Here is a 57,671-nt window from a genome sequence, read left to right as displayed (position 1 = left end):
GATGAAGATGCACTTCAATACGATGTCTTGCTCGAAAAATTAAGAGCAGTGGCTAATGAAAAAGGTGAAGAAGTAGCATTATTGTTACAAAAACTTGTTGAAAATGAAGCTGAATTTGGTGAGAAGGATATCTGATGATAAAGCTTAGTGAAGAACAAAAAATGGTCTATGATGACCTTTCTATGCCCGAAAAGGTCGCAATTTTTTTAATCCAACTTGGAGAAGATGTAACGACAGTTTTATTTTCTCATATGGATATTAATGTCATCACTGAAATTTCTCGCTATATCGCTTTAGCAAAAAATGTTGATAAACCAGTTGCTACTGCAGTTTTAGAGGAATTTTATACTTTATTACAATCAAACCAATATCTAAAAAGTGGCGGTTTGGAATATGCAAAAGAAATTTTATTTAGAACTTTTGGCCCTGAAATTGCCAATAAAATTTTGGAAAAACTTACCAAAAGTATGGAAAATAATCAAAATTTTGCTTATCTTTCTCAAATCAAACCACAACAGCTTGCTGACTTTATCATTAAAGAACACCCGCAAACTATAGCTTTGATTTTAGCTCATATGGATACTACTCAAGCTGCTGAAACTTTGGAATATTTTAGCGATGAGTTAAGGGCTGAGGTTGTAATAAGAATGGCAAATCTTGGGGATATTTCACCTTCAATTATCAAAAGAGTATCTGCGGTGCTTGAAAGTAAACTTGAAAGTCTTACTTCTTATAAAGTTGAAGTGGGTGGTCCAAGAGCGGTTGCTGAAGTGCTTAATCGCTTGGGTCAAAAAGCATCCAAAACAACACTTTCTTATATTGAGCAAAGTGATGAAAAACTTGCTACAACCATTAAAGATTTAATGTTTACTTTTGATGATATTTCTCAGCTTAGTACTAATGCGATTAGAGAAGTTTTAAAAGCTGCCGATAAACGTGATTTGATGATAGGTTTAAAGGGTGCAAGCGAGGATTTAAAACAAAAATTTATGGCAAATATGTCAACGCGTGCTGCTGAAGCTTTTGTAGAAGAAATGGGCTTTTTGGGTGCTGTGCGTGTAAAAGATGTTGAAGAGGCTCAAAGAAAAGTTGTAGAAGTGGTACAAAAACTTGCAGAACAAGGTCTTATCCAAGTGGGTGAGGCTGATGAGATGATAGAGTAAGATTATGGCTAAATTAACTAATGTAATTTCACCTGAAAACATTTCTGCTCATGTAGTTGAGGGATATCATTTTAAAGTTATGAGTGAAATGTCTTCTAATGAAGAGCAAAAACAAGAAGAAACTCAAACTATAAATCAAACTCCTCTGGCTCAAAATGCTACTCAGCAAGCAGTGGAAAATCAAACAGTAGAAACTACCCCACAAGTCTCACAACCACAAATCCAACCTGATTTTGTAGAAGATTTGCTTAAAAAAACTGATGAAATGTCAGGAAATATTATTAAATTACAAATGCAAATAGAAAGCCAAGAGGCTGAATTTAATAATCGCTTAAATACAGAATTAGAACATGCAAAAGAAAAATTTACCAAAGAAGGTTATGAGCAAGCTCAAAAAAATTTTGAAAGTGAATTAGAGGCTTTAAAAGAAAAATACTTAAAAAGTGTAGAAAAACTTGAAAATACAGTGCAAAATTTAAATGAGTTTTTATCTAAAAATGAAAAAGAATTAGCCGATACAGCTGTAATTATCGCAAAAGAAGTGATTGCAAAAGAACTTGAGGAAAATTCCTCACTTATAGCATTAAATTTAGCAAAAGAGCTTATGAATGAGCTTAAAAATGCTACTAAAATAGAATTAAAACTTAGCCCTGATGATTTTGAATATGTAAAATCACATTTAGAACAAGAACAAAGTAATATCAAATTTAGTCTTGATGATGCGATTAATAAGGGGAGTATTTTAATATTAAGTGATGCAGGCAATATAGAATCAAACCTTAATAATCGTTTGCAAAAAATCAAAAATATGGTTAATGAATGATAGACTTAAATAACTTAAATATTAAAAATATGCAAATTAAAGAGTTAGAAAATTTAGCTAACAATTTGCGTGAAGTTATTATAGACACAGTGAGTAAAAATGGTGGACATTTAAGTTCAAATTTGGGTGTAGTTGAGCTTAGTATAGCTATGCATTATGTTTTTGATGTAAAAAAAGATCCTTTTATTTTTGATGTTTCACATCAATCTTATCCACATAAGCTTTTAAGTGGTAAAATAAATAATTTTCATACTCTAAGGCAATTTAATGGTTTAAGTGGTTATACAAAGCCTGATGAGGGAGATTATTTTGTAGCAGGACATTCAAGCACTTCTATATCTTTAGCAGTTGGAGCTTGCAAGGCTATAAGATTAAAAGATGAAGATCGTTTGCCTGTTGTATTAATAGGTGATGGAGCGCTAAGTGCGGGTATGGCTTATGAAGCTTTAAATGAACTTGGTGATAGAGAATACCCTTGTGTAATCATTTTAAATGATAATGAAATGAGTATATCAAGGCCAATTGGAGCTATTTCAAAATACCTTTCTCAAGCAATGGCAACGCAGTTTTATCAAAAATTTAAAAAACGCATAGAAAATCTTTTAGAATACTTTCCTCAAGGCGCTTCTTATATGGCAAAGCGTTTTGAAGAGGGTTTAAGGCTTATCACACCTGGACTTTTGTTTGAGGAATTAGGGCTTGAGTATATTGGTCCCATTGATGGACATAATTTAAATGAGGTTATTAATGCGCTCAATCAAGCAAAAGCTATGAAAAAACCTTGCGTTGTACATGCGCAAACTATCAAAGGCAAGGGTTATACATTAGCCGAGGGAAAAAATGCTAAATGGCATGGAGTAGGTGCTTTTGATAGAAGTAGCGGGGAGAGTTTAAAGGCAAATATAAGTAAAAAAAGCGCCACAGAAATTTTTTCAAATACCCTGTTGAATTTAGCTCAAAAATATGAAAATATAGTGGGTGTAACTGCTGCTATGCCAAGTGGTACTGGACTTGATAAATTAATAGAGAAATATCCTGAACGTTTTTGGGATGTCGCAATTGCAGAACAACATGCAGTTACTTCTATGGCGGCTATGGCAAAAGAAGGTTTTAAACCTTTTATAGCAATTTATAGTACTTTTATGCAAAGAGCTTATGATCAAGTAATTCATGATTGTGCTATTATGAATTTAAATGTAGTTATAGCTATGGATAGAGCAGGAATTGTAGGAGAAGATGGAGAAACTCATCAGGGTGTTTTTGATATTAGCTTTTTAAGTGCTATACCAAATATTACTCTAGCAGCTCCAAGAGATGAGGCTATGATGGAAAATATTATGGAATATGCATATTTTCATCAAGGCGTTTTTGCTTTTCGCTATCCTAGGGGTAATTTTTTATTAAATGATGATTTTAATCCATGTGAGATAAAACTTGCTAAAGCTCAAATTTTATCTAAAGTACAAAGCGATAAAGTATTTTTAGGTTTTGGTCAAGGTGTGGCTAAGGCAAAACTAGCTTTAGATAAACTTGGATTAGATTATGCGAGCTTAATAGATTTGATTTTTGCAAAGCCTTTAGATGAAGAGCTTTTAAAAGAGTTGGTAAAAGATACAAAAACTTGGTTTGTTTTTTCAGATAGTGCTAAAATAGGTGGAGTGGGAAGTTTGATTGCAAATTTTTTACAAAAAGAAAATCTTTATCATATAAAACTAGTAAGTTTTGAATTTGAAGATCAATTTATAGCCCATGGCAAAACAAGTGAAGTGGAAAAATTTTTAGAGCTTGATATTGATTCATTGTGTCAAAAAATTAAAATTTATTAAAAGATAAAAAATATCTTTTAATATAATCATTTTTTTATAAAAAAAGAGTTATACTATAAGTAAAAATATTTGGAGAATAGACTATGGAACTTATTCAAATGCTTAAAAACTGTGATTTAAAAGCTACTCCACAAAGACTTTGTATTTTAAAAATTTTAAAACGCCACGAGCATCCTAATATAGAATCTTTGTATGAAAGTATTAAAGAAGAATATCCTTCTATCTCATTAGCTACGGTATATAAAAATTTAAATACCTTAAAAGAACAAGGTTTGGTAGTAGAAATTAATACTCCAAATCAAAAAACTTGTTATGACATTTATGAATATCCACATATTCATGTAATTTGTAGTAAATGCAATCACATAGAAGATGTGCGCTATGAAGATAGTGGGATTAATAAATACCAAGAAGATCTTGAGAAAAAGATTGGTAATATTATTGATTATCTTGGCGTGTTTGCTTATGTGAATGGTTGTAAATTTTGCAAGTAAAATGATTTGTGAAGTACAAAGACGCTTTTTAATTGAAAACGATGATTTTATCAAAATTTTAAAAGAAGAAAAACTTGCTTATTCTAAGGATAAAATACGTGTATTTTTTACACGTATAAATCCTTTTTGTGATATCAAATATAAAAAAATAAATCAGGATTATTATCAATTTACATTTTATAAATTACATGATATTTTAGATAAAAAAACTCATAAAATATCTAAAAAAGAATTTAAACATCAAAAAAGTAAAAATGCTATAACCAATATAATAAAAAAAACAAGAATTAGTTTTGAGCTTGATAATACCCAATTTTTCCTTTATAAATTTAAAAACAATTTAAAAAATTTGGTCATTTTAAAAGTGATTTTTTCCACCGTTGAAGAAGTAAAGCGGTTTGATTTACCTCATTTTTTTAAAAATTATAAAGAAATTACAGATGATGAGAATTTTTATAGTAAAAATTTAGCATTATATGGGGATCTTTCTAAAGTTTTTGATAGTGCTAGATGTATTAAAATTTTAGATAAACAAAAAGATATTAACTTGCATTTTCCAAATCAAATTCAAAGTTTTTCAGCTGGTAAAATTTTACTTTTCGTTCTTTTAAAAAACTTAAAAAATGACAGATTAAATTTTTTAAAAAATTCAAGTGAAAAAAACTTGGAACAATGTTTTATAAGCCTTAAGCAAATTTGTTTTTGTCTTGATGTTTTTGATACTCTTTTTGAAAAAAATATTCAAAATAAGCTAAAACAACAATTTTCATTTTTGATAAATCAAATTAATATGAAAAAATACCATGAGTTTGAACTAGAAAAATATATTTTTATTTTAAGCGATGAAAAAATTAATGATATTTTTCTTGATATGGATTTTATTTTAAAAAATGATTATGAATTTTATCAAGGAAAAAATCAAATTTTAAAGTCTTTAATAGCTTTTAAACTAAGAAAAGAATTAGTTTTTTTAAAGAAAAAAATTGTAAAATCTCAAACAAATCTTGAAGAAGAATTAGAAAAAATAAAATTTTTATTATGCTATTTTGCAACTATGTTTGAAGAAAAAAGCATTAAAAAGTCGAAAAATTATTTTAAACATAATCATTTAGACCAAAATTCTTATGATGAAAATATGATAAAACAAATTGAAAAAAGCATCAAAAAATTAAAAATATATAGTTAGGAAAAACATGCAAAAACAAGAAAAAATAGTTAAAATGTTTGATGATATAGCACCAACTTATGATAAGGCTAATAGAATTTTAAGTTTTGGAAGTGATGTGAGTTGGAGAAAAAAAGCTTGTTTGGATGTTTTTAAATTTTCTAATAATGAACTTGATATTATCGATGTAGCTTGTGGTACGGGCGATATGATTATAGAATGGCAAAATCAAGCCTTAAAAGCAAATAAAAACATTACGAGTATAAAAGGGGTTGATCCAAGTGCGGGTATGCTTGAAGTGGCTAGGAAAAAAATTCCTGATGCGACTTTTGTACAAGCAAAAGCACAAGAACTTCCACTCGAAAATGAAAGTGCAGACATCATAAGTATAAGTTATGGCATACGCAATGTGGTAGATAGGAAAGAAGCTATAAAAGAATTTGCAAGAGTGTTGAAAAAGGATGGGATTTTACTTGTACTTGAATTTACCAAAAGAGAGCAGGGTGGTTTTATAGCTGCTTGTAGAGATTTTTACTTAAAAAATATTTTGCCAAAAGTGGGTGGATTTATCAGTAAAAATTATAGCGCTTATGAGTATTTACCAAATTCTATAGAAGATTTTTTAAGCAAAGAAGAATTTATCAAAGAATTGAGTGGGCATTTTGAAATGCTAGAGTATAAAAGCTTTAGTTTTGGTGTTTGTTCTATGTTTATTGCAAGAAAAAAATGAAAGTTTCAGAACTTAATCTAAAAGCTAAAAGCTTATTAGAATTTCATCTTGATGATATAGAGCTTAGTGGGGAAATTTCTAAAATTACCATTCATAGTTCAGGGCATTGGTATTTTGATTTAAAAGATGAAAAATCAAGTATAGCTTGTGTGATGTTTAAAGGTTTTAATCAATTTGTTCAAGCTAAACCTAAGGTTGGTGATATGCTTGATCTTAGAGGTTATGTGAGTTTATATGAAGCAAGTGGTAGGTATCAATTTATCGCTAAAAGTATGCAAAAAACAAGCCTTGGGGATTTAGAAGCTAAATTTTTAGCCCTAAAAGAAAAGCTTGAAAAAGAAGGTTTGTTTGATACAAATGCTAAAAAAAGCATTGCTAAATTTCCTAAAAAAATAGGCATAATCACTTCTTTTACTTCAGCTGCTTTGCAAGATATGTTAAAGCTAATTTCACAAAAAGAATACAATCTTTGTAAAATAACTATTTTTAATGCACTCACTCAAGGACAAAGCGCTCCAAATTCTTTGATAAATGCTTTAAAAAAAGCTGATGAGTTTAATTTAGATGCGATTATTTTAGCAAGAGGTGGCGGGAGCAGAGAAGATTTGTTTTGTTTTAATGATGAAGAACTTGCAAGATGTATTTTTTCTTTAAAAACGCCTATTGTTTCTGCTATTGGACATGAGATTGATTATGTTATTAGTGACTTTGTAGCAGATTTAAGAGCACCAACTCCAAGTGCGGCTATTGATATGATTTTTCCAAATAAACTTAGCTTAGAACAAGGACTTGATGAGCTTGCTATACGTTTTAAAAATCAAATGCTAAACCATCTTAAGTTTTATCAAAATAAAATCGATCATTTGCAAAATTTAGCTAAAGCGAAATCTTTAGAAAATGCTTTTTTTCTTAGAAAACAAAAGCTTGATTTTTTACAAAGTCAACTAAAGAGCGTTTTAAATTTAAAATTATTAAACTATGAAAACAAACTTAATAATTTTGAAGAGCTTTTAACTCAGCATAAAAATTTCTTTGATAAAAGTAAAAATTTGATAAATTTACAAAAAGATGGCAAAAATATCTCTCTTGAAAAACTAAAAAAAGGAGATATTATAAAACTTTGCTCAATAAATGAGAGTAAAGAAGCTCAAATACTATAAAAAGGAGACAAAATGAGAGTAATGAATTTTAGTGCAGGTCCTTCAAATCTGCCTGATGAGGTTTTAAAAGAGGCACAGGAGCATTTGTTTGATTATCATGGTAAAGGCTTTTCTATTATGGAAGTTTCTCATCGTGGAAAGGTTTTTGAAGAAGTGCATTTTGAAGCTATTAAAATGGCAAAAGAGCTTTATGGTGTAAATGATGATTATGAAGTGCTTTTAATGCAAGGTGGAGCTAGTTTGCAATTTGCTATGATACCTATGAATTTATATATGGGTGGAGTTTGTGAATTTGCCAATACTGGTGTTTGGACTAAAAAAGCTATTAAAGAGGCTGAAATTTTAGGAGTAAATACAAAAATAGTAGCAAGTAGCCAAGAAAGTGAGTTTGATCATATCCCACAATTTGAATTTAGTGAGAATGCAGATTATGCTTATATATGCTCTAATAATACCATTTATGGAACTCAGTATAAAAGCTATCCAAAGACTAAAAGTCCTTTGATAATTGATGCTTCTAGTGATTTTTTCTCTAAAAAGATAGATTTTTCTAATGTTGCTATGCTTTTTGGTGGTGTGCAAAAAAATGCGGGAATTTCAGGACTTGCTTGTGCATTTGTGCGTAAAGATATGATAGAGCGTAGTAAAAATAAAAATATACCTAGCATGTTAAAATACAGTGTTTATGCTGAAAATAATTCTTTATTTAATACACCTGCAACCTTTGCTATATATATGTTTAATCTTGAAATGAAATGGCTTTTAAATCAAGGCGGCTTAGATAAAATCAATGAGCAAAACATACAAAAGGCTAAAATTTTATACGATGTGATTGATGAGAGTAATGGTTTTTATAAAGGTCATGCCAAAAAAGAGGATAGATCATTAATGAATGTTAGTTTTAATATAGCTTGTGATAAAAACTTAGAGCCAGTTTTTGTAAAAGAAGCTGAAGAAAATGGTATGATAGGTCTTAAAGGGCATAAAATTTTAGGTGGAATTCGCGCTAGTATTTATAATTCTATCAGCATTGAAAAGGTTCAAAAGTTAAGTGAATTTATGAAAGATTTTGCTAAAAAACATGCTTGATTTGATAAAAAGAGGATTTTTATGAATAATGACAAAATAAGTATCATTGGTGCTAAAGAGAATAACCTTAAAAATATCAACCTAGAAATTCCTAAAAATAAACTCATAGTTTTTACAGGACTTAGTGGAAGTGGTAAATCCACTTTAGCTTTTGGTACGCTTTATGCAGAAGGACAACGTCGCTATATTGAAAGTTTAAGTGCTTATGCAAGGCAGTTTTTAGATAAAGTGGGTAAGCCAAATGTTGATAAAATAGAAGGTTTAACTCCTGCTATTGCTATTGATCAAAAAACAACTTCTAAAAATCCTCGATCAACCGTTGGAACTATTACTGAAATTTATGATTATCTAAGACTTTTATACGCAAGGATTGGCTCACAACATTGTCATCAATGTGGTCAAAAAATTTCATCTATGAGTGCAGCAGATATCGTAGGTGAAATCTTAAAGCTTCCAAAAGGGGCAAAAATCATCATTTATGCGCCTTTGATCAAAGAAAAAAAAGGAACTTTTGCAGATCTTTTGGAAAATTTAGTCGCAAAAGGCTATGTTAGAGCACAAATTGATGGGGTTTTAACGCGTCTTGATGAGGATATTGAGCTTGCTAAAACCAAAAAACATACAATAAAACTTGTAATAGATAGACTCCAAGTGCAAGATGATATGCTAGCAAGACTTGCAAGCGATATAGAAAAAGGGCTTAGCGAGAGCTTTGGTGAAGTGGAAATTGAAGTTTTAAATAATGAAGAATTAAACATACCTAGGCATTTTCATTATAGTGAGCATAATGCTTGTTTTGATTGTAAAATTTCTTTTCCTTTGCTTGAACCTTTGAGTTTTTCTTTTAATTCTCCAAAAGGTGCTTGTCCAAGTTGTGATGGTCTTGGTATAAGATATACGCTAGATATGAAAAAGCTTATCAATGAAGAATTAAGCTTAGAAGCAGGAGCTATAAAGCTATTATATGGGTTTAATAAAAGTTATTACTATAAGTTTTTAATGGCCTTTTGTGAACAAAATGATATCAGGGTAAAAATTCCATATAATGAGTTAAGTGAAGAAGAAAAGCGTCTAGTACTTTATGGTAATGCCAAGGAAATTAACTTTTTATGGAAAAGACATCGCTTAAGTCGTAAATTTGAAGGTGCGGTTAAATATGCCTATGAAATGCTAAAAGATGAAAAAGATTTAAGCGAGTATATGAGTGAAAAAACTTGCAAAGATTGCAATGGTCATCGTTTAAGAGCTGAGAGTTTAGCTGTAAAAGTAGCTGAGAAAAATTTGGGTGAAATTTTAGATATGAGTATAGAAAATACCACTGCATTTTTTTCAAAAGAAGCTAATTTTGCATATTTGAGTGAGCAAGAAAGATTGATAGCTAAACCTATTTTTAAAGAAATCAATGAAAGATTATTTTTTCTTTATGATGTAGGACTTGGGTATTTATCTTTAGGGCGTGATGCAAGAACCATTAGTGGGGGTGAGGCTCAAAGAATTCGTATAGCATCTCAAATTGGTAGTGGTTTAAGCGGGGTGATGTATGTTTTAGATGAGCCTAGTATTGGTTTACATGAGCGAGATACGGCAAAACTCATTAAAACTTTAAGAAATCTTCAGCAAAAGGGCAATACTTTAATCGTAGTTGAGCATGATAAAATGACTATAGAAGAGGCAGATTTTATCGTAGATATTGGTCCAAATGCTGGTAAATTTGGTGGTGAGGTTGTATTTAGTGGAACTTATAAAGAATTGTTAAAAAGCAAAAGCCAAACCGCCCTTTATATGAGTGGTAAAAAGCAAATTGCTCATCAAAAAAACAGAGAACAAAAAGATTTTATCAGTTTAAAAGATGTGAGTATTAATAATATTCAAAATTTAAGCGTAGATTTTCCACTACGCAATCTTGTAGCAATTACAGGCGTTTCAGGAAGTGGTAAAAGCTCATTAATTTTACAAACTTTACTTCCATTTGCAAAAGAAGAGCTTAACCGTGCTAAAAAAGTTAAAAAACTAAGCGGGGCTAAAATAGAAGGTTTAGAAAAACTTGATAAGGTAATTTATCTTGATCAAAGTCCTATAGGAAGAACCCCGCGTTCAAATCCTGCTACTTACACAGGTGCTATGGATGAAATTCGTAATCTTTTTGCAGCCACCAAAGAAGCTAAAATGCGAGGCTATAAAGCAGGGCGTTTTTCTTTTAATGTTAAAGGTGGAAGATGTGAAAAGTGTAGTGGCGATGGTGAGATTAAAATAGAAATGCACTTTTTGCCTGATGTGATGGTAACTTGTGATGTATGTAATGGTAAAAGATATAATGATGCAACTTTAGAGATTAAATATAAAGGTAAAAGCATAGCTGATGTTTTAAATATGAGTATTATTGAAGCAAGTGAGTTTTTTACTTCTGTACCAAAAATAAAACAAAAGCTTGATACTTTGGTAAAAGTTGGGCTTGATTATCTTACCTTAGGACAAAATGCAACTACTTTAAGTGGCGGAGAGGCTCAGCGTATTAAGCTAGCTAAAGAATTAAGCAGAAGTGATACGGGAAAAACTCTTTATATTTTAGATGAACCTACAACAGGACTTCATTTTGAAGATGTTAATAAGCTTATTTTAGTTTTGCAACATTTAGTCGATCTTGGAAATAGTGTGTTTGTGATAGAGCATAATTTAGATGTGATTAAAAATGCTGATTATATCATCGATATGGGACCTGAAGGTGGGGTTAAAGGTGGTAAGGTTATAGCTAAAGGTAGCGTTGAAGAACTTGCTAAGAATCATGAAAAAAGTGGTTCTTATACGGGGTATTATCTAAATTTAGAGCTAAAAAGCACAAAAAAATAAATTGGTTGAAGTTATCCTTCAACCATAAATTTCACCTTTTTTATACTCATAAATACTTTGCATATCTTTATCGCCTCTTCCTGAAAGATTTACAACTATCACACTTTTTTTCTTTAAAGTTGGACAAAGTTTTTCTAAATAAGCTAATGCATGTGAGCTTTCAATAGCGGGTATAATACCTTCTTCTTTACATAATAATTTTAAAGCATTAATACACTCATTATCACTAATAGCATGATAACTTGCTCTTTTACTTTCTTGTAAATATGCGTGCAAAGGTCCTATGCCAGGGTAATCAAGCCCAGCAGAGATGCTAAAAGTATGAGCAATGTTTCCTTTATCATCTTGTAAAACCTTAGTTTTCATACCATGGATAATACCCTCTTTACCTTTAGTAAGTGTGGCTGCATGATAAGGTGTATCTTTTCCTAAACCTGCTGCTTCAACGCCTATGAGTTTAACTTTTTCATCTTTTAAAAATGCATGAAAAATTCCAGCAGCATTGCTACCACCTCCAGCTGCTGCTATGATGTAATCTACTTTTTTATTTAATTTTCTAAGTTGCATTTTACATTCTTTACCTATAATACCTTGAAAATGCGTAACAATTTGCGGATAAGGATAAGGCCCCACTGCACTTCCTACTACATAAAATACTTCTTTGGTGTTTTTAACCCAAAAATTTAAAGCTTCATCCACCGCATCACTTAAAGTTTTACTTCCACTTTCTACCGCATGAACTTTTGCTCCTAAAAGCTCCATTTTATAGACATTTAAGGCTTGTCTTTTTACATCAATAGCTCCCATAAATATCTCACATTCAAGTCCCAAAAGTGCTGCTGCAGTAGCGGTTGCAAGCCCGTGTTGTCCTGCTCCAGTTTCTGCAATAATTTTTTTCTTATTCATTTTCTTTGCCATTAAGGCTTGAGCTATGGCATTGTTGATCTTATGAGCTCCTGTGTGAGTTAAGTCTTCTCTTTTTAAATAAATTTCATGATTATAAAGCTTGCTTAAATTTTTAGCATGGTATAAAGGTGTAGGTCTTCCTACATAATTAACTAAGAGTTCTTTTAATTCTGTGTTAAAATCTTTATCTTTTTTGAGTTTTAAAAAAGCTTTTTCTACTTCATCTAATGCTATTTTTACTTCATTTGGCACAAATTGCCCGCCAAATTTTCCGTAATATTTTTTCATAGTATTTCCTTAAAATGATTAACAATATAAAATCAAAAATGATCAACTAAAACTAAAAATGTAAAATAAAAAATGATTGAAAATGTAGTAGTAGGCTTAACGCCAAGAAAAAGAAGCTTTGTTAAATGAGTATTCTAAATTTAGTTTAGAAAATTTTTTCCTTTCCATAGCTTTTCCTTTTAAAAAATTGCCAAATGACTTTACATTCTAAGATAATTATTATTAAAAATTCTTTAAAATGATAATTTGGAAAATAAATACTAAGAAAATTTGTAATGTTTGATTTTTTATATAATGACATAAGCTATATAGGACTTTTTATAGTATGTTTTCTCTCTAGCACACTTTTGCCTATGGCAAGTGAGGCTTTTGTGCTTGCTTTTGTGAAATTAGATTTTAATGCTTATATGGTTTTATTTGTCGCAAGTTTGGGAAATACTTTGGGTAGTTTAAGTACTTATGCGTTAGCTTATTTTGGAGAGAGTCAAATTTTAGAAAAATATTTTAAAAACTCTTTACATAAATTAGAAAAAATCAATGCAAACTTTAAAAAATTTGGCTCTTTGTATGCTTTTTTTACTTTTTTACCCATAGTGGGAGATCTTTTTGCGCTAGGGCTTGGATTTGCTAAGTATTCTTTTTTAAAAGCAAGTATTTTTATAGCCTTGGGTAAATTAAGTCGTTATGCTTTTGTAATTTTCATAGCAAATTCCATTTAAAAGTCTTGATTTTAAAAGATTTAAAAGTCTAGCATTATCAATATCTTTTAAAACTTTTATAGTGTTTTTTAATTCATGATTTTTCATAGGCATTTTAGCATCTTTAAAACACCTTATCGTGCTTCCTCTAGCAAAAGTACTATCACAAATGACATCTACTAAATACTCATCAAAATTTGCTAAATTAGGATCAAGCATATAAGCAATAGTTAATGCATCGTGTATCCATGTGCCATTTGTACCTCTTGTTTTGCTCGCATAATCAATCCAAACTCTTAAAGTCTGTACTAAAAAATCACAAAGAGGATTTTGATTTTCTAAAGCATTTAAATCTTCATGTGTGAGCATAGTTTGCATTGTTGCATTATAAGGAACAAGTGTGATTTTAGCTCTTGAGTTTAAAACTATACTAGCAGCTTCAGGATCAAAACCAAAATTTGTATCTTTGATATGATAAGGCATATCAAAACTTCCACCCATGATAAAAATTTCTTTTACATTTTTATCAAAATCTTTAAAGAGTTTCATCGCTATAGCTATATTTGTTAAAGGTCCTATAGCGCAAATGGAAATTTCACCTGGGTTTTGCATAATAAGCTCACCCATTTTCATACAAGCATTTGGGCTTATGTTTTCTAAGATTTTTATAGGTTTTATATGATCCCAAAGATGAGTAAGCTTAAACTCTTCTACGCTTTTATCTAGTCTTTGTCTCCAAAAATGACTATCTTCACATAAAGCTTCATGAACACCTAGATACAAAGGTATGTCTAGATTAAGCTTATTTAATAAATCTTTAGCAACGCTATAAGCGGTTAAAGCTTGTACATTACCACTTAAAGTGCTAATCATTTCAAGTTTGATTTCTTTGGAGGCTAAAATAAGCCCAAGGGCTAAACCATCATCGGTATTAGCCCCTGCTACGCCATTGCCTATATCAGTGTCTAAAATAAGGCGTATCATATCGCATCTTCTATTAAATTTAAATCCCTGCCTCTAGTTTCTGGTGCAAAGAAAGTAGTGATAAAACCAATTCCTGCAGTGATAACAAAATACAAGGCTATTGGCCACCAAGTGCCATAATAAGCAAGCAAAGCTGAAGCTATCATGGGAGCAGTTCCTCCTGAAAGTATAGAGCCAAATTCTTTTGCTAGTGCCATTTTGGTATAGCGATTTTTTGCTCCAAAAAGCTCCACACCCCACGCAGCTTGCACACCAAAAATCCCTAAAGAAGCTAAAGACATACCTACGATGATAGTTAAAATTACAATAATTTCATTTTTACTATCAAGTAGCATAAAAGCAGGGAAGGCATAAAGCATTAAAAGCAAGCAAAAGGTTCTATAGGTAATGCGTCTTCCAAATTTATCACTTAAATATCCCGCTAAAGGTATAACCAAAAATCCCACTAAAGAAGCGATAACAACAGCAGTTGTGGCTACTGATTTATCAAGAAGTAAAATTTTAGTTACATAGCCTACTATAAAGCCTTGTGCAAGATAAGATGGCCCATTTTCTCCTATCCTTATACCCACCATAGTCCAAAATGCACGACTTTTTTGCCAAAAAGTTCTTTCATCTTTTTTCATATGTGCTTCATTTTCATGACGAATTTTTAGCATTAATTCTTTTTGTTTTTCAAAAACAGGAGTTTCTTTTACATTTAAACGCATATAAACAGCAAAAAGTGCTATGAAGATACTTCCTATAAAAGGAATTCTCCATCCCCATTCTTTAAAACTAGCATCATCCATGTTTGTAACTAAAAGCCACACAAAAGCTGCAAGCAAGGTTCCACTATTTGATCCAAGAGCGATGATAGAAGAGATTAAACCTCTATACTTACTAGGAGCATATTCTCCAAGCATGACAGTTCCACCTGAAAGCTCAGCGCCTGCGCCAAAGCCTTGCATAAAACGCAAAATAACCAAACATATAGGAGCCCAAATTCCAATTACTGCATAACTTGGTATAAAACCAATTAAAGTAGTTGAAATACCCATTAATGCAATGGTGCCCATCAATACATTTTTTCTTCCGTATTTATCTCCTAAATATCCAAAAAATAAAGCTCCAATAGGTCTAGCAATAAAACCTATACCATAAGTAACAAAACTAAGCAATAATGCTATAACAGGAGTTTGCTCAGGAAAGAAAACTTCTGAAAAAACAGTAGCTGCAGCTAAGCCATAAAGTGCAAAATCTGCATATTCCATAGCAGTTCCTAGCCAACATGAAAACACAGCCTTTTTAAAAGCCTTTTTTCCTTGTGGAGTTTGAAAATTTTCATCCGCGATTGATTTTGTTTGCAAGATTAAACCTTTATTTGAAATTTCAAAATGATAATTTTATCTAAAATGCTTAAAATGGAAATTTAATACTTTTTACCGACTTTTAAATAATTTTGGGCGATAATTATTATTATTTTTTAATATAGGAAAAAAATGAAAACTTTAACCATAATTGATACTTTTGGCTTTTTCTTTAGGCTTTTTTATGCTTTAAAGGGTTTGAAAAATTCAAAAGGCGAACCTAGTAATATGATTAGCGGTTTTGCTAATTTTATTTATAGTTTGAAAAATGAACATCCTAGTGATATGATTATTTTTGCTCTTGATAGCAAAGGAAAAACTTTTAGAAGTGAAATTGATCCAAATTATAAAATCAACCGCACCCCACCTCCACCTGATTTATTAGCTCAAATTCCAATTTGCATTCAAATGATAGAAAAAATGGGTTTTTCAAGTTTTTCTTGCGAAGGCTATGAGGCTGATGATATCATCGCATCTTTGGTTAAAGAGTGTGAAAATAAGGATATTTTTATAAGAATTATTACTCAAGATAAAGATTTATATCAACTTATAAAAGATGATAAAGTTAGTATTTATAGTCCTATTTCAAAAAATGATTATAATGAAGCAGGATGTTTGGAAAAATATGGGGTAAAACCTAGCCAAATAAGAGATTTTTTAGCTCTATGTGGAGATAGCTCAGATAATATCCCAGGTGTAAAAGGAATTGGTGCTAAGGGAGCTAAAAATTTACTTGATGAGTTTGAAAGTATTGAAGGAATTTATGAAAACTTAACACTAGTGCGTAATGAAAGAAACAGAAATTTGCTTCTTGAAGGTAAAGAAAATGCCTTTTTGAGCAAAAAACTTGCTTCTTTGTACGAAGATTTAGATGTGAAAAATATGCTTTTAAACTGTGAGTATCCAAAAGATGAACCTTTGCTTAAGATTATGGATATTTTAGAGTATTATGAATTAAATGCTTTGTTAAAAAAACTACGCACTAATCCTACTAATAAAGATAAAAATTTAGGATTTAATGCAAGATTAATTTTAGATGAGAAAGAATTATTTGAAATTTTAGAAAAAATTGATGATCAAAGTATTGTTGCTTTTGACACTGAAACTACGGGCTTAGATACTAAAGAAGCTAAGATAGTAGGGTTTAGTTTTTGTTTTCATGAAAGTGAAGCCTTTTATGTACCACTTGCACATGATTATTTAGGTGTTTGTAAGCAAATTTCTATGCAAGTGGCTAAAAAGGGTATAGAAAAAATCTATCAAAGCATGGTTATAGGTCATAATCTTAAATATGATTTTGAGATTATAAAAAACAATTTTAATTTACTTCCTCCAAAAAACTATGCTGATACTATGATACTTGCATGGCTTAAAGAGCCAAGTTTGCGTGTAAATATGGATGATTTAGCAAAAAGATTGTTTGATTATGAGACTTTGCATTTTGAAGACTTGGTAAAAAAAGGAGAAAGCTTTGCAGGAGTGGATGTAGAAAAAGCTTGTAAATATGCAGCCGAGGATGCTTATGTTACTTTAAGATTTTATTTGTATTTTTTAAAAAATTTAGAAAAGCCTTTGTTTGAGCTTGCGCAAAAAAGTGAGTTTGAATTTATCAAAGTGCTTATTATGATGGAAAATAATGGCATTAAACTTGATACTCAAAAGCTTGAAAGCCTAATGCAAAGTTTTAATCAAGATATAAAAATACTTAGTGAAAAAATATATGATTTAGCGGGTGAAAAATTTAATATTAACTCTCCTAAACAAGTAGGGGATATTTTATTTGAAAAACTAAAGTTACCAAGTGGTAAAAAAAGTAAAACAGGTTATTCTACTGATGAAAAGGTTTTAAATGCTATTTTAGATGAACATCCGATTGTGAAAGAAATTTTAGCTTATAGAGAGCTTGCAAAATTAGTTTCTACTTATTGCGAACCTTTGTTAAAATTAGCTAAAAAAGATGAAAACTCAAGAATTTATTCTAGTTTTTTACAAACAGGAACAACCACGGGACGCCTTTCATCAAAAGATCCAAATTTGCAAAATATCCCTGCACATGGTCAATATGCTAAAGATTATAAATCCTGTTTTGTAGCAAAAGAAGGATTTAGTTTTATCTCACTTGATTATTCACAAATTGAGCTTAGAATGCTAGCGCATTTTAGTGAAGATGAGAAATTATTAGAAGCGTTTTCAAACAATGAGGATATTCATGCAAAAACTGCTATTATGATTTTTAACCGTAGTGATTATGAGACAAGAAGTATTGCTAAAAGCATAAATTTTGGTCTTATTTATGGTATGGGTTATAAGACTTTGAGTCAAAATTTAAAAATAGAAGCAAAGTTAGCTAAAGAATATATTGAAAAATATTTTGAGAATTTTACTAGTATAAAAACTTATTTTGAAAAGGTAAAAAATGAAGCTAAGCAAAATGGTTTTATAAAGACTTTACTAGGCCGTAAGCGTTATTTTGACTTTGAAAATGCAAAGCCTATGCATGTGGCAATGTATGAAAGAGAGAGCATTAACTCTACACTTCAAGGTTCTGCTGCCGATATAATAAAACTTGCAATGATAGAAATTGCAAAAGATTTAGATGAAAATAAACGCTTGATTTTACAAATCCATGATGAGCTTATTTTTGAAGTAAAAGATGAACTTTGTGAGGAATTTGCAAAAAATGCTAGTGATATTATGGAAAATATTGTAAAATTAAAAGTTAAATTAAAAACTTCATCAAGTATTGCCAAAAATTGGGGCGCATTAAAATAAGGAGAATAATTAATGGATCTTTCAACCATACTTGGGATGGTATTAGCTGTTGTTAGTATTTCTGTGGGGGATATTTTAGAGGGTGGTAACCCTTTACATGTTTTGCACTTAAGTTCGTTTTTGATCGTGGTTCCAACTGCGGCTTTTTGTGCGATGACAGCAACGCATAAAAAATTTGTTAAAGCAGCTTATAAAGAATTAAAACTTGCCTTTAAAGGTGCAGGGGTAAATTTAAGTCAAAGGATAGCTGAGCTTGTAGAATACTCTATCATAGCAAGAAGAGATGGGCTTTTGGCTTTAGAATCAAAAACTAATGAAATTGATAATGAGTTTTTAAAAGAAACTATGATGATGATGGTTGATGGTAAGAGTGTAGAAGAGATTAAAGAAAGCATGGAAATCCAAATAGAAGAAATGGAAGAATACTATAAAGAAACTGCTGAATATTGGATACGTTTTGGTGAGACTTGCCCTACTATGGGACTTGTTGGTGCGGTTATGGGGCTTATGCTTGCTTTGCAACTTTTAGATGATCCTCAAGCTATGGCAGCAGGTATTGCAGGAGCATTTACTGCAACGGTAACTGGAATTTTTGGTGCTTATGCTTTATTTGGACCTTGGGGTCATAAAATCAAAGCTAATGCTCATGAGCTCATTAAAGAAAGGATAGTTATCTCGCATGCTATAGTAAGTATTGCAGAGGGAGCTAACCCTAGAGATTTAGAGGCTAAATTGTTTAATTACCTTGGACAAGGTGAGCCTAGAATTTCTCAATTTGATAAGTAAGAGTTAAAAAATGGGAAAAAAACATAAATGTCCAGAATGTCCAGCAGGTGAAAAATGGGCTGTGCCTTATGCAGACTTTTTAAGTTTGCTTTTGGCGCTTTTTATTGCTCTTTGGGCGATTTCTGAAAGTAACCCCGCTAAAACTGAGGCTTTAAAAACTGAATTTGTTAAAATTTTTGAATTTACTGCTTCAAATCCTTTAGAAAAAGAAAGTGAAGTGCATAATAAATACAGTGCACCATCTAATGCAAATGTTGAAGAGCTTGAAAAGCTTAAAAAATTAAGTATCACCCAACAAGAAAATATAGAAAAATTAAAAGCAGCATTAGATCAAAGAGAAAATAATATCGTTTTAAATTTGCCTGCAAGGGTTGAATTTGCTAGGGGTAGTACACAAATTGATTCTGCTGATGTGCAAGATTTTCTAAAACGTATTAGCGAAGTTTTAAAAAGAATGCCAAAACAAGCTCAAATGGAACTTAGAGGTTATACTGATGCAAGTGATAAAGATCCTAAAAGAAATTTTGATTTAGCAAGTAAAAGAGCTCAAGTTGTGGCTGATTATTTGATTGCTAGAGGAATTAATCCAGCTCAGCTTATAGTGGTTAGTTTTGGTGAAAATTATCCTTTGAGTGCAAACAAAGAAGATGAAATAAACAATAGAGTCGAATTTTATATCCGCGTAGATTCTTCAGATAATCAAACTAGAAAGTCAGTGTTAGATCAAATTGGAGCTTTTAATAACAAATAAGTTTTTACTTATTTGTTACTTTCTCCACCAAAACGAAGCAATGCTGAACCCCAAGTGAAACCACCACCAAAAGCATCAAGCAATATTAATGAACCTTGTTTTAAACGACCTTGTTCGTAAGCATCATTCATTGCCATAGGAATTGAAGCAGCTGAGGTATTGCCATATTTTTGAACAGTAACTACGCATTGTTCGTCTTTGAAGTTTAATTTTTCTTGTACGGCCTTGATAATTCTTAAATTAGCTTGATGAGGTATAAAAAGATCAATTTCTTCGCTTTTTATATCGTTTTTTGCAAGAATTTCAACAACATCATTACTTAGAGTATTCACGGCGATTTTAAATACTTCATTTCCTTTCATTTGCATGGAAAGTGGAGAGCAGATACTACTTTTTTGAGCTCTTTGAGTCATTAATAAATCTCCAAATTCCCCATCACTTGCAGTATGAGTATCTATAATAGGAAAATTATCATCTAATGACACAACTCCAGCCCCAGCTCCATCACCAAATAGCACGCAAATGCTTCTATCAGTATAATCCATAATAGAACTAATTTTTTCAGCCCCTATGATTAATACATTTTTTTTAGTACCACTTTCAACCATAGATTTTGCAAGCTCTAAAAGATAAATAAATCCCGAGCATGCGGCAGAAATATCAAAAGCGGTGATATTTTTTAAGCCCAAATTATGAGCGATTTTACATGCAGTTGATGGCATGGTAAAATAATCAGGGCTTAAAGTAGCTACGATGATCGCATCTATATCTTGAGGATTTAAATTAGCTCTTTGTATGGCTTTAATAGCTGCTTTAGTACCAAGATCGCTTGTATTCTCATCATCATTTGCTATGTGTCTTTGTTCTATACCAGTTCTTCTTAATATCCATTCATTACTAGTTTGAACCATTTTTTCTAAGTCAAAATTACTCAGAGTTTTTGTAGGGATATAAGAAGCTATACTTTTTAAGGAAGCTTTAGTTGATTTCATAATTAGAAAGTTCTTTTTCTATAGTTTGATTTATATTTGATTGTGCGAAATTTAATGCTTGAAAAATAGCATTTTTTATAGCTTTTGGACCACTTTTTCCATGACTTATAATGACACATTCTTTTACACCCAAAAGTGGAGCTCCACCGTATTCTTCATAGTCAATATGAGTTTTTAGTTCATTAAAAGCTGGTTTTGCTAAAAGATAGCCTAGTTTTGCTAAAAAAGATTTTTGAATTTCTTGTTTTAGAAGCTTTGTGATAACACTTGCTACACCTTCGCCGGTTTTAAGTAAAATATTCCCATTAAATCCATCACATACTAATACATCTATAGTACCATTAAAGATATCTCTACCTTCGGCATTTCCGACAAAATTTGGAAGTTGCTTTAAGAGTTGATGAGTTTCTTTGGTAAGCTCATTTCCCTTACATTCTTCTTCGCCATTTGATAGTAAAGCAACTCTAGGTTTGGCAATTTTTAAAATCTCTTTAGCATAGGCTTCACCCATAATAGCAAATTGAAATAAATGCTCACTTTTACAATCAACATTTGCTCCAACATCTAGTACAAGTGTTCTTGAATGGATATTTGGCATTAAAGTAGCAATTGCAGGTCTAGCAATATTTGCTAATCTTCCAAGCCTTAATGTAGCTAAACTCATAGTAGCTCCACTATGCCCAGCAGAAACAACAGCTTTTGCTTTTTGATTTCTTACTAAATCAATGGCTTTGTAAATAGTACTATCTTTTCTTTTTAGTGCATCTGTGGAATTTTCATCCATAGCAAACACATCAAAAGCTTCTTCGTATTCTATGTATGAGTTTAATTCTTGAGGAATCAAGGTTTTTAGTTTTTGAGGATCCCCTACCAAGATAGCTTTAAATTCACGCTCTTTTAGAGCTTGAATCACACCTTCTATAATAGGTTTTTCCCCAAAATCACCACCCATTGCATCAATAGCAATGCTTGTCATCGTTATTAATATTCCTTAGTTACTGGATTTACACGGTGAGGCATTTTATAGCTACCATCTTTGTCTTTTATAGGCATAGGTAAGGTAACTTTATAATGAGTTCTGCGTTTTGCTGCACGAGTTTTACTCACTCTTCTCTTAGGTACTGCCATTTTTTACTCCTTTATTAATTTAAACATTTATTACAATAAAAATAATCACTTAAATAAGATTGTAACTCACTTGTGGCAAGTTCTATTAAATCTATATGAGAGTCAAAAAACTCCATAGTATCACTTAAAGTATTATTTTCATCTTTAAAAATTCCATCGCTTGCAAAAAGCTCTATATTTTGATCGATTTCAAGCTCCATTTCATCGCCACATCGATCACAGTTTCTATAAGTAAATCCTTTGAAATTAGCTTTTATTTTTGCTAATTTTGGATTAACTTTTGTAATAGTTCCTTCAAAAACTATATTATCAAGATCTAGCTTAAAAGGATAAGCCGCAGAGCTAAGTTTTGCAAAGGCAATTTTCATTATAAAATTTCAGTTTTTGAAAAGAAAAATTCTATTTCAATTTTTGCATTTTCTAAGCTATCACTTCCATGAACTGCATTTGCATCAATACTATCTGCAAAATCTGCTCTAATAGTACCAGGAGCTGCTTCTTTTGGATTTGTAGCACCCATTAATTCTCTGTTTTTTAATACTGCATTTTCGCCTTCTAAAACAGAAACCACAACCGGACCGCTGATCATAAATTCAACTAAATCTTTAAAAAAAGGTCTGTCTTTGTGTACAGCATAAAATTCTTGCGCTTCTTTTTCTGAAAGCTGTATTTTTTTTGTTGCTGCTATTCTTAGACCATTGTTTTCAAAGCGTGTTAAAATTTGACCAATAACACCTTTTTTTACTGCATCAGGTTTAATAATAGAAAGTGTTTTTTCCAAAATCGTCCCCTTAATTTAAATAAGTTTTATATTTATAAAAGAGCTAATTATACCAAAAAATGCTTTAAATTTATATAAAAGTTTAGAGTTATTGAAGGGTTTGTAAGTAACTTGAAATCAAGATACTTACATTAAAATTTATTAAGCAAATACTGGAGTTGAACCGTCTCTTAAATCACTACCGATGTTATCACGACTTGGTTGATCACCTACTACATCACTCCATACAATACAACCATCGGTTGGGCAAGCACTTGCACAGGCTGGTTGATCATTGTGTCCTACACACTCAACACATTTATCTGCATAAACATAATATCTGTCTTCGCCCTCAGGATTATTTGCATCATCTACGATCGCACTTACTGGGCATTCATCTATACAAGAACCACATGCTATACAAATATCAGTAATTTTAACTGCCATTTTTTACTCCTTAATATTAATGTTGAATGCAAGATTATCAAAATTGTGTTAATTTTATTCTTAAAATCTATTAATTTTGATAATAAAATTAAATTATGGATAATTTTACACAATTAATAAATTTTTAAATTTACAAATGATATTATTTTGTTACAAATAAAATTTATTAATTAGGAGATAAAAAATGATAGTTACTAAAAAAGCTATTGATTTTACAGCACCAGCTGTATTAGGAAATAACCAAATAGTTGAAGATTTTAATCTTTATAAAAATATAGGACCAAAAGGCGCGGTAGTATTTTTCTATCCAAAAGACTTTACTTTTGTTTGCCCGTCTGAAATCATTGCTTTTGATAAAAGATATCAAGATTTTAAAGATAGAGGTATTGAAGTAATCGGCGTATCTTGCGATAATGAATTTTCTCACTTTGCATGGAAAAATATGCCAGTAAATCAAGGTGGTATAGGTCAAGTTAAATTTCCTTTAGTAGCTGATTTAACTAAACAAATTGCTAGAAATTTTGATGTTTTATTTGAAGAGGCAGTTGCTTTAAGAGGTTCTTTCTTACTTGATGCTGATGGAACAATTCGTCATGCAGTGATCAATGACTTACCACTTGGAAGAAACATTGATGAGATGATTAGAATGGTTGATACTATGTTATTTACTAATGAACATGGTGAAGTTTGCCCAGCTGGCTGGAACAAAGGTGATGAAGGTATGAAAGCTGACCCTAAAGGTGTTGCTGATTATCTAAGCAAAAACGAAGGTAAACTATAAAAACTAAAAGCCTGCTTATGTAGGCTTTTAATATTTTATTTATTCTACTCATTTATTTTTATATTTAATACTTTTAAAATTTAAAATCAAAATTTTTAACAAATAAAATAGTTTAAATTTGTTGATACTTGTGGATTAAATGCTATAATTTTGCTTTAAAAATTTAAAGGTTTTTTATGGCTGCTGATGATCAAGAAAAAACAGAAGAACCCACGTCCAAGAAAATAGAAGATGCTCGTAAAGAGGGTAATGTCCCAAAAAGTCAAGATGCATCCGCTGTGGCTGTACTTGTTATAGCTGTGGTTGTGGTGTTGTTTATGCTACCTTTTATAGGTGAGAGAATTAGTGGTTTATATAGGTTTTATCAAAGTTTTATAGGTATAGAACTTGATTTAAAAATCTTGCAAAAAATTATTATAAAAACTATGATAGAAATGTTTATTATGGTTTTACCTATTACTTTAACGATTATGGTTGCAGGTGTGCTTGGAAATTTAATGCAATTTGGTTTTATTTTTACCACCAAGCCCATCACTCCAAATTTTAACAAAATTAACCCTATTAATGGTCTTAAAAATCTTTTTTCTTTGAAAAAAATCATTGAAGCTTTAAAAATTACTCTTAAAGTTGGAGTGGTTTTTGGAATAGCTTTTGTTTTTTTATTGCAATTTATGAAAGAACTTCCTAGAGTAGAGCTTTATACGATTTATCCACAACTTTTATGGCTTAGGGATAAGGCTATTATACTTGCGGCTATTGTGATTATAGCTTTTTTGATTATTGGACTTTTAGATGTGCTTTTGGTAAGGTATCAGTACTTTAAAAATTTACGCATGAGCAAACAAGAAATCAAAGATGAATACAAACAAAGCGAAGGAGATCCTTTGGTAAAAGGAAGAATTCGTCGTTTGCAAATGGAAGCAGCAAGACGCAGAATGGTGCAAGATGTCGCTAGTGCTGATGTGGTGATTACTAACCCTACTCACTATGCGGTTGCTTTGCGTTATGATAGCTCTAAAGAAGCTGCACCAAAAGTTTTAGCTAAAGGAGTGGACTTTTTAGCTTTGCGTATAAAAGATATGGCATATGAATATAATGTGATGATTTATGAAAACCCTCCTTTAGCAAGAGAACTTTATAAAGCATGTGAGGTAAATGATCTTATTCCGCCAGAGCTTTTTAAAGCAGTGGCGGAAGTTTTAAGCTTTGTCTATACTTCTAATAGACAAAAATTTGCTGATAGATTAAAATAAATTTAGCTTTTTAATCAAGCTTATAATAGTCATAGTTATAGAAAGAGTGTAGATGCCTAAAAGTGCTATGCGGTGGGATTTGAGGTTGATTTTTTCCATGATTTTAATTCCAAGATAAACCCCTAGCATAGAGCTAAGTCCTACTAAGCTTCCATTTTGTAAGACTTCTTTATCAATGATGTCATTATATATAAAAGAACTAATCCCTGAAATGGAAGCAAAAATCACAAAAAATAAGCTAAGCGGCACTACTTTTTTGGTATCATAGCCTAAAAAATAAGCCAAAATAGGGGTGATTAAAAGCCCACCACCAATCCCTAAAGATATAGCAAAAATTCCTGTAAATACACCACAAATTAGCAAAATAGAATTTTTTAAGATATTAGAGTGGTTGATGTTTCCAATGGTGCTTTTTTGATTAAAAGCAAATTTTAAAAAGAATACAATACTCACGCATAGAAAAATACTTGTTAAAGTTATATCTGAAAAATACGAGAGTAAAAGCCCGCTAAACATCGCACCTAAAAAGCCTCCAAATCCTATGATAAGTCCATCTTTTAAGATTAAATTTTTCTTTTTATAGTTTAAATAGGAACCAAAAATAGAAGCAAAAATCATTTGTACAACAGAAATTGCAACAGCATGGTGAGAGCTAAGCCCTAAAGTAAGCATGAAAGGAACGATAATCATACCACCGCCTATGCCAAAAACCCCTGAAGCCATACCTGAAAAAATCCCTATAATCATATAAGGAAGTAAAGTTAAATCCATAATCTATACGCTTTAATCAAAAAAATATTGAGTAAATTCTTCGCCATATTTTTGTTCTAATATCTTATAAGTGTTGCTAATATTGTTTTTAAATTCTTGTGTTTTCCATGCATTAAATGTTAGAGCATTATTTTCGTATAATTCAAAAAATTTTTGCTTGTGTTTTTCATCTAATTCATCAAGGTAAATTTTATCATTTAAAGATTTTTTAAAATACAACATTAAAGCTTCATCTAAATATTTTAAAACCATAAATACAAAAATCATAATTGGCTGTCGTCTAAGAAATTCTGTACTTTGCTTAAAATCATGAACTAATTGTTGTTTGTGTTGGCGAACTAAAGTACAAGGATGGTTTTTTTCATTTTTATAAAATAGATCAAGAAACGCACACTCTCGCACACCTAAAAAATCTCCATCAAAATTAACTATAGGAAAATAAGGATAAATTTTACAAATTAAAGGTCTGATGCAATGAGGATGACATAGTCCTTTAGATGAACATTTGAGAAAATATATTTTTATTTTCTTTTTGTTATCTAGTGTAAAAATTTTTTCTTTAAAATTTAAAAATGTTTTATCTGAGAAATTATTTATCGATTGAAATTCTGGTTCCAGCAAAGGTATGATAACATCATCTTGATTGAGAAATTTAAAATTATCCGCATGAAAATTTTTACAACAATAACCATCACAAGTAGTGTAACATTCCTTAAAAAAAATAAATTCTGTTTCTTGTATTTTTTTAAAAAAATTATTTTTTTTACTCATGGTAAATTACTTTGTACATATAATTTCTATTAATTTTATAGTCTGTGTTTGATTATTAAAAGTTTTTGTTAAATAATCAATTTGTATATCATTAAATTTGATGTTATTTTGTTTTAAAGCACTTAAAAATATTTCTTGTGTTATAGGTGTAGGTGCTAAAGCTTTATCATAAAAATCATTATTAGTACTAAAGATATATAATTTTCCATTGTCTTTTAATGCTATATTGCAAAATAATAAAATTTTTTGGATATTTATTATATCATTGCATTCTAAAACACCGCAAGCATAAATTAAATCAAATTTAGAGTGATATTTTTCCATGTTTATTTTGGAAATATCTTCACAAAATACATTGTAGTTTTGCTTTTTTAAGTGTTCTATGGCTTCTTGAGAAAAATCTGTACCGATAGGATCGTATCCTTCTTGTTTTAAAAATTTTAGATTATTTCCCCAACCACATCCTATTTCAAGTATATTGATATTTTCTAAATTTTTGTTTATAAAATTTCTATAAAAGAAACTAACAAAATTTTCATTAGGATACAAAATACATCTTGAACGTTCTTTATAAATTTTTTCCCAAAGTTCATTATTCATTTTTATTCCTTGCTAAGTATTATACTTAACTATTCTAAATAAATTTTTATAATAAATTTTTTTCCATTTTTATAAAAAAAAGCAGGAAATTCTTTATTATTAGAAATTCTTAAAAGATTGAATTGTTCTTCTATAGTTTTATTAATATCAAGTTCGTGATCTTTTGGAGTTCTTTTTGGATAAAAACTTTCTTTTCCTTTTTGGGGTATTTTTGTTATATTTGGAAATTTTCTTAAGAAATCAAGGCATAATTTTATGGTAAAATTTGCTTGTTTGTCTCTTAGTTCTTCATAGAGTTCTAAGCCATTTAAAACCAGTGTTTTTTGTAAATATATATCACCATTATCTGTTTTTTCATCTGCTTCAAATAAAGTAAAAGTAATTTCATTTTTTCCTTCTAAAACTTGGTAAAAAAGAGGAGCCCATCCTTTACCTTGTGGTAAATTTGAAGCATGTATGACAATGTTGTTTTTATTTTTGCTTAAAAATTCTTTCGAGATTATTCGGTGGTAGGAAAGTATAAAAACTATATCATAATCCCTTATTTGTTCATGCTTGTAAAATACCAAAGAGTTAGGTATTAATTTTTGTAGTTTTTTAATATAGGGTACAAACCATTGATTAGGCGAAGTAAGTAAAGCTATTTTCATTATGCTACCTTTTCAAGAAAGGTAAAGTTATAAGAAGTATTAAGCTTACCCCCCCCCATAATATCCAAAAATAAAAACATGAGATAAAAATTATTATTTTCTTTGATTATTTTAAATTTATGTTTTAAATATAAATTTAAAGCTTTTGTGTTTTCTTTGAAAACACAAGCATTTAAAGTTTGAACTTTTAAAACATTGAAAGCATAGTTTTTAACTTCTTGCATTAAAAGTTCGCCTACACCTTTTTTTATACCATAGAGTCCAAATTCGCATGAATTGTTAGTTATATTGATAAAATCAATTACGCCTATAGCTTGTTTGCTATCATAAACTAAAAAGTATTTTTTAGTTGTATCTGTTTTTAGGCTAGATAAAAAGCTTAAATGCTCTTTTAAAGTGATATTTTGTGTTTTCATAAATTTAGCAATACTTTCATTATTTCGCCATTTTAAAACAAGCTTGATTTCTTCTTGATTTAAGTGGATAAAATCTTTTAAAACTATCATATAAAACTCTCCACTTCATAGCCTTTTTTAGCAAGCCAAGTTGCAATTTTTTCTTGATTTTTAGCATAAGCTATGGCTTTAAAATTTGCTTTTAAAATCAAAGCTTCGTTAACTAATGAGCTTGCGCTAATGATGAGTTTTTTACTTTCATTCATCAATCTAGCAAGGTTAGGTTGGTCTATTAGAATTTGTATATTAGGGTTTTTTTGGCTTAATTTTTGAAGTGAATTTAGATGAGAATTTGCTTTTGTGGTAGCTATGATGATAGTTTCATTTTTATTTAGTTTATTTGCTATATCAAAGGAAATGTTTTTTGGATCACTTCCTCCTATACAGATAAAATAATCATAAATTTTCTCTCTTTTTGTCTTGCTTTCTTGATAAAACTCATCGCGTATTAGAGCATAGGAAAAACCACATCTTAATTCACAATATTTTGGCACTAAATTTTCATAATCACTTTCTTTAGCATAAGCATTGACATTAAGTAAAATATCGCAAAAATGTTCTTTTATCTCATCATCAAAGCTAAGAATTTTAATTCCTGTTTCTAATTTTATGAGTTTTTCATCATCTGCAGTGATCTCATAATGATCAATGATTAAAAGATCAAATTTTTCCTTTTTGATGAGATTGATGAGTTCATATATACTAGCACTTGTTAACTCATACACAGGATAAGGAATTTCATCTATTAAAGAGCCTTTTAGTGGTAAACAAGCAAAAGATACATCTTGGTATTGTTTAGCTAGCAAAAGATCTCTTTTAATGTGTCCGTGTCCTATAGCGCTAGAACTATCGCTTCTAAAAAGAACTTTCAAATTTTACCTTTGTTGAATTGATAAAGTATTTTAGCAAATTCTAAGTCCTCAAAGGTGTCAATATCGCAAATTTTATTCCTTGGAAGTAAAAAGGCTTTAGAATGAGGTTTAAACATAAAATCTTCTTCTAGCCATGCTTCTTTTTTACCAAAGTAAAATGCACCGCCATCGTGATAAGCTTTAGTAAGATCTTGTGAACGTTTGTGATAATTTGACTCATCAAACATATAAACTTTGTTTTGTTCATCAAGGTAAAAACCTCTTTGTATAGGGTATTCAAATTCACAAGCTGAAAATAAAAATTTGCACCCATCTTGAATAAATTGCTTAAAAGCTTTTTGTAAGATAAACTCATCTATAAGTGGTGCAGTAGCATATAAACAACATACATTTTCATAGATTTTATCTTGCATTTTTAGGGTAATGATAGCATCTTGGATTACAGCAGTTGAGCTTGTATAATCATCACTTAATTCTTTTTTGCGCACAAAAGGAGCTTTTGCGCCATATTTTAAAGCTACTTCGATGATTTCATCATCATCACTTGAGATAATCACATCATCAAAAATGCCTGAATTTAAAGCACTTTCTACGCTATAAGCAATCAAAGGTTTTCCTAAAAAATCAATGATATTTTTTCTAGGAATGCGTTTAGAACCACCACGCGCTGGTATAATACAAAGATTCATATTAGCTCTCTTACTAGGATATAATAATCTTTTTGAATGAGAGATGAAAAATCATCAAGCCACTGTTTTGCATTAATAGAAATAATATGTGAATTTGCAAATGTTATTTTTTTAAAATTATTAGTTAGTTGCAATAAGGCAATTTGGTTATAAAGTAATAATTTTGATTTATTTTTTGAGGTATCTCTAACATAATATTTTATATCTCGGTTATATGATTGATTATTTTCATCTATTATTTTTCCACTAAAAGTTTTGTAATATCTATATGGAACTTGAATTTTTTCTTCTATAAAATGTGAAAAAGTATATCCACTTTCCTCTGTTCCGAAAAGAATTATTTTGCCATTTTCTTTAGCAAGCATATCGTAGACAGAATTTTCTCCAAAACAACTTGTAGTATTTTTTAAAAAGTATTGTTTTCTTTCGCCTTTAATTGCAAAAGAAAATATTGGATCATTTGTTCTTGTTACATTTTCTTGTGTCCGAAAAAATTCACTAAGAGCTCCCATTGTGCTTTTAGACTGTAATTTATTATATACTTGATTTTTGCAAAAACTATATGTGAAAGTGGGCATAATCATAGTTCCTTTTTTTCCTACAGCATCGTAAAAAGATTCTATTATGGTTTTTAAAAACATGTCCTTAGGAAGTAAGGGTGTTCCTAGGTGTAATAGACTAGAATGAATACATATTGTATCACCGTGTTGAATACCAACCTTGTTTCTTAATGTATCAATAAGATCTTTTCTTTTTATAATTTTATTTTTGCTTTGAAGTAGTTGCATTTTTATAGATAAATGAGTGTACTATTAAAATTTGATAAATTTAAGGTAAGAGCATTTAATGTTATACCTCCGCCTTGAGACCCTAAAAACAATTTTTTATCAGAACCATCAAAAATATATTCTTTGTTAATATGTAAATCAAAAAAAATTGTATTTGCACCCAAAGAGCCAAAAAAATTATACGCCATTTTTTTAGGAAGTTTATTGCAAGGTATTGAAAGATTTTCTACCATTTTTTTGTAAAAAAACTGATTAGGAGAGTGCAAGAAATAATATTCAATTTCTTTTGTTTTTAACATCAATTTTTTGTAGAATAAAGGATAATTTACTTGAGATTCTTCAAAAAAAATTCCATTGTTTACATAAAAATAACTAGCTCCCTGTTTATATGCTTCAATTGGAATAGTTTCTTTTTCAGTAAAAGATGTTAAATTTAATTCAGCATAAATATTTTTCGATGGACTATTTGATTTTTGAATTAAAAAAGCACAAGCATTATCACTTATATTTCTGTAAAAATTATCATCTTGAATTTTTTTACTAACTGTTTGACTGTAAGTTAATATGATATTGTTTATATTTGGATTATCTAAAAAAACAAACGCAAAAAATAAACCTTGTAAAACCGAAGAGCAAAATCCAGTTTTATCTAATAATATGGTATGATCTGATAACTGTAGTTTTTTGTGTATTATATTAGCTGTTTGAGGTGCTAAAAAATCCGGAGAAGGGGTAATAGATATTAGCATATCCAAATGGCTTTTATCAAAGTTTTCTAAAATTTTACTTATTGCTTTTATAGCAAGGTCGCTAGAATAGGTTTTACTATCTGCAATATAATGACAATCAAATCCTAAATTTTCTTTTATTTTTGTTATTTTAGTCTCATTGAGATAATTAAACTCTTCTTTAAATATTTTTTTTTCTGGTAAAACCAATGATACCATTTTTATATTGTGTTGATTAAATATCATTACACTCATACCATTGCTTTGGAAATCATTTTGGCTATACTTTCAAAATTTTCAAACGCTTCAGCTTTGATAAATTTAGAATTTAGTGATTTTTTGTAGTATTTTTCTATTTCACTAACCAAAGAAATAACATCCATACTATCGATGATTCCATCACTAAGAAGGTTTTTTGAGTTTTTATTTATATCAGATCTTCCTATATTATTAAAACATTCTTGGATTATATCCATGATAACTCCTATATTATTTCAATTTTATATATTGCTCTATATTTTCTATAGAAGTTAATTTTTCAGTATCTTCCATAGGAATTTCAATATTATATTTTTCTTGTAAGTTTAAGAAAAGGTTTGCCATATCTAAAGAGTCTATCCCTTGATCTTTTAAAGGTTTGTTTATTTCTAGTGTGTTTATATCAACTAAAACACCAACTTCTTTTAATATTTCTAAAATATCTTTAGCTTCAATTTTCATTTTTTTCCTTGTAATATAGCACTAGCCCAAGAAAGACCTGTGCCAAATCCTGAAATTAATATATTATTATAGCACTTTTCTTTTTGAAATTCATTTTCTAATAAAATTGGTATTGAAGAAGAAACGGTATTGCCATAAAAATTTGCGTCAAATGGAACTTTTTCTTCATCTAATTTTAATCGCTGTCTAAGAGTGTCAACTATATATTTACTACCTTGATGAAAAATAAAACGATCTATGTTATTAAGATTTATTTGCTCTTCTTGTAAAAAATCCATTATATGTTTTGGTATAGTAGTAGCGCTAAATTCAAACACTCCGCGTCCATTCATAGATAATATATCTTTTTCACAAAGAATGCTTGTGTATTTACTACCATCGGTTCCAAATTTAAATGATTTTATCTTATATTTATAGTCTTTACTTATATAGCTTACGCTTGCTCCATCACCAAATAATAAAGAAGTATTTTTATCATTATTATCTATAATTTTTCTATAAGGATCGCAGGTAAATAACAAACCGTGTTTTAGGTTATTATTTTGCATAAAAGAAAGTATAATAGAAAGTCCATATACATAGCCACTACATCCAAGCCCCACATCAAAACAAGCGCAATTTTTGGAAAGATTTAATTTGTTATGTAAAATTGCTGAAGTATGTGGAATTTTTACATCGGGGTTTTGTGAAATTAAAACCAAGCAATCAATATTAGATAAATCAATTTTGTGTTTTATTTTTTCAAATGCCTTTAAACATAAGGTAGAAGTTTTTTCTTCATCTGAACTTTTACTAAGACTTTGAAAGCCTATTTTTTCTTTAATAAACTCATCATTGATATCAAAATCTGTTTTTCTATCAAAATTAGAAATTTTATCAGAACAAATATAAGTTCCTATATCAGAAATACCTAGCATTAACATACCTTTATTTTAAACTAAAATAAATAAATCCCATAAATTTATCATTAAAATAAATTTCACTTTTTACAATTAAAAAATTAAAATTGCTTTTAAAAACAATCTTAATAGGATAAGATTTTTCTAATGGAATGTTTTGGAATTGCAATTTTGAAAAATACCATTTTCCTTTAACCTCATGAAACAATTTTGTTAGTAAATATTTGTTTAAAGCAACAATCTCTTCCATATAAGTAAAAACACTAGGATTATTTAAAATGATACTTTTTTCAGTATAATTAATTGTAATATTTTCTGTAATACTTTCTTCTAAATAAGGTTTAGAAAGCGTCGGTTTAGAAAGCGGGTTGTCAATTCCATATAAACAACAAAAAGAAGAATCTTTTTTTAAAAAATTACAAATAAATCTTAATTCTTGTAAATTATCAGGTTTAATATCGCTTAAGATGAGATTATTATGTGCTATATTATGAAAAGATAGTTCAAAATTTGATGCAATATTATCTTTGTATAAAGATAATATTGCATTGTAAATATCTGGACCATGTATATAATTACGATTTTCTTTAAAATTAAATTCTAATTCTTTTAGCATTTATTTTCCTTATAAATTAAAATATAAATGGTTTTAGTTCAGGTTCTTCGCTCATCCAAGCATAAATGTTTTGTTGGAGATATTCTATGCAAGAATTGTAAAAATCTTTATAATTATAAATATAAATGGCATTTTTTCCTAAAGAAAATTCTTTGATTATGGCTTTTTTTTCTTGCAAAAAGTAGTTAAAAAAATTAATATTAAGATTTCTTTTGTAGTTTTCCCCACAATATTCTTTATACAATACATGAAGATAAAATTTTTTATAAGTAATTTCATCATTTAACTGTATGGGATGATTAAATTCTTTGATATATCTATAAGGAACATGCATATTAAATTCTGCATGATGAACTATGGAGCAAGTCATATTTGGCTTCATACCCATACTTATCATTAAAATATTATCATATTTAAGCATATTATCATATGGGCTTTGTAAGCCATATGCAAAAGGAATTTGACAATCGCAAATCTTTGCATTTTTACCAAATGCTGTATAGGAAGCAAAAGGATGTAAACTTCTTATACTACCATCAAGATTTAATAAATAATTACCAAAAGCGCCTAAATTTGCCCATGTGTAACGATGAAATGGAGTATTTGTATTGCAAATTTGAAAACTCATAGTTTGAGTCATTATGGTGCTTTTTTCATTGCTAGCTTGCATTATACTTTCTATGATTAAATCAAGTAAATCTTTTTTGTTATTTGAGTCAAAACGTCCAAAATTTGCTAAATTTCCAGCAATAAATACTACTTCATGTTCAGGATTAATATTTTGAATTAGTGTGTTTTTTAAATCTTGTAATTTATAATCCATATATAATCCTTATTTTAAAAAATTTTTCCAAAAATCAACAAAGATATAATTAGATAGTATAAAACCTAAAGGAAGGTTAATCATAACACCCAAGCTAAAAGCTATTAGAGGCTTGTATCCTAGTAATAAAATTTGTTTAATATTTGCACTTAAACCTATACATAAAAAAGTCCAAGTAAAAATCCAATTTCTAAAATTTTTTATACTTGATAAAACTTCGCTTTGATAAATTTTACCATGATCTTGTAAAGAAATTATAAAAAATGTAGTAAAAATAGACATAAATATAAAACCCGCTATAAAAATAGGAAATCTTTGCCATATTAGTTTTATATCGGTTTTTTCGTTATTTTTCTTTTCCCAAAAAGTTATAGAAAGAAAAGCCACCAAAACAGCCCAAATACCAATAAACATATCACGACCTAGCACTTTTATTAGAGTAAAAGCTGCTATAGCTCTTTCATCTCCTATGGCTGATGCAGCAGCTATTCCCGCTGCATCAGCAAATTCTGATGTGCCTATCCATGCTCCAGCAACTCCAGGGTCTAAATTTAAAATTTTGCACAAAAATGGTAAAAATAGTATCATTAATATTGCCCAAAATACTACTATACTAATTGTTATTGAAATATGTTCTTGTTTGGCTTTTGCAGCATTTCCTATAACTATGGCAGCACTTACTCCACATATAGATCCTCCCCCACCTAATGTTACTCCAAATTTAGGATCAAGTTTAAAAAATTTAGTAGCGATAAAAAATATAGAGAAAAAAGTGATAATTGTGATTATACAAGCTTGTATGATCGCTATAGAGCCTGCTTGTATGATTAAAGTTAGCGGTAAGGTTGCTCCCATGAGTATAATGCCTATTTTGACATAAAATTCTGTAGTCAAGGTGTCTTTAAACCATTTGGGAGTATGGAAGATATTTCCTATTAAAAGTCCTATAATTAAGGCTATTAGTGGTGTTTCTAATTGCCAAGTTTTAGCAAATTCGTGAGCGCTAATAAAGTTAGTTAAAATAGAAAGTATAAAAATAATACTGAAGTTTGTGAGGTATTTTTTGATATTATATTTCATAAAAACAAAAGCAAAAGTAAAACATAAAGCAAAAAATATATAAAATAATATAATATTAAAAATGCTAAAATAGGATATTTTTTCAAAGATATTATCAAAATTCCAAGATGCAAATTTAATATCTATAAACTTATAAATAAAATTTAAGTCGAACATCCACAATATAGATATTATAACTACAATAAAAGAACTTATGAAAATTGCTTGAATATCTTCTTTTTTAAACCATTCCACTCAAAACCTTCCTATCAATCTTCCCATTTGCATTTAAAGCAAATTGTTCTATTTTAACAAATTTCTTAGGTATCATGTAAGCAGGGAGTTTATCTTTTAAAAAGTTTTTAAAATCTAACTCTTCCTTGCTTTCATAAAAACAAATAATTTCTTCTTTAAAAATACAAGCACAATTTCTTATATTCTCATGAGAATTTATAATACTTTCTATCTCTCCAAGTTCTATACGATGACCCATATATTTGATTTGATGATCTATCCTTCCATAACATAAAAGTTCGCCAAATTCATTATAAGCTACCACATCACCTGTTTTATAAAGTAAGTCTAGGTAATTATCATGCAAAGGATTTTGCACAAAAGCTTGCTTTGTTTTTTCTTTATCGTTGTAATACCCTAAAGAAAGACAAGTTCCCCTTACATAAAGCTCTCCTTTAACTCCCACTTGACTTGGAGTAATTAAATTTAAATTCTCATCAAAGACTAAAAGCTGAGTATTTTTACAAGCTTTTCCTATAGGTAAAAGCTCATCATCACTAAATTGTCTATTAACTATGTAAAAAGAGCATACATCGGTAATTTCAGTAGGTCCATAAAGATTAGCAAATAAAGCACTAGGAAGGTATTTACGCCAAATGTTGAGTTGTTTATTTGGCATGATTTCACCACAAAAAAGAATTTTGTTTAAATTTTTTAATTTGGCACTATCTACTGCATTAGTATTAGCAAAATAAATCAGCACAGAAGGCACCCAAAAAATTGTTGTTATTTTTTCTTGTTCTAAATACTCTAAAATTTTATTTGGGAAAGCAAAAAGATGATTTGGCAGTATATGAAGCGTAGCACCCATTTTAACGCAGCTAAATATATCTAATATGCTATTATCAAAGTAAAATGGTGCTTGATTAGCCAGTATATCTTCATGATCTAGTTTAAAAGTCTCACATACCCAAAAAGTATAATCAATAACACTTTTATGGCTTATACTTACTCCTTTTGGGGTTCCTGTGCTTCCACTTGTAAAAAAGACATAAAGTAAATTAGTATCTATGTGATTGTCTAAAGCTTTTTCTAAAGTATTTTCGTTTATATCAAAATTTTCAAAATCTTCTGTGAAAATGGTATCAAGATTAAAATCTAAATTTAACTTTTTAGAAGTGATTAAAAGCTTTGGTTTTAAAACTTCTATAACTTTTTCTACACGCTCTTTAGGACTTTTTTCATCTAAAAGCGTATAAAAATTTCCACTTTTTGCTACACCAAAAAAAGAAATCAAACAATCAATCCCTTTAGGAAGTATTATTAATACAGGCTCTTGTGTACTTTTAGTAGGAAGCTTAGAAAGAATTTTACTTGCTATTTTTTTACTTAAATCATCAAATTCTTTATAGTTTATACTTCTACCATTAAACTCAACAAAAGCATTTTTACTTCTAAATTTAGCAACACTTTCTTGTAAAAAATCATCGACGTGGGTTATCATGAGTTTCCTTGAAAAATTTTAGTTATAATAGCATAAATTATAATTAAGAAAGAAAATTATGCTTGTTAATCAAATCTATTTCATAGACTCTTGTGATGATGTTGAATTAAATGTAAAAAGAGAAAGTAAGTTAGAATATAGAATTACTTATGATGATAGTAAACAAATGAAAGCTATTGTTTTTATGATAGGCGCATATGGATCAAGTATATCTATGATGGAGTTTGATAGGCAATATATTGCTCAAAAATTTGATGTAATTGTTGTTAATGTTGTATATTGGTGTTTTGGAACAAGACTGAGCGATGAGAAACAATATAGTGCAAAATTAATGGTTTTGGAAGAAGATTTATTAAGCTTAAAAAGAGTTATATTGGATATGCAAATAAACAATAAGGATTTGCATATTGATTCTGCGGGATATTATATAAATATTTTAGATCAACATATTCAAAAATTAAAAGATGAGTCTAAAATCAATAGCGATTTTCAAGTTAGTATTACTTCAACTTTAATACCGCCACATAATGAGTATCAAAATTATGGCATAATGGCAGCAATTGATCATATTAATGTTTTAAAGGATATTTGCAAAAAATATCCACAATTTCAATACTTGCCTAAAATATATGGAGGATGCTCTTATGGAGGTTATCTGTCGTTATTGATTTCCAAAATAGCTCCTTGGCATGTAAATGCTGTTTTAGACAATTCCGGGGAAGCTTTGCTTTTGTTAAGATATATTATAGGCAGAGAATTAAATCAAGTGGAATTTAACATCAAACAGAAAAATATTTCAATTGGTTGTTATTTAAAAACATATTGGAATACCAACCCTAATTCGCCTTTTTGTTTTAAAAATGAAAATTATTTGATTAGAGCTTTGCTTAATCCAATCCACTTGAGTATACAGGCTCAAAAAAATAATACTATAGAATACGTAAGCTATCATAGCTCTATTGATTTGATGAGTCCTGTAAAAGATAAAATTCAGTTGATACAAATATATCAACTATTAGGTTATAATGTAGATTTTAAATTAATTAAAGATATAGATATTGACGGTAGATTTATTAAACATTCAGATCATGGCGGAGGTATTACTATAAAAGCATTATTTAAAAAAGAATTGCCTAAAATACTTGAGAAATTTCGAGATAAGAATTTTAAAATCAAATATGATGAAATTTGCTATCCTTGTGAAAATAGGAAATTTATTTTTAAAGATATTGATAATAAATTTGAATTGAATATTATTTAGACAAAAGAAGGAAAATATGGATAATTTTTTTGACACCCTACATGATAAAGAATTTATTTTCGCCCCAAAATGTTACACTACATGTGATGGTGGATGTTGCCATAATATTTATGCAAGGTATTTTAAATTTAACACTTCTAAAGATGTTGTTTTACCGGTAGTAGAAGCTGAGTATTTATCTTTGTTGAAAGCAGGAAATAATTATCTTGACAATCATAATAAGGTAATATATGAGTTAAAAAATAGGAAAAAATTTGTGGTGTATTTTGTTAAGTGTTCTTTAGGTGGTTTGTGTAATCCACATAATTTAAGACCTTTAATATGCAAACTGTATCCTTATTATCCAAAGGTTGATTTTGACGGTAATTTTTTAGGTGTAAAACCTTGTGCTTTGTTTGATATTTTCTATAAAAATAAAAAAAATAATTTTTGCACTATCACACATACAGCAGATAAAGATTTTATCAATGAATTTGACCAAAATACAAAAATACTACAACAAGAACCAATTATGATATTTATTTTTAAAATTTTAGAATACATAGAAGAGGCTTTAAAAAAATATACTTATGAGTATTATGGAAAAAAAGTATATTTAGATGAAATGTCTGAAAATGAAAAATATGATTTTTTTGCCATGCAAGAATTAAATTCAATAACCCTAAAAGCATATAAAAATGATGATTTTATCAATAAGGTTCAAAATCTATATGATATTTTAGAACAAAAATATCAAGAAAGATTTTATAAATATTTCAAAGATTAATTTAAGGCTTGTGTGAGCATTTTTTGAATGCTTTGAAAATCTTTGAAATTATCTGGCGTGATAAATTTAGCATTCAGTGGCTTATTGAAGATTTTTTCAATTTCCATTATAAGCTTCATTATATCGACGCTGTCAATGATGTCATCTTCGACTAAATTTTTTGTATCTTCGTTTATGTCATCTCGTTCTATATTTTTAAATAAAGTTTTGATGACGGTTGTTGAAATTTCCATAAATTTTTCTCCTTGAGATATATTTTTTATCTTGTTATTCTATAATTTTTCTTCGCTTTATAAGATTATTAAATTTTAATTTTTCTATTAAATCTTTTAATTTATAAGCTTGCATATCAAGTTTTGAGGCTATATCTAAAACATCGTTTTTGCCATCACAAAAGGCTAAAAAATCAGCCGAGATCGGTTTTTTGGCAACTCCTTGGTTTAGAGTATGATATAAATCTCTTTTACCCAAATTTGGTTCACAAAAAGTTGTGATTTGATAAATTTCATTCACTTCCAAATTCATGATGATTTCTTGTATGGCTTTTAAGCCACCTTGCAATCCTTCTTCACTGATAAAACTTAAATCATCTTTGCTAGTGTGATATTCTTTATAATCACCAAATCTAGTCCTACACACACAAACTACGGGTAAATTCACCAAAGGAGAACAAAATTGTCTTTCGTTGCCACCTCTATCTAAAAAGCTAAATTCTTTAAAATTATTTTTATCTTTTAAAGTGTGCAGGGCTACTTTGTCTGCTAGGGTATTTTCATTTGGAGTGTGAATGAGTGAGTAAGCATTATCATCACCTATGCAAGAGAGTGCAAAACCTGCTTTGGTGTGTTTTTGTAAATGTTTTAAGTGTTTGTTAAGATAGACTATGCTTCCTATAGTTTCAGGAGCAAAAATAAAACGATAATTGTATTTTCTCTCTTTGAGTTCTAAAAGCCATTTAGCTAAAAACGCAGCTACCACAGGGCCACTTAGCTCGTTATTTGCCATGGATGGATGACAAAGGTAAGTGGAAATTAAAATTTCATCTTTTATTTCTTGTGTGCTAGGTATGAGTAGATCAGCATAGTTTAAAACCCCATTTTCATGGTGTTTTGCATCGATGAAAACTTTATATTTTCCTTCTTTTAGTTTAACTCTATCTTCATGTTTTATACAAAAACCCCAACGCCTTTTATAATAACTTGTCACATAAGGTATGGCATCTGGATAATTTTCTATAGAGTATAAATGCTCTTGTAGCTCATCTAGTGAGATTTCATCATTTATACCTTCGCTATAGTTTAACACATGTAAATTATTTTGTTTAAAATCACAAATTTTTTCTCCATCTGGAGTGATGATATAAGCATCGTTTATCTCCCATTCAGCAGGCACCTCCCAGTCAAATACCTTACTTCCGCTTGCTATAGAGTGAATTTTTAATATACCCCCTCCAATAGCCTCATCAAGTATTTTTAAGCTTTGTCTAAAGCCAACTCCTGTAATGCTTCTGCATATAGGAAAAAGTTCACAAGCTAGCTCATACATACTTTTACTCACAACAAGCCTTTTTAGTTTCTTCTAAAATCTTAAATAAACTATCTTTAATAAATTGTGCTTCTTTTAGACTCATTTCTTGATGAGCAGGTATGCTAAGCTCGGCTTTATAAAAATTATCCGCATTTTCTAAAAATAAATTTCCATATAAATTTTTATAATAACTAAACTCATAAGTAGGCTTATAATGCACTTGTACACCTATGCCCAAATTTAATAATTTTGCAAAAATAATCTCTTTTTGGCAATAAAACTCAGGAAAAAGCAAAATAGGATATAAATGTCTTGAGCTTTTTTTATAATCTTTGATTTTTATAGTGCTAAAATAAGGATTTTTTTCAAATTCTTTATCGTAAAAACTTGTAATGATTTCTCTTTTTTCTAGCATATTATCAAGTTTTTTAAGTTGATTTATACCCAAAGCACAAGCAACATCACTCAAACGATAATTATAGCCTAGTTCAATCATATCACTATCCCAAAGTCTTTTTTTGACTATGCCATGACTTCTTAAAAGCTTGATTTTTGAGATTAATTCCTCATCATTGCTAACGACTGCACCACCCTCAAAGGTTGTGATAGGTTTAACTGGATGAAAAGAAAATATGCTCAAATCTCCCATAGAGCCTACTTTTTGATCTTTATAAATAGCACCTAGGGCATGACTTGCATCATCAATTAGTGGGATGTTGTATCGTTTGGCTAAGGCTAAAATTTCATCCATTTCTACACTATTTCCCGCAAAATCAACCACGCAAATTGCTCCTATATTAGAGCTATCTTGGCTTAATCTTAAAGCAAGTTTTTTCTCATCAATATTTCCATCACTTTTTACATCTATAAACTCAACCCTAGCACCTGCCATTAAAGCTGCATTTGCAGTTGCAGCAAAGGTAATGGGAGTTGTTAAGACAATTTTTTCTTTTACATTTAAAGATAAATACGCAAGGTGTAAGGCAGAAGTAGCTGAATTTAGTACGCAAGCATATTTTACACCCACATATTCACAAAGGGCTTGTTCAAATTCTTCAACCTTTTTTCCTCCGGTTAAAAAATCATCTTTTAAAGCTTTACAAACTGCTTGTATGTCTTGTTCGTCAATATTTTGATGAGAATAAGTTATCATTTTTCAAGCTCTGTATGATTTATTATATTTAAAAGCTCTTCTTGGCTAATCCATTCTTTATTATTATCTGAGCTATAAGAAAAGCCATTGGAAACTTTTTTTCCTTTTTGTCCTTTTGCATTTATGCTAAAATCAATTTCCATATTAGTAAATTTAATACTTGGACTAATGGCATAATAATTTTCAAATTCATAAGTTAAGTGACTATCATCACTTGAAATCATAATTTCATGTAGTTTTTCACCTGCTCTTATGCCTATGATTTTATGAGCTAAATTAGGAGCCATGGTTTTAGCTAAATCTACAATTTTCATAGAAGGAATTTTTGGCACGAAAATTTCCCCTCCATGCATGTATGTAAAGTTATTCAGCACGAAATTAACCCCATCTTCTAAAGATATCCAAAATCTTGTCATTCTCTCATCTGTGATGGGAAGTTCTTTAGCACCTTCATTGATTAGCTTTTTAAAAAATGGTATAACAGAGCCTCTTGAGCCTACTACATTTCCATATCTTGTAACGCTAAATTTAGTATGAGAATTTCCTGCTATGTTATTTGCTGCTACAAAAAGCTTATCGCTTGCAAGCTTTGTAGCTCCGTATAAATTAATAGGATTACATGCTTTATCGGTTGAAAGAGCGATACATTTTTCAACATTATTTTCCAAACACGCATCAATTACATTTTGCGCTCCATGGATATTAGTTTTTATACATTCCATTGGATTATATTCTGCAATTGGCACATGTTTCATAGCAGCTGCATGGATGACAAAATCAACATCCTTCATTGCTATATTTAATCTTTCTTTATCTCTTACATCACCTATAAAATAACGCATGCTATTATCATTAAATTCTCTTGCCATTTCAAATTGCTTGAGTTCATCGCGTGAATAAATGATGATTTTTTTAGGTTTGTATTTTTGAAGTAAAGTTTTAGTATAAGTTTTTCCAAAACTTCCTGTACCACCGGTGATTAAAATGCTTTTTCCATTAAACATATATATTTTCCTATTACTTGACTAAGTTTTTATATCGGCTGAAAATAAAATTATTTTAAAATTCTTGGTAAAGTTATACCTGTTTGGGCTTGGTATTTGCCTTTTTTATCAGCATATGTTACATCACAAGGCTCATCTCCTTGTAAAAACAAAACTTGAGCTATACCTTCATTGGCATAAATTTTAGCAGGTAGTGGGGTTGTGTTTGAAATTTCTATAGTGATATGTCCTTCAAAACCTGGCTCAAAAGGAGTTACATTCACTATAATACCACATCTTGCATAAGTACTTTTACCAAGGCAAATAGCTAAAACATCATTTGGCATTTTAAAATACTCAACCGTTCTAGCAAGCGCGAAAGAATTTGCAGGTACTATACATACATCACCTACAAAATCTACTACATTTTCTTCTACAAAATTTTTAGGATCTACAACAGTGGAATTTACATTGGTAAAAATTTTAAATTCTCTTCCAACTCTTATATCATATCCATAGCTTGAAAGCCCATAACTAACTATACCTTTGCCTATATTTGCTTCGCAAAATGGCTCTATCATATTGTGTTCTAATGCCATTTTTTTGATCCAATTATCTGCTTTTAAGCCCATTTTTGTCCTTTATAATTAAAGTGAATTTTTAAATTATATCTTAAAATAAAAGTAAAAAATAAATAATTGAAGTTATTTTTAGTATTTTTATATATAATTATAAATTAAGTCTTATAAATTAAGGAGAATATATGACAAAAGAAGAAATCAAAGAACTAATGCAACTTTTTGCAGAAGCAAGTATAAGCAAGATTAAAATAAAAGAACAAGATGGATTTGAAATAGAACTAGAAAAAGATTTATGTTGTGAATTACCGGCTCCAGCTCCTGTTGCTCCAGCTCCACAGCCAATTAATGTAAATGTAGTTAATGAGACCAAAGCAAGCTCAAACTCTTCTAATAAACCAACTATCAATAGCCCTATGGTAGGTACTTTTTATCAAGCTCCAAGCCCAGGTGCAGCACCTTTTGCTAAAGCAGGACAAACTATTAAAAAAGGAAGCACTATAGCAATTATTGAAGCGATGAAAATCATGAATGAAATCGAAGCTGAATATGACTGTAGAATAGTAGAAGTTTTAGTTGCAGATGGTCAGCCTGTAGAATTTGGCATGCCTTTATTTGTGGTGGAGAAATTATAAAATGGAAATTAAAAAAGTTTTAATAGCAAATCGTGGAGAAATTGCATTAAGAGCTTTAAGAACTGTAAAAGAAATGGGAAAAAAAGCAATTTGTGTGTATTCTACTGCAGATAAAGATGCTTTGTATTTAAAATACGCTGATGCGAGTATTTGTATAGGAAATGCTAGAAGTTCAGAAAGTTATTTAAATATCCCAGCTATTATTAGTGCGGCTGAAATTAGCGAAGCGGATGCGATTTTTCCAGGATATGGATTTTTAAGTGAAAATCAAAATTTTGTTGAAATTTGTGCAAAACATAATATCAAATTCATAGGCCCTTCAGTAGCTGCTATGGCGCTAATGAGTGATAAAAGTAAAGCAAAACAAGTAATGCAAAGAGCAGGTGTGCCTGTAATCCCAGGAAGCGATGGAGCTTTGGGTGGGGTTGAAGCAGCAAAAAAACTTGCTAAAGAAATAGGCTATCCTGTGATTTTAAAAGCAGCAGCAGGCGGTGGTGGCCGTGGTATGCGTGTAGTTGAAGATGAAAAAGATTTGGAAAAAGCTTATTGGTCAGCAGAAAGTGAAGCTATGAGTGCTTTTGGCGATGGTACTATGTATATGGAAAAATACATTCAAAACCCACGTCACATAGAAGTACAAATCATAGGAGATAGCTTTGGTAATGTGATACATTTGGGTGAGAGAGATTGTTCTATGCAAAGACGCCATCAAAAGCTTATAGAAGAATCTCCTGCAATTTTACTAGATGAAAAAACAAGAGCAAGACTCCATGAAACAGCAGTTAAAGCTGCTAAGGCTATTGATTATGAGGGTGCGGGAACTTTTGAATTTTTAGTGGATAAAAATTTAGATTTTTATTTTATCGAGATGAATACGCGTTTGCAGGTTGAGCATTGTGTAAGTGAGATGGTAAGTGGGGTAGATATTATCGAGCTTATGATTAAAGTAGCAGAAGGGTATCCTTTACCAAAGCAAGAAGAAATTAAACTTAAAGGTCATTCTATAGAATGTAGAATCACTGCTGAAGATTCCAAAACTTTCTTACCTTGCCCAGGTAAAATCACAAAATACGTAGCTCCAGCAGGACGCAATGTAAGAATGGAAAGTCATTGTTATCAAGATTATAGCGTGCCTCCTTATTATGATTCTATGATTGGAAAATTAGTCGTTTGGGGAGAAGATAGGAACACAGCTATTTCTAAAATGAAAATAGCCTTGCAAGAGCTTATTGTAGGTGGGATTAAAACAACTAAAGATTTTCATTTAGCAATGATGGATAATGCAGATTTTATCAATAATAATTATGATACAAATTATCTTTCAAGACATTAATTTAAGATAGGTTTAACCTATCTTAATTCTTCTATATGAGCATTTGCTCTGATTTTATCAAGATGATTTTTTAAGGCTTGTTCTTTTTGAGTTAGAGTATAGACATTGCTAACTTGATCTTTGATTAAGTCAAATTCGATAGGATTTTTACCATATTTTGCTTTTACAAAATATACTATATAAGCATTTTCACCATTTAATACTGGAGTAAATTCTCCTATTTTTGTATTATTTAACAAAGCAAGTAATCTTGGATCTAAACTAGCTGCGTTTAAACTAATGGCTTTTGATTTAATTTGAGAATTTTTATACATAGGATTTTGTGCAAGTTGTTGTAAAAGTTCTGGATTAGTAGAATTATAAACAACTAAGTCTATATTTGAAAAAGTGCTAAATTTATCAAGATTGCTTTCATAAAAATGTTTTAGTGTTTCATCATCGATATTGATTTTTGCATTTTGCATTATGCTTCTATAAAGCTTTTCTCTTTCAAGATCTTTTCTAACCTTATTTTTAAAAACTTCAAAACTTAAACCATCTTTTTCTATCTTTGATTGCAGGCCATTAATGTCAGTTTTATTGCCTTTTGCTATTTGGGCTAATTTTTCATTAAGTTCAAAAGTACTTACATAAATTCCTAGCTTTTTAACTTCGCTTTGTTGAACTTTATCATCTACTAAAAATGCTATAGCTTTTTGTTTATCGTCAGTTTTTAATTCTTTCATGGTTTGTTCTATATCATAAAGAGTAATAGGTTGATTTTCTACTACCATTGCTACGCCACCAAGGGTTTGAGCATATAAAATATTTGCAGCAAAACAACAAGATATTAAAAATTTTCTCATATAAAACCTTTATTTAAGTGTAAATATAGCATTATAACAATAAAAATTTAAAAAAGGTAAAAATATGCAAGAAATCACAACGCGTTTTGCTCCTTCTCCAACAGGATATTTGCACATAGGAGGGCTTAGAACGGCTTTATATAATTATCTTTATGCAAGAAAAAATAAGGGTAAATTTTTATTGCGTATTGAAGATACGGATTTAAAAAGAAATTCACAAGAAGCTACACAAGCTATTATAGAAGCATTTAAATGGTGTGGGCTTGATTATGATGGGACGATTGAGTATCAATCCCAAAGATTTGAAATTTATAAAAAATACATTCAAAAATTATTAGATGAGGGTAAGGCTTATTATTGTTATATGAGCAAAGAAGAGCTTGATGAGTTAAGAGCTAAGCAAGAAGCAGCCAAAGAGCGCCCAAAATACGATGGTAGATATAGAGATTTTAAAGGAACTCCCCCAAGTGGTATTGAGCCTGTGGTGCGTATAAAAGCACCACAAAGTGGAGAGATTAAATTTATAGATGGTATTAAAGGCGAGGTTAGTTTTAAGGCTGAAGATATTTTAGATGATTTTGTAATTGCAAGAAGCGATGGTAGCCCAATTTATAATCTAACTGTTGTAATTGATGATGCACTAATGGGTGTGAGTGATGTTATAAGAGGGGATGATCATTTATCAAATACCCCAAAACAAATCGTTCTTTATGAGGCACTAGGCTTTAAAATTCCTAAATTTTATCATGTGGCTATGATACATGGTGAAGATGGTAAAAAACTTTCTAAGCGTCATGGGGCAACTGATGTGATGGAGTATAAAAATATGGGAATTTTACCTCAAGCCTTGTTAAATTTTTTAGTGCGTCTTGGTTGGAGTCATGGTGATGATGAAATTTTTTCTTTAGAAAGTATGCAAGAGCTTTTTGATCCAAATCATATTAATAAAAGTGCTTCTTGTTATAATTTTAAAAAGCTAGAATGGCTTAATGCTCATTATATTAAAACTTTACCTTTTGAAGAAATCAATAGACAATTAAAAGATTTAGGTTTTGATTTAAGTCAGTATGAAAAAGCGGGATTTTTACTGGATATGTTAAGAGAGAGAGCTAAAACCTTACATGATATTATTAGTGGGGCTAAAGTGTTACTAAATGACCCAAAAGAATACGATCAAAAGGCTGTAGATAAATTTCTTAATGTAACAAATTTAACTTATTTGGAAAAATACGCTATGGTTTTAAATGAGCAAAAAAATGCTTGCGAATTTGAAGAATTAACTAATCAATTCTTAGAAGAAAATAATCTTAAGTTAAAAGATCTAGCTCAAGCCATACGCATTGCACTCACTGGAAGCTCGGTAAGTCCTAGTATATTTGAAGTATTAGAATTTTTAGGAGTGCAAAAAGCTAAGCTTAGAATAGAAAATTTACTAACTTACATGAAGGGGAAATAATGAATTTAAAAGAAGAGGCTTTAGAATACCACTTAGGGGGTAAAGTAGATATTGTTGCTAGAAAGCCTATGGATAGTGCGCATGATTTATCTTTAGCTTATTCTCCGGGGGTTGCTGAACCTTGTGTTGAGATAGCAAAAGATGAAACCTTAGTTTATAAATACACTAATAAAGCTAATTTAGTTGCCATAGTAAGTGATGGTAGTGCGGTTTTGGGACTTGGCAATATAGGAGCAAGTGCAAGTAAGCCTGTGATGGAAGGAAAGGCTTGTTTGTTTAAAAAATTTGCTAATGTTAATGCTTATGATTTGGAAATTAATGCTCATAGTGTAGATGAGATTGTTACCTTTTGTAAAGCTATAGCACCTACTTTTGGAGGAATTAATTTAGAAGATATTTCAGCGCCAAAATGCTTTGAAATAGAAGCTGCTTTGCAAGATCTTGGAATTCCAGTAATGCATGACGATCAACACGGAACTGCGATTATTTCTACAGCAGGATTAATGAATGCTATGGAAATTAGTGGTAAAAAATTTGAGGATATTAAAGTAGTAGTAAGTGGTGCGGGTGCAGCGGGTATTGCAAGTGCTAGAATGTATAGAAATTTAGGGGTTAAAAATATCGTTTTAGTAGATAGTAAGGGTGTGATTAATACTCAAAGAGATGATTTAAATAAATACAAACTAGAATTTGTAAGTGATACTAAAGATAGTACTTTAAGAGAGGCTTTAAAAGGTGCTGATGTGTTTTTGGGTTTAAGTGCACCTAAGATTTTAGATGATGAGATGATTTTAAGTATGGCTAAAGATCCTGTGATTTTTGCACTAGCTAATCCTGTGCCTGAAGTAATGCCTGAAGATGTTAAAAGGGTTAGAAATGATGCTATAGTTGGAACAGGTAGAAGTGATTATCCAAATCAAATTAACAATGTTTTAGGTTTTCCTTTTATTTTTAGAGGAGCCTTAGATGTAAAAGCGACTAAAATCACTGAAAATATGAAAGTAGCTGCTGCTAAAGCTTTGGCTGATTTAGCTAAGCTTGAAGTAACTGATGAGGTAAAACAAGCTTATGGGGTAGAAGAGCTTAGCTTTGGTAGAGATTATGTGATACCAAAACCATTTGATAGCAGGGTAAAAGCTGTAGTTAGTGCTGCTGTGGCAAAAGCTGCGGTTGAAGATGGAGTGGCTTTGGTAAAAGAATTTGACTATCAAAAATATCTAGCAAGTTTACAATAGTTTTTATAGATTAAGTTTTATTTAAAATATTTTTTTGAATAAAACTTAATTTTTATTTTCAATCTTTCAATTTGACTTTTCTATTATTTTAATTTTTTACTTAATAATCTAAGATTACAAAATAATTTTTTACAATAAATGTTAAATTTTGATATAAATTTTAGTATTGATTATATTTTTAATTAAATTAATTTATATTTAAGATATTTTTTTATAGGATACTAATACTTAATCATAGAAAGGCTAAGATGGTTTTTGGAAAGATAGATTATCTTAATTTACTCCCTTTGCATATCTATCTTAAAAAAGCAGCTTTTCCTAGCTATGTTAAGCAAACTACAGAATACAAAAAAGGGGTTCCTAGTAAGCTAAATCGCCATTTGTATTTTAGACGCATTGACGCAGCGATTATTTCAAGTATTGAAAGTCGTAGAAAAAAATACAAAACCTTAAATGTGGGAATTTGCGCAAGCAAAAAGGTAAAAAGCGTTTTAGTAAAAAAACATTCTCAAAGCAAAGAAGATGCAAGTTCTGCAACTTCTAATGCTCTTGCAAAAGTTTTAAAGCAAAAAGGGGAGGTTATCATCGGTGATAAGGCTTTAAAACTTTATTTGCAAAATCCAAAAGATTATATTGATTTGTGTGAATTATGGTATGAAAAGACAAAACTACCTTTTGTTTTTGCACGCTTTTCTTGTGTTAAAAATTTTTCTATTTATAAAAAAATGATGAAAAATTTCACAAAAAGTAAAATTTTCATTCCACAATATATTTTGCTAGATTATTCTAAATCAAGAAATCTTTCTCAAAAGGAAATTAGCGCATACTTAAAGCTAATTTATTACAAAATAGGAACAAAGGAGCAAATGGCGCTAAAAAAATTTTTAGCTAAAACAAACAGCAAGATACTATAAAAAGGACAATTTATGAGTATGGCTAAACAATATATCAACGAAACTTTAGAAAAAATTCAAACAATATCCCCAAGACAACCTATCTTTTTTCAAGCAGCAACTGAGGTATTAAATTCTTTAGAGCCTTTACTTGAATCTAACAAAACTTATCAAGATCATGCAATATTAGAGCGTATTGTAATGCCTGAAAAAACAACTATATTTAGAGTTGTATATATCAATGATGCAGGTAAAGCTCAAACACATTTTGGCTATAGAGTGCAGTTTAATTCTAGTTTAGGTCCTTATAAAGGTGGACTTAGATTTCATCCTAGTGTAAATTTGGATGTTTTGAAATTTTTAGGTTTTGAGCAAATTTTCAAAAACTCTTTAACGGGTTTGATGATAGGCGGTGCTAAAGGTGGAGCAAATTTTGACCCTAAAGGTAAAAGCGAAGCAGAAATTATGCGTTTTTGTCAAGCTTTTATGGCTGAACTTTCAAAAATCATAGGTGCAAGCACTGATGTGCCAGCGGGTGATATAGGGGTTGGTGCTAGGGAAATTGGATATATGTTTGGAGCTTATAAAAAAATTAGCTCTAATTTTGATGGAACTTTAACGGGAAAGAAAATTCCATGGGGTGGAAGCTTAGCAAGAACAGAAGCAACAGGGTATGGCTGTGTGTATTTTACTCAAGAAATGCTAGCAAAATATAACAATGCATTAGAAGGAAAAGAATGTGCAGTCTCAGGTAGTGGAAATGTGGCAATTTATACCATAGAAAAACTATACCAACTTGGTGCAAAAGCAATCACAATAAGCGATAGTGATGGATTTGTTTATGATAAAGATGGAATAGATTTAGATTTATTAAAAGAAATTAAAGAAGTAAAAAGAGCTAGGGTGAGTGATTATGCAGCGCTTAAAAAAGGTGCTATTTTTACTCCAAAAAGTGCATATAAACAAGGTTGCAATGGAGTATGGAGTATACCTTGTGATATAGCTTTTCCAAGTGCTACGCAAAATGAATTAAATTTAGAAGATATTAAAACCTTATATCACAATGGTTGTCGCATGGTAGCAGAAGGGGCTAATATGCCAAGCACACTTGAAGCGATTGATTTTATGTTAAATCAAAAAGACTTTTTATTTGCTCCAGCTAAGGCTGCAAATGCAGGCGGTGTAGCGACTTCTCAACTTGAAATGCAGCAAAACGCAAGTATGTGTCAATGGAGTTTTGAGGAAGTTGATGCAAAATTGCATAAGATTATGAAAAATATTTTTGAAAACTCATACGAGTGTGCAAAAGCTTATAATCATGAAGGAAATTTAGTAGTAGGTTCAAACATAGCAGGCTTTAAAAAAGTAGCTGATGCGATGATTGATCATGGTTATATTTAAAAAGATGGCTTAAATGCCATCTTTAATGCATATAAAAAAAGCTTGTTATTTGATTAGCAATTTTTTCTTCTAAAGATTCTTTGGCTCTATCTATATTGCTAAGATAAGCAGTTCTTGCTAAAAGCGAGGTGCTTTGAGTAGAGTTTTTGGAGCTAATTTGTAAATTAACTTGCAAAAGATAATAATTTTCTACTTCCATTTCAAAAACATTATCTATTTTATCAAAGTCATTATAAAAAAATCTCGCATTAGAAGCAATTAGTCTTTGTGCATAAGAAAATTTCTTAAAATCTACTATATTGATATAAATTTTATAATCACTTTGAGTATTATCTAAAACTAATCCCAAATTTTGTAATTTTTGAGTGAGTTTGGCTTCTAAATTTGTGTTTAATTTTGAAGGATTATTGATGTGTAAAGAAAAACTTTGATTTTTATTAGCATGCAGGAAAATACCCTCATTATTTGTTTGGATAAAAGTTTGCACAGGGCCTGTGCAAGCACTTAAAAATAGTGCAAGCACAAGCAAGAAAAGATTATTTTTGAGCATTGATTATGGTTGGTACGGCGCGAAGACCAAGTTTAGAGTATTTTGCAAAAGTTTCTCTTACTGCTTTAACTTCAGCTTCACTAGGCTTTTTATAATCTTTTATATCTTTATCGTAGTATTTTTTCATGATAGCGATTTTTTGTGCATCATCTTTGGCATTTTTACTTTCTTTATAGATTAATGCAGATTTTTCAAAAGCGCTTGTATCATGGATAGGGGTTAAGATAAATTTAACTTGATGAGTTTTTAGTGTTTCTTCTATTTTATCTAAATGCATTCTACAGTATGGACATTCAGGATCGCTAAAAACATAAAGCAAAGGTTTGTTTTTATCGCCTAAAGAAACAAACATTTTTTCTTTTTTAAGTTCCACTAAAGCTTTTTTTGAAAATTCAGCTTGTTGTTTTTCCATGAGTTTTGCTTGATAAACTTGAGAATAAAACTCACCTTTTTTTACATCAATTACTTCGGTTGTGATGATATTATCTTGAGTGAAAACGATTTCTTGGAAATTTTTACCACTAATTTCAAAATTAACTATCACGGCTTCAAAGTTAGTATCAGGAATTTTTTCTCTACTAGAAACACTAATATTTGCATTTGATAAATTTGGATTTTTCTTAAAAAAATTAATAATTTCTTCATTACTTGCAGCAAATAAAGAGCTAGCAAGAGTTAAAAGAGCTAGAGATTTTTTCATTTTTTTCCTTTAATTTAAATTTGTATCATTATAAAATGTAAATTTTAACACTTAGACTTTTAGCATTCTTTTTTCCTCGATTTTTATCACTTGAGGATAGTTTTTATCAAGGTATTCTAAATAAGCTATGGTGTATTTTCTTGAAATTTGAAAATGATTTTTTACAAAGGCGACATCTAAATGATGATCTTGTAAAAGCTTTAAAAACTCTTGCATGAGATTTTCAAGGGCATTTTTTTCTATAAAAAGATTATGCGCTAATCTTTTGACTTTGTTTTCTTTAGTGAGTTTTTTTAAGATAAGATCTCCATTTTTCCTATCAAGCTCTAAATATTCATAAAGATTGTAAGGTGCGGTAGGTTTTATACCTTCTTTTTTTAAAATTTCATAAAGCTCACAATGAGCCTTTTCTTGTAATTTTTCAAAATTTTGTCCTTTTAAAAACCATATGCCGTCTTTAAAATCTAATTTTTCTTGCATTTGCTTGAGCACATAAGTACAAAAGCTCTCACTTGCCCAGCTAAGTCTTAAGGCGATAGAATGAGGCGAGATTAAAGCATAAGGATTTTTAGAGAAAATAAAATTAATAAATTCTTTTAAAGTTTGCATAGCATTTAAATCATACACATTTAAAGCTTGCTCATCGACAAAAACATGATCTAAGCTTTTTGCTAGGTTTAGGGCTTGTTCATGAGTGAGTTTAAAGCGTTGATAGCTTGAAAGTAAGCCAAAACCAAGTTTGTGAGTTTGTTTTAAAAACTCAAATACTTTTTTAAAATCTTTTTGTTCTAAAAGTGCTAAATATTTAGCTTTTATATCTTTTTTCAAAGGCTCACTCACTGCATTTAATACCACGCCACCACTTTTAATACGCCCATTTTCAAGCAAGATAAATTTATCATCAAAACACAAAGGTAAGTTTTTATCAAACTCTAAGCTAATATAAGTTTTATCTTCAAATTCTTTGATTACGCTAATTTTTGCATTAAGCTTTTTTGAGCCACTACAAAATTCTAAAATGCTTCCGTGTTTAATCTCTGTATTAAAAACAACCCCATCGATACTTTTAAAGCTTTTAAAGACACCTTTTTTGCTTAATACATAGCCTTTTTTTAATTCATGATAATCACAATTTAAACTCAAAGCAACTCTATTATAAGCTTTTGCTTCTAAAACATTTTCTTCATGAATTTGTATGTTTTTTACAATGATATCTTTTTGATTTTCAAGGCAAAATATTTTTTCGTTTTTGCTGATTTTTCCTTCATTTAAGCTCCCTGTTACTACCGTGCCTATACCTTTTAGAGAAAAAACTCTATCAATGTAGTATCTAAAAATCAAATTTTCATCATTTTCTTTAGGTTTTAAACTAAGCAGATAGTTTTTTAAATTTAATATACTTTGCTCATCATAAATACTTGTTGGAAAAACTTTTAAGATATTGATTTTAAAGGATTTTAATTCTTTTAAAAGCTCTGTTTGTTTTTGCGCTAAATCCTTGCATAAATCAACCTTACTTAAAATAAGCACCACATCTTTTACGCCTAAAAATTCCAAAACTCTTAAATGCTCTATACTTTGAGCCTTTAAACCCTCGTTTATATCTATGACAAACATACACACTCTAAAGCCAAAAGCACCACTTATCATAGTTTTAATCAAACTTTCATGTCCAGGCACATCGATAAAAGCAATATTTAAATTTTCACTTTTTAAATTTGAAAAACTAAGATTGATCGTAATACCTTTTTCTTGCTCTTCTTTTAAATCATCACCTTCAAAACCATTTAAAGCTTTAATAAGCGAAGTTTTACCATGATCAATATGTCCAGCAGTGCCTATGATGATACTATGCATGAAATACCTCTTTGATAGCGTGGATTAAACGGTTTAAATCTTTTTCTAAAATACTTCTAAAATCTAGCACAAAATACCCATTTTCAACACGGCCAATCACACCTTTTTTTCTAAATTTTTCTTGTAAAAGCAAAGCTTTTTCATCAAAACTTAACACAAAAGTATCTAAGCTTTTATCAGGCATAGAGCCACCGCCTACTAAACTTTTAGAAGTTTTTAATTCACATTTTATAGGAATTTTTTCTTTGACAAAAAGAGCCTTTTTTTCTATGGTTTTTAAATCATCATTTAAAAGTTTTAGTGTGGGGATTTTTTCATATTCTTTTTCCAAGTAAGCTTTTGTAGTTTCATTTAAAAAAGCTAGAGTGATTTTATCAACCCTTAGCATTCTTAGAAGTTGATTTTTCTTTAATTGTTGAATGTATTTTTTCTTTCCAAGTATAATGCCTGCTTGAGTAGAGCCAAAAAGCTTATCACCACTAAAACTTAAAATATCACAATGTTTTAAAAGCTCTTTCACGCTTGGCTCGTTTTTGCTAAGTTGTTTATTAATTTTTTCACACCAGCCAGCACCCAAATCATAATAAGATATGAGTTTTTTCTTTTTTGTTAAAGCATAAATTTCGTTCAAGCTTACTTCTTCAAAAAATCCTTTAAAAGCAAAATTAGAGCGATGAGTTTTTAAAATCATTTTAGTATTTTCATTGATAGCTTTTTCATAATCATATAAATGAGTTTTATTAGTCGCGCCTATTTCTTTTAGCCTAACACCAGCTGCTAGCATAACTTCAGGAATTCTAAAATTTCCCCCAATCTCAACTAGCTCACTTCTTGAAGTAATAACTTCTTCATTTTTTGCTAAGGTGTTTAAGATCAAAAATACAGCCGAGGCATTATTATTAACAACCAAGCAATCTTCACAATCAAATAATATTTTTAAATTCGCACTAAGTGCGTCATACCTTGAGCCTCTTTTGCCACTTTGCATGTTAAACTCTAAATTTGAATAAGAGCAGATGATTTCTTTAGTTCTTTCAAAAATACTCTCATCAATAATGCTACGACCAAGATTAGTATGTATGATAACTCCAGTAGCATTGATCAAACTTTGACTTTGCATATTTAAAAACTCATCAATGCTTTGAGAAATTTTACTTAGCAAATCTTGCAAGCTAAAATTTAAATTTTCATCTTTACTTAGTTCTTTTTTACAATTTGAAACAACTATTTTTGCAAAATGAGATCTTAAATACAAAGGGTAATTAGCCAAGTTTTCATCGTTTATAAGCGTGTTTATGGGTGGAAAATTTCTAAATTTGTTCATCTTAAACCTTAAGAATAAATTAGTAAAATTATAACTTTTTTATAATGAAATTTATATAATTAAGATTAAAAAATTTAAAAGAGAGCGTTATGAAAGATTTTGTATTTTTAGAAAATGAAGATTTAATTCCTTTAAGTGATAATATTAGCATAGTTCAAAAAGCCTGTAATGAGGAAGTTTTTATAGGAAATTCAAAGCTTTTAAACCCTGAAGTTTATGCACCTGAGATTAATTTTTACCTTAAAAACTCACAAGATGATGTGCTTAAAAAAGCTAAAACTATTGAGTCTTTATATAAGATTAGATCTAAAGTTTATGATTTAGGACTTGATTTAGAATATACCAAAGAAGTGGGTAAAAATGTAATTATTGTAAGCAATGAGGATCAAAATGAGCTTATTGAAAGCTTAAAAAAACAAGAATACAAGGTTTTAAAACTAAGCAATGAGCAATGTTTGGGTGTTTTAGGTTGCGTGGGCGAGCTTTGTGTGATAGCTTTAAAAGATAATGAGCAAGTAGAAATTGATTGTGATTTTTTCTTATATGATGTAAAAAAAGAAAGTTTTGATCAACAAAGTGGTTGCTATGATTTAACTACTTTAAGTCAAGAAGAACTTATAAAACTTTTAAATTCTAATTCTCCAAAATATAAATTTAGAAATTATATTAGTTATGATGATAGCATTTGTCAATACCATGAAAGAAGAAGTATTCATTGTGGAAAATGTGCTGAAATTTGTCCTAGTGTGGCTATTTTAAAAGATGATGAGCAAAGAAAATTAGAATTTTCTCATGTGGATTGTTTAAGCTGTGGTGATTGTGTGGGGATTTGTCCTAGTGGGGCGCTTGATTATGCACCTATGCCACGTAATAGCTTTTATGAAATTTTAAAATTTTATGAAGATAAAATTATTTTAATAATTCCAGAGAAAATGTCTATAGAAAATTTAAATATCACTTTAAAAGAAGATGTAATGCCTTTTATGATTAAAGGCGAAAACTATCTTGATCAAGCGCATTTTTTAGCTATGCTTCAAACAAGTGGTGCGAATGTGGTTTTTTATAGTGATGGCTTATCGCAAGGTGCTTTAGAAGTGATAGCTTTAATGAATGAAATTTTTCAAAGAAAATTTAAACAAAATGCAATTTTTCTAGCTAAAGATGAAAAAGAACTTTTAGAGGCTATAAATCAAGCACATTTTATAGAAAATCTTAAATTTATATCTTATAATCCTGCGCTTTTAAAAAGAGAAGATTTTGCTATAAGATTAAGAGAGCTTATAAAAGAAGAAAATTTAGGCAATATCCCAAGCAAAGAATGGATACGCTATGGAAAAATCACTATCAATACAGACACCTGTACCTTATGTCTTTCTTGTGTGGGAGCTTGTAATGTAGGAGCTTTAGTAGCTGATGCTAAGGATAATTCTTTGAAATTTAATGCAAGCTTATGTACTACCTGTGGATATTGTGAGGCAAGTTGTGCTGAAAAAGATACTTTAATGCTTCAAAGAAGCGGGATAGATTTAGAAAAAGAGTATTTTTCTTTTATGGTTTTAGCTCAAGATGAACTTTTTGCCTGTGTAGAGTGTGGGAAAGAATTTGCTACTAAAAAGGCCATTGAAAAAATCGCTAGCATTATGAAGCCAAGATTTATGGGTGATGAAGCTAAGATAAAAACACTATATTGCTGTGCTGAATGTAAAGCAAAAGTAATGATACAAAGTATGAATGTGCTTTAATTGTTTATAAGATTTTTGCTGTTTTTGATTTTATTTTAATAAAATCAAAATTCTCTACTAA

General features: G+C 29.8%; 60 protein-coding genes (1 of these 60 running past the window's edge). 25 read left to right on the top strand and 35 right to left on the bottom strand.

Annotation, left to right across the window (positions count from 1 at the left end):
* From fliF to uvrA, 10 genes are all read left to right on the top strand, one after another.
* Window positions 1–135, top strand: partial view of a flagellar basal-body MS-ring/collar protein FliF gene (gene fliF, locus L8T90_RS02090; RefSeq protein ID WP_263736581.1) — the 3' end only. 1,551 nt of this gene lie to the left of the window's left edge; 135 of the gene's 1,686 nt are visible here — the last part of the coding sequence; the start codon falls outside the window, past its left edge; its stop codon occupies window positions 133–135.
* On the top strand, window positions 135–1,163 hold the full coding sequence (fliG, locus tag L8T90_RS02085) for a flagellar motor switch protein FliG (protein ID WP_012662055.1): 1,029 nt from the start codon (window positions 135–137) through the stop codon (window positions 1,161–1,163). The genes fliF and fliG overlap by 1 nt, the downstream gene beginning before the upstream one ends.
* Before the next feature lie 4 nt (window positions 1,164–1,167).
* Window positions 1,168–1,986: a flagellar assembly protein FliH gene (gene fliH / locus L8T90_RS02080; RefSeq protein WP_263736580.1), complete on the top strand. Its 819-nt coding sequence runs from the start codon at window positions 1,168–1,170 to the stop codon at window positions 1,984–1,986.
* The gene (gene dxs / locus L8T90_RS02075) at window positions 1,983–3,812 is read left to right on the top strand and encodes a 1-deoxy-D-xylulose-5-phosphate synthase (protein WP_263736579.1); all 1,830 of its coding nucleotides are present in this window, start codon (window positions 1,983–1,985) and stop codon (window positions 3,810–3,812) included. Before fliH ends, dxs begins: the two co-directional genes overlap by 4 nt.
* A gap of 83 nt (window positions 3,813–3,895) precedes the next feature.
* Window positions 3,896–4,306, top strand: coding sequence for a peroxide-responsive transcriptional repressor PerR (gene perR, locus L8T90_RS02070; protein ID WP_263663926.1), 411 nt, complete (start codon window positions 3,896–3,898; stop codon window positions 4,304–4,306).
* On the top strand, window positions 4,284–5,492 hold the full coding sequence (locus L8T90_RS02065; RefSeq protein ID WP_263736578.1) for a hypothetical protein: 1,209 nt from the start codon (window positions 4,284–4,286) through the stop codon (window positions 5,490–5,492). Before perR ends, L8T90_RS02065 begins: the two co-directional genes overlap by 23 nt.
* A 7-nt stretch (window positions 5,493–5,499) precedes the next feature.
* Window positions 5,500–6,201, top strand: coding sequence for a bifunctional demethylmenaquinone methyltransferase/2-methoxy-6-polyprenyl-1,4-benzoquinol methylase UbiE (ubiE, locus tag L8T90_RS02060; RefSeq protein WP_263736577.1), 702 nt, complete (start codon window positions 5,500–5,502; stop codon window positions 6,199–6,201).
* Window positions 6,198–7,361: an exodeoxyribonuclease VII large subunit gene (gene xseA, locus L8T90_RS02055; protein ID WP_263736576.1), complete on the top strand. Its 1,164-nt coding sequence runs from the start codon at window positions 6,198–6,200 to the stop codon at window positions 7,359–7,361. Before ubiE ends, xseA begins: the two co-directional genes overlap by 4 nt.
* 12 nt (window positions 7,362–7,373) lie before the next feature.
* Window positions 7,374–8,450, top strand: a complete 1,077-nt coding sequence (serC, locus tag L8T90_RS02050) for a phosphoserine transaminase (protein ID WP_263736575.1) — start codon at window positions 7,374–7,376, stop codon at window positions 8,448–8,450.
* A 21-nt stretch (window positions 8,451–8,471) separates the two neighbouring features.
* Window positions 8,472–11,297 (top strand): excinuclease ABC subunit UvrA, encoded by a 2,826-nt coding sequence (gene uvrA / locus L8T90_RS02045; RefSeq protein ID WP_263736574.1) that lies wholly within the window; start codon window positions 8,472–8,474, stop codon window positions 11,295–11,297.
* A gap of 18 nt (window positions 11,298–11,315) precedes the next feature.
* On the opposite strand, the gene trpB is transcribed toward uvrA, so the two are convergent.
* Window positions 11,316–12,491, bottom strand: coding sequence for a tryptophan synthase subunit beta (trpB, locus tag L8T90_RS02040; protein ID WP_263736573.1), 1,176 nt, complete (start codon window positions 12,489–12,491; stop codon window positions 11,316–11,318).
* A 275-nt stretch (window positions 12,492–12,766) separates the two neighbouring features.
* On the opposite strand from trpB, the gene L8T90_RS02035 reads away from it, so the two are divergent.
* The gene (locus L8T90_RS02035; RefSeq protein ID WP_263736572.1) at window positions 12,767–13,210 is read left to right on the top strand and encodes a YqaA family protein; all 444 of its coding nucleotides are present in this window, start codon (window positions 12,767–12,769) and stop codon (window positions 13,208–13,210) included.
* Here L8T90_RS02035 and L8T90_RS02030 read toward each other — a convergent pair.
* Both L8T90_RS02030 and L8T90_RS02025 read right to left on the bottom strand, forming a co-directional pair.
* Window positions 13,166–14,170, bottom strand: a complete 1,005-nt coding sequence (locus tag L8T90_RS02030) for a nucleoside hydrolase (RefSeq protein WP_263736631.1) — start codon at window positions 14,168–14,170, stop codon at window positions 13,166–13,168. The genes L8T90_RS02035 and L8T90_RS02030 overlap by 45 nt on opposite strands.
* Window positions 14,170–15,525, bottom strand: a complete 1,356-nt coding sequence (locus L8T90_RS02025) for an MFS transporter (protein WP_263736630.1) — start codon at window positions 15,523–15,525, stop codon at window positions 14,170–14,172. Before L8T90_RS02025 ends, L8T90_RS02030 begins: the two co-directional genes overlap by 1 nt.
* A 129-nt stretch (window positions 15,526–15,654) precedes the next feature.
* Here L8T90_RS02025 and polA point away from each other — a divergent pair, with 129 nt between their 5' ends.
* From polA to motB, 3 genes are read left to right on the top strand one after another with little or no spacing between them, the layout of a single operon-like run.
* On the top strand, window positions 15,655–18,294 hold the full coding sequence (gene polA, locus L8T90_RS02020) for a DNA polymerase I (protein ID WP_263736571.1): 2,640 nt from the start codon (window positions 15,655–15,657) through the stop codon (window positions 18,292–18,294).
* A gap of 12 nt (window positions 18,295–18,306) precedes the next feature.
* The gene (motA, locus tag L8T90_RS02015) at window positions 18,307–19,080 is read left to right on the top strand and encodes a flagellar motor stator protein MotA (protein WP_039619177.1); all 774 of its coding nucleotides are present in this window, start codon (window positions 18,307–18,309) and stop codon (window positions 19,078–19,080) included.
* Between the two features lie 10 nt (window positions 19,081–19,090).
* A complete protein-coding gene (motB, locus tag L8T90_RS02010) occupies window positions 19,091–19,831 on the top strand; it encodes a flagellar motor protein MotB (RefSeq protein ID WP_263736570.1) in 741 nt (246 codons plus the stop codon).
* Between the two features lie 8 nt (window positions 19,832–19,839).
* Here the strand turns inward: motB and L8T90_RS02005 are convergent, their stop codons facing one another.
* The 6 genes from L8T90_RS02005 to L8T90_RS01980 form a co-directional block, all read right to left on the bottom strand.
* The gene (locus L8T90_RS02005; protein ID WP_263736569.1) at window positions 19,840–20,823 is read right to left on the bottom strand and encodes a beta-ketoacyl-ACP synthase III; all 984 of its coding nucleotides are present in this window, start codon (window positions 20,821–20,823) and stop codon (window positions 19,840–19,842) included.
* On the bottom strand, window positions 20,810–21,799 hold the full coding sequence (plsX, locus tag L8T90_RS02000; RefSeq protein ID WP_263669153.1) for a phosphate acyltransferase PlsX: 990 nt from the start codon (window positions 21,797–21,799) through the stop codon (window positions 20,810–20,812). The genes L8T90_RS02005 and plsX overlap by 14 nt, the downstream gene beginning before the upstream one ends.
* A 5-nt stretch (window positions 21,800–21,804) precedes the next feature.
* Window positions 21,805–21,951 (bottom strand): 50S ribosomal protein L32, encoded by a 147-nt coding sequence (rpmF, locus tag L8T90_RS01995; RefSeq protein WP_012662034.1) that lies wholly within the window; start codon window positions 21,949–21,951, stop codon window positions 21,805–21,807.
* Between the two features lie 14 nt (window positions 21,952–21,965).
* A complete protein-coding gene (locus L8T90_RS01990; RefSeq protein ID WP_263736568.1) occupies window positions 21,966–22,319 on the bottom strand; it encodes a DUF177 domain-containing protein in 354 nt (117 codons plus the stop codon).
* Window positions 22,319–22,732, bottom strand: a complete 414-nt coding sequence (gene ndk, locus L8T90_RS01985; protein ID WP_173786824.1) for a nucleoside-diphosphate kinase — start codon at window positions 22,730–22,732, stop codon at window positions 22,319–22,321. The genes L8T90_RS01990 and ndk overlap by 1 nt, the downstream gene beginning before the upstream one ends.
* A 141-nt stretch (window positions 22,733–22,873) precedes the next feature.
* On the bottom strand, window positions 22,874–23,158 hold the full coding sequence (locus tag L8T90_RS01980) for a DUF362 domain-containing protein (RefSeq protein WP_263736567.1): 285 nt from the start codon (window positions 23,156–23,158) through the stop codon (window positions 22,874–22,876).
* Between the two features lie 184 nt (window positions 23,159–23,342).
* Here L8T90_RS01980 and L8T90_RS01975 point away from each other — a divergent pair, with 184 nt between their 5' ends.
* The gene (locus tag L8T90_RS01975; protein WP_087699604.1) at window positions 23,343–23,939 is read left to right on the top strand and encodes a peroxiredoxin; all 597 of its coding nucleotides are present in this window, start codon (window positions 23,343–23,345) and stop codon (window positions 23,937–23,939) included.
* A gap of 176 nt (window positions 23,940–24,115) precedes the next feature.
* A complete protein-coding gene (flhB, locus tag L8T90_RS01970) occupies window positions 24,116–25,192 on the top strand; it encodes a flagellar biosynthesis protein FlhB (RefSeq protein ID WP_214125024.1) in 1,077 nt (358 codons plus the stop codon).
* Here flhB and L8T90_RS01965 read toward each other — a convergent pair.
* Genes L8T90_RS01965 through L8T90_RS01890 form a run of 16 tightly spaced genes read right to left on the bottom strand, consistent with a single transcriptional unit; the run spans window position 25,184 to window position 37,371 of the window.
* A complete protein-coding gene (locus L8T90_RS01965) occupies window positions 25,184–25,963 on the bottom strand; it encodes a sulfite exporter TauE/SafE family protein (RefSeq protein WP_263736566.1) in 780 nt (259 codons plus the stop codon). The genes flhB and L8T90_RS01965 overlap by 9 nt on opposite strands.
* 12 nt (window positions 25,964–25,975) lie before the next feature.
* The gene (locus L8T90_RS01960) at window positions 25,976–26,734 is read right to left on the bottom strand and encodes a hypothetical protein (protein ID WP_263736565.1); all 759 of its coding nucleotides are present in this window, start codon (window positions 26,732–26,734) and stop codon (window positions 25,976–25,978) included.
* Between the two features lie 6 nt (window positions 26,735–26,740).
* Window positions 26,741–27,334, bottom strand: coding sequence for a class I SAM-dependent methyltransferase (locus L8T90_RS01955; RefSeq protein ID WP_263736564.1), 594 nt, complete (start codon window positions 27,332–27,334; stop codon window positions 26,741–26,743).
* A 29-nt stretch (window positions 27,335–27,363) separates the two neighbouring features.
* Entirely contained in the window at window positions 27,364–27,984 is a 621-nt protein-coding gene (locus L8T90_RS01950; RefSeq protein ID WP_263736563.1) for a formyltransferase family protein, read from the bottom strand.
* Window positions 27,984–28,490, bottom strand: a complete 507-nt coding sequence (pseH, locus tag L8T90_RS01945; protein ID WP_263736562.1) for a UDP-4-amino-4,6-dideoxy-N-acetyl-beta-L-altrosamine N-acetyltransferase — start codon at window positions 28,488–28,490, stop codon at window positions 27,984–27,986. The genes L8T90_RS01950 and pseH overlap by 1 nt, the downstream gene beginning before the upstream one ends.
* A complete protein-coding gene (pseG, locus tag L8T90_RS01940) occupies window positions 28,487–29,311 on the bottom strand; it encodes a UDP-2,4-diacetamido-2,4,6-trideoxy-beta-L-altropyranose hydrolase (RefSeq protein WP_263736561.1) in 825 nt (274 codons plus the stop codon). The genes pseH and pseG overlap by 4 nt, the downstream gene beginning before the upstream one ends.
* On the bottom strand, window positions 29,308–30,000 hold the full coding sequence (pseF, locus tag L8T90_RS01935; protein WP_263736560.1) for a pseudaminic acid cytidylyltransferase: 693 nt from the start codon (window positions 29,998–30,000) through the stop codon (window positions 29,308–29,310). Before pseF ends, pseG begins: the two co-directional genes overlap by 4 nt.
* Entirely contained in the window at window positions 29,997–30,788 is a 792-nt protein-coding gene (locus tag L8T90_RS01930; protein WP_263736559.1) for an AAC(3) family N-acetyltransferase, read from the bottom strand. The genes pseF and L8T90_RS01930 overlap by 4 nt, the downstream gene beginning before the upstream one ends.
* A gap of 2 nt (window positions 30,789–30,790) precedes the next feature.
* On the bottom strand, window positions 30,791–31,771 hold the full coding sequence (locus tag L8T90_RS01925; protein ID WP_263736558.1) for a hypothetical protein: 981 nt from the start codon (window positions 31,769–31,771) through the stop codon (window positions 30,791–30,793).
* Window positions 31,768–31,992 carry an acyl carrier protein gene (locus L8T90_RS01920; RefSeq protein WP_263736557.1) on the bottom strand — a complete coding sequence of 75 codons (225 nt, stop codon included), beginning with the start codon at window positions 31,990–31,992 and terminating at the stop codon, window positions 31,768–31,770. Before L8T90_RS01920 ends, L8T90_RS01925 begins: the two co-directional genes overlap by 4 nt.
* A gap of 13 nt (window positions 31,993–32,005) precedes the next feature.
* On the bottom strand, window positions 32,006–32,236 hold the full coding sequence (locus L8T90_RS01915) for an acyl carrier protein (RefSeq protein WP_263736556.1): 231 nt from the start codon (window positions 32,234–32,236) through the stop codon (window positions 32,006–32,008).
* Entirely contained in the window at window positions 32,233–33,153 is a 921-nt protein-coding gene (locus L8T90_RS01910) for a ketoacyl-ACP synthase III (protein WP_263736555.1), read from the bottom strand. Before L8T90_RS01910 ends, L8T90_RS01915 begins: the two co-directional genes overlap by 4 nt.
* Window positions 33,154–33,163: 10 nt before the next feature.
* The gene (locus L8T90_RS01905; protein ID WP_263736554.1) at window positions 33,164–33,751 is read right to left on the bottom strand and encodes a hypothetical protein; all 588 of its coding nucleotides are present in this window, start codon (window positions 33,749–33,751) and stop codon (window positions 33,164–33,166) included.
* 16 nt (window positions 33,752–33,767) lie between these two features.
* A complete protein-coding gene (locus L8T90_RS01900; RefSeq protein ID WP_257939294.1) occupies window positions 33,768–34,574 on the bottom strand; it encodes an AAC(3) family N-acetyltransferase in 807 nt (268 codons plus the stop codon).
* Between the two features lie 9 nt (window positions 34,575–34,583).
* Window positions 34,584–35,888, bottom strand: a complete 1,305-nt coding sequence (locus L8T90_RS01895) for a YeiH family protein (protein WP_263736553.1) — start codon at window positions 35,886–35,888, stop codon at window positions 34,584–34,586.
* Complete coding sequence (locus L8T90_RS01890) at window positions 35,875–37,371, bottom strand: amino acid adenylation domain-containing protein (RefSeq protein ID WP_263736552.1); 1,497 nt, start codon at window positions 37,369–37,371, stop codon at window positions 35,875–35,877. Before L8T90_RS01890 ends, L8T90_RS01895 begins: the two co-directional genes overlap by 14 nt.
* Before the next feature lie 58 nt (window positions 37,372–37,429).
* On the opposite strand from L8T90_RS01890, the gene L8T90_RS01885 reads away from it, so the two are divergent.
* The gene (locus tag L8T90_RS01885; protein ID WP_263736551.1) at window positions 37,430–38,632 is read left to right on the top strand and encodes a DUF2920 family protein; all 1,203 of its coding nucleotides are present in this window, start codon (window positions 37,430–37,432) and stop codon (window positions 38,630–38,632) included.
* 16 nt (window positions 38,633–38,648) lie between these two features.
* Window positions 38,649–39,398: a hypothetical protein gene (locus L8T90_RS01880; RefSeq protein ID WP_263736550.1), complete on the top strand. Its 750-nt coding sequence runs from the start codon at window positions 38,649–38,651 to the stop codon at window positions 39,396–39,398.
* Here the strand turns inward: L8T90_RS01880 and L8T90_RS01875 are convergent.
* The 5 genes from L8T90_RS01875 to dcd are packed head-to-tail and all read right to left on the bottom strand — an operon-like array spanning window position 39,395 to window position 43,693.
* Entirely contained in the window at window positions 39,395–39,631 is a 237-nt protein-coding gene (locus L8T90_RS01875; RefSeq protein ID WP_263736549.1) for an acyl carrier protein, read from the bottom strand. The two genes, L8T90_RS01880 and L8T90_RS01875, sit on opposite strands and share 4 nt — an antisense overlap.
* Before the next feature lie 34 nt (window positions 39,632–39,665).
* Window positions 39,666–40,943, bottom strand: a complete 1,278-nt coding sequence (locus tag L8T90_RS01870; protein ID WP_263736629.1) for a DUF4910 domain-containing protein — start codon at window positions 40,941–40,943, stop codon at window positions 39,666–39,668.
* Between the two features lie 4 nt (window positions 40,944–40,947).
* Window positions 40,948–42,078 (bottom strand): UDP-4-amino-4,6-dideoxy-N-acetyl-beta-L-altrosamine transaminase, encoded by a 1,131-nt coding sequence (gene pseC, locus L8T90_RS01865; protein ID WP_263736548.1) that lies wholly within the window; start codon window positions 42,076–42,078, stop codon window positions 40,948–40,950.
* Entirely contained in the window at window positions 42,075–43,082 is a 1,008-nt protein-coding gene (gene pseB / locus L8T90_RS01860; RefSeq protein WP_263736547.1) for a UDP-N-acetylglucosamine 4,6-dehydratase (inverting), read from the bottom strand. Before pseB ends, pseC begins: the two co-directional genes overlap by 4 nt.
* Before the next feature lie 50 nt (window positions 43,083–43,132).
* Window positions 43,133–43,693, bottom strand: a complete 561-nt coding sequence (gene dcd / locus L8T90_RS01855) for a dCTP deaminase (protein WP_012661997.1) — start codon at window positions 43,691–43,693, stop codon at window positions 43,133–43,135.
* A 131-nt stretch (window positions 43,694–43,824) separates the two neighbouring features.
* Between dcd and accB the strand changes: the two genes are divergently transcribed.
* On the top strand, window positions 43,825–44,274 hold the full coding sequence (gene accB, locus L8T90_RS01850) for an acetyl-CoA carboxylase biotin carboxyl carrier protein (RefSeq protein ID WP_173787016.1): 450 nt from the start codon (window positions 43,825–43,827) through the stop codon (window positions 44,272–44,274).
* Between the two features lies 1 nt (window position 44,275).
* Complete coding sequence (locus L8T90_RS01845) at window positions 44,276–45,607, top strand: acetyl-CoA carboxylase biotin carboxylase subunit (protein WP_087685488.1); 1,332 nt, start codon at window positions 44,276–44,278, stop codon at window positions 45,605–45,607.
* A 17-nt stretch (window positions 45,608–45,624) separates the two neighbouring features.
* Here the strand turns inward: L8T90_RS01845 and L8T90_RS01840 are convergent, their stop codons facing one another.
* On the bottom strand, window positions 45,625–46,452 hold the full coding sequence (locus L8T90_RS01840; protein WP_263736546.1) for a peptidylprolyl isomerase: 828 nt from the start codon (window positions 46,450–46,452) through the stop codon (window positions 45,625–45,627).
* Between the two features lie 64 nt (window positions 46,453–46,516).
* Here L8T90_RS01840 and gltX point away from each other — a divergent pair, with 64 nt between their 5' ends.
* The 4 genes from gltX to gdhA all read left to right on the top strand — a co-directional run bounded on the left by gltX (window position 46,517) and on the right by gdhA (window position 51,437).
* Complete coding sequence (gltX, locus tag L8T90_RS01835; RefSeq protein WP_263736545.1) at window positions 46,517–47,908, top strand: glutamate--tRNA ligase; 1,392 nt, start codon at window positions 46,517–46,519, stop codon at window positions 47,906–47,908.
* Entirely contained in the window at window positions 47,908–49,143 is a 1,236-nt protein-coding gene (locus tag L8T90_RS01830) for a malic enzyme-like NAD(P)-binding protein (RefSeq protein ID WP_263736544.1), read from the top strand. Before gltX ends, L8T90_RS01830 begins: the two co-directional genes overlap by 1 nt.
* 248 nt (window positions 49,144–49,391) lie before the next feature.
* Window positions 49,392–50,057 (top strand): MqnA/MqnD/SBP family protein, encoded by a 666-nt coding sequence (locus L8T90_RS01825; protein ID WP_263663404.1) that lies wholly within the window; start codon window positions 49,392–49,394, stop codon window positions 50,055–50,057.
* 12 nt (window positions 50,058–50,069) lie between these two features.
* Entirely contained in the window at window positions 50,070–51,437 is a 1,368-nt protein-coding gene (gdhA, locus tag L8T90_RS01820) for an NADP-specific glutamate dehydrogenase (protein WP_263736543.1), read from the top strand.
* Between the two features lie 22 nt (window positions 51,438–51,459).
* Here the strand turns inward: gdhA and L8T90_RS01815 are convergent, their stop codons facing one another.
* The 4 genes from L8T90_RS01815 to selA are packed head-to-tail and all read right to left on the bottom strand — an operon-like array spanning window position 51,460 to window position 55,868.
* A complete protein-coding gene (locus L8T90_RS01815; RefSeq protein ID WP_263736542.1) occupies window positions 51,460–51,987 on the bottom strand; it encodes a hypothetical protein in 528 nt (175 codons plus the stop codon).
* Entirely contained in the window at window positions 51,974–52,687 is a 714-nt protein-coding gene (locus L8T90_RS01810; protein ID WP_263736541.1) for a thioredoxin fold domain-containing protein, read from the bottom strand. The genes L8T90_RS01815 and L8T90_RS01810 overlap by 14 nt, the downstream gene beginning before the upstream one ends.
* Before the next feature lie 51 nt (window positions 52,688–52,738).
* On the bottom strand, window positions 52,739–54,544 hold the full coding sequence (gene selB / locus L8T90_RS01805) for a selenocysteine-specific translation elongation factor (protein WP_263736540.1): 1,806 nt from the start codon (window positions 54,542–54,544) through the stop codon (window positions 52,739–52,741).
* Entirely contained in the window at window positions 54,537–55,868 is a 1,332-nt protein-coding gene (selA, locus tag L8T90_RS01800) for an L-seryl-tRNA(Sec) selenium transferase (protein WP_263736539.1), read from the bottom strand. Before selA ends, selB begins: the two co-directional genes overlap by 8 nt.
* Before the next feature lie 89 nt (window positions 55,869–55,957).
* Here selA and L8T90_RS01795 point away from each other — a divergent pair, with 89 nt between their 5' ends.
* Window positions 55,958–57,610, top strand: coding sequence for a 4Fe-4S dicluster domain-containing protein (locus tag L8T90_RS01795; RefSeq protein ID WP_263736538.1), 1,653 nt, complete (start codon window positions 55,958–55,960; stop codon window positions 57,608–57,610).
* Window positions 57,611–57,671 lie beyond the last annotated feature (61 nt).

It is taken from the genome of Campylobacter sp. RKI_CA19_01121, assembly GCF_025771295.1.
Taxonomy (GTDB): Bacteria; Campylobacterota; Campylobacteria; order Campylobacterales; family Campylobacteraceae; genus Campylobacter_D.
The sequence above is the reverse complement of the archived record's forward strand: the minus strand, read 5'-3'. Positions and strand labels throughout refer to the sequence as shown.

Excerpts from the sequence above, each read along its gene's own strand:
- L8T90_RS01930 (WP_263736559.1), bottom strand. The coding sequence starts at position 30,788 with ATGCAACTACTTCAAAGCAAAAATAAAATTATAAAAAGAAAAGATCTT.
- L8T90_RS01830 (WP_263736544.1), top strand. The coding sequence starts at position 47,908 with ATGAATTTAAAAGAAGAGGCTTTAGAATACCACTTAGGGGGTAAAGTA.
- perR (WP_263663926.1), top strand. The coding sequence starts at position 3,896 with ATGGAACTTATTCAAATGCTTAAAAACTGTGATTTAAAAGCTACTCCA.
- L8T90_RS01990 (WP_263736568.1), bottom strand. The coding sequence starts at position 22,319 with ATGAAAATTGCCTTTGCAAAACTTAGCTCTGCGGCTTATCCTTTTAAG.
- L8T90_RS01875 (WP_263736549.1), bottom strand. The coding sequence starts at position 39,631 with ATGGAAATTTCAACAACCGTCATCAAAACTTTATTTAAAAATATAGAA.
- L8T90_RS01980 (WP_263736567.1), bottom strand. The coding sequence starts at position 23,158 with ATGGCAGTTAAAATTACTGATATTTGTATAGCATGTGGTTCTTGTATA.
- L8T90_RS01900 (WP_257939294.1), bottom strand. The coding sequence starts at position 34,574 with ATGGATTATAAATTACAAGATTTAAAAAACACACTAATTCAAAATATT.
- L8T90_RS01960 (WP_263736565.1), bottom strand. The coding sequence starts at position 26,734 with ATGAGTAAAAAAAATAATTTTTTTAAAAAAATACAAGAAACAGAATTT.
- flhB (WP_214125024.1), top strand. The coding sequence starts at position 24,116 with ATGGCTGCTGATGATCAAGAAAAAACAGAAGAACCCACGTCCAAGAAA.
- L8T90_RS01925 (WP_263736558.1), bottom strand. The coding sequence starts at position 31,771 with ATGAGTGTAATGATATTTAATCAACACAATATAAAAATGGTATCATTG.
- xseA (WP_263736576.1), top strand. The coding sequence starts at position 6,198 with ATGAAAGTTTCAGAACTTAATCTAAAAGCTAAAAGCTTATTAGAATTT.
- pseF (WP_263736560.1), bottom strand. The coding sequence starts at position 30,000 with ATGAATCTTTGTATTATACCAGCGCGTGGTGGTTCTAAACGCATTCCT.
- serC (WP_263736575.1), top strand. The coding sequence starts at position 7,374 with ATGAGAGTAATGAATTTTAGTGCAGGTCCTTCAAATCTGCCTGATGAG.
- L8T90_RS02005 (WP_263736569.1), bottom strand. The coding sequence starts at position 20,823 with ATGAAATCAACTAAAGCTTCCTTAAAAAGTATAGCTTCTTATATCCCT.
- polA (WP_263736571.1), top strand. The coding sequence starts at position 15,655 with ATGAAAACTTTAACCATAATTGATACTTTTGGCTTTTTCTTTAGGCTT.
- L8T90_RS01955 (WP_263736564.1), bottom strand. The coding sequence starts at position 27,334 with ATGAATAATGAACTTTGGGAAAAAATTTATAAAGAACGTTCAAGATGT.
- motB (WP_263736570.1), top strand. The coding sequence starts at position 19,091 with ATGGGAAAAAAACATAAATGTCCAGAATGTCCAGCAGGTGAAAAATGG.
- rpmF (WP_012662034.1), bottom strand. The coding sequence starts at position 21,951 with ATGGCAGTACCTAAGAGAAGAGTGAGTAAAACTCGTGCAGCAAAACGC.
- accB (WP_173787016.1), top strand. The coding sequence starts at position 43,825 with ATGACAAAAGAAGAAATCAAAGAACTAATGCAACTTTTTGCAGAAGCA.
- dcd (WP_012661997.1), bottom strand. The coding sequence starts at position 43,693 with ATGGGCTTAAAAGCAGATAATTGGATCAAAAAAATGGCATTAGAACAC.
- L8T90_RS01890 (WP_263736552.1), bottom strand. The coding sequence starts at position 37,371 with ATGATAACCCACGTCGATGATTTTTTACAAGAAAGTGTTGCTAAATTT.
- uvrA (WP_263736574.1), top strand. The coding sequence starts at position 8,472 with ATGAATAATGACAAAATAAGTATCATTGGTGCTAAAGAGAATAACCTT.
- L8T90_RS01975 (WP_087699604.1), top strand. The coding sequence starts at position 23,343 with ATGATAGTTACTAAAAAAGCTATTGATTTTACAGCACCAGCTGTATTA.
- L8T90_RS01905 (WP_263736554.1), bottom strand. The coding sequence starts at position 33,751 with ATGCTAAAAGAATTAGAATTTAATTTTAAAGAAAATCGTAATTATATA.
- gdhA (WP_263736543.1), top strand. The coding sequence starts at position 50,070 with ATGAGTATGGCTAAACAATATATCAACGAAACTTTAGAAAAAATTCAA.
- L8T90_RS01795 (WP_263736538.1), top strand. The coding sequence starts at position 55,958 with ATGAAAGATTTTGTATTTTTAGAAAATGAAGATTTAATTCCTTTAAGT.
- L8T90_RS01840 (WP_263736546.1), bottom strand. The coding sequence starts at position 46,452 with ATGAGAAAATTTTTAATATCTTGTTGTTTTGCTGCAAATATTTTATAT.
- L8T90_RS01815 (WP_263736542.1), bottom strand. The coding sequence starts at position 51,987 with ATGCTCAAAAATAATCTTTTCTTGCTTGTGCTTGCACTATTTTTAAGT.
- L8T90_RS01810 (WP_263736541.1), bottom strand. The coding sequence starts at position 52,687 with ATGAAAAAATCTCTAGCTCTTTTAACTCTTGCTAGCTCTTTATTTGCT.
- L8T90_RS01910 (WP_263736555.1), bottom strand. The coding sequence starts at position 33,153 with ATGCTAGGTATTTCTGATATAGGAACTTATATTTGTTCTGATAAAATT.
- fliH (WP_263736580.1), top strand. The coding sequence starts at position 1,168 with ATGGCTAAATTAACTAATGTAATTTCACCTGAAAACATTTCTGCTCAT.
- pseH (WP_263736562.1), bottom strand. The coding sequence starts at position 28,490 with ATGATAGTTTTAAAAGATTTTATCCACTTAAATCAAGAAGAAATCAAG.
- gltX (WP_263736545.1), top strand. The coding sequence starts at position 46,517 with ATGCAAGAAATCACAACGCGTTTTGCTCCTTCTCCAACAGGATATTTG.
- trpB (WP_263736573.1), bottom strand. The coding sequence starts at position 12,491 with ATGAAAAAATATTACGGAAAATTTGGCGGGCAATTTGTGCCAAATGAA.
- ubiE (WP_263736577.1), top strand. The coding sequence starts at position 5,500 with ATGCAAAAACAAGAAAAAATAGTTAAAATGTTTGATGATATAGCACCA.
- L8T90_RS01885 (WP_263736551.1), top strand. The coding sequence starts at position 37,430 with ATGCTTGTTAATCAAATCTATTTCATAGACTCTTGTGATGATGTTGAA.
- L8T90_RS01870 (WP_263736629.1), bottom strand. The coding sequence starts at position 40,943 with ATGTATGAGCTAGCTTGTGAACTTTTTCCTATATGCAGAAGCATTACA.
- selA (WP_263736539.1), bottom strand. The coding sequence starts at position 55,868 with ATGAACAAATTTAGAAATTTTCCACCCATAAACACGCTTATAAACGAT.
- L8T90_RS01965 (WP_263736566.1), bottom strand. The coding sequence starts at position 25,963 with ATGGATTTAACTTTACTTCCTTATATGATTATAGGGATTTTTTCAGGT.
- L8T90_RS01880 (WP_263736550.1), top strand. The coding sequence starts at position 38,649 with ATGGATAATTTTTTTGACACCCTACATGATAAAGAATTTATTTTCGCC.
- L8T90_RS01845 (WP_087685488.1), top strand. The coding sequence starts at position 44,276 with ATGGAAATTAAAAAAGTTTTAATAGCAAATCGTGGAGAAATTGCATTA.
- pseC (WP_263736548.1), bottom strand. The coding sequence starts at position 42,078 with ATGATAACTTATTCTCATCAAAATATTGACGAACAAGACATACAAGCA.
- fliG (WP_012662055.1), top strand. The coding sequence starts at position 135 with ATGATAAAGCTTAGTGAAGAACAAAAAATGGTCTATGATGACCTTTCT.
- L8T90_RS01920 (WP_263736557.1), bottom strand. The coding sequence starts at position 31,992 with ATGGATATAATCCAAGAATGTTTTAATAATATAGGAAGATCTGATATA.
- L8T90_RS02035 (WP_263736572.1), top strand. The coding sequence starts at position 12,767 with ATGTTTGATTTTTTATATAATGACATAAGCTATATAGGACTTTTTATA.
- dxs (WP_263736579.1), top strand. The coding sequence starts at position 1,983 with ATGATAGACTTAAATAACTTAAATATTAAAAATATGCAAATTAAAGAG.
- L8T90_RS01950 (WP_263736563.1), bottom strand. The coding sequence starts at position 27,984 with ATGAAAATAGCTTTACTTACTTCGCCTAATCAATGGTTTGTACCCTAT.
- plsX (WP_263669153.1), bottom strand. The coding sequence starts at position 21,799 with ATGACAAGCATTGCTATTGATGCAATGGGTGGTGATTTTGGGGAAAAA.
- L8T90_RS02065 (WP_263736578.1), top strand. The coding sequence starts at position 4,284 with ATGGTTGTAAATTTTGCAAGTAAAATGATTTGTGAAGTACAAAGACGC.
- pseB (WP_263736547.1), bottom strand. The coding sequence starts at position 43,082 with ATGTTTAATGGAAAAAGCATTTTAATCACCGGTGGTACAGGAAGTTTT.
- motA (WP_039619177.1), top strand. The coding sequence starts at position 18,307 with ATGGATCTTTCAACCATACTTGGGATGGTATTAGCTGTTGTTAGTATT.
- L8T90_RS01915 (WP_263736556.1), bottom strand. The coding sequence starts at position 32,236 with ATGAAAATTGAAGCTAAAGATATTTTAGAAATATTAAAAGAAGTTGGT.
- L8T90_RS01825 (WP_263663404.1), top strand. The coding sequence starts at position 49,392 with ATGGTTTTTGGAAAGATAGATTATCTTAATTTACTCCCTTTGCATATC.
- selB (WP_263736540.1), bottom strand. The coding sequence starts at position 54,544 with ATGCATAGTATCATCATAGGCACTGCTGGACATATTGATCATGGTAAA.